Here is a 57671-nt window from a genome sequence, read left to right on the forward strand (position 1 = left end):
ACGCCATGACATATCGCGCGCGCCGCACCGCACCGTCAGCGCGCCGTCAGCGCGCGCCGGCGGGCTTGAGCACCAGCGTGTCGAATGCCTCGTTGCCCTGCCCGCGGCGCGCCGGCGCCAGGGTGATGTACTGCACCGCGACCCATTTGTCGGTCCAGTCGCGGTAGTGCGTGGACATCACGTTGCCCGACTGCCCGGTCGAATCCATGAAGCGCGAGCCGGCCAGGTCGGAGAGGTCGTAGATGGCGCGCAGGCTGGCCGCGTGCACGCTTTCGAACGGCGCCGCCTCGTCGCGCAGGTTGTGGCGCCCCGCGTTGACGGTGTAGGTGTCGCCGCCGCTGGGCACCTTGACGTTGAACAGGCTGGCCAGGTAGGGCTGCCTGCCGAACGGCTTGTGCTCCATGCGCGCGGCGTGGGCGCTGCCCCAGCGCCAGCGCTCCGGCTTGTCGCCGTAGCGCTGGCCGAGGTCGGCAATGGCGCGGTGCCAGGCCGTGGCGATGGCGTCGTCGCAGTCTTCCCGCGCCGGCGTGGTGCTGTCGTCGCACCAGAACGCGCCGAGGCCGCGCGGATTGCGCAGCACGTTGAGCATGGGCTGCTGCACGTTGCGCTGCTCCCACATGCGGCCAAACAGCGGCTCGCCCACCTTGTCCTCGAACAGCGCGCGCGACAGTTCGCGCAGCCACGCCGTCGCCACCAGCGGCTCGGCCAGCCGGGGCTGCATGTCGCCATCCCACTTGCGCAGCGCGGCGATCAGCGCGCGCTCGTGCTCGGGCAGCGCCGGATCGCTGGCGACCGGGGCCGCCAGCAGCAGCGGCAGCGCGTCGCGCACGGCCAGCGAGAGCGTGTCCTTCTGGATCGCGCCGAAGCTGTCCGGGGTGTGCCGCGCGGTGGCGTCGAGCAAGGTGCGGATGCGCTGGTAGCGGTACGGCACGGTCCATTCGCTGGTCAGGAAATACGGGTAGTCGTCGCCGACGATCTTCTGGTTGGCGGTGGCGATGACGCCCTCCGGCGGGTTGAAGCTGCGCGGCAACTGCTCGAACGGGATGAAGCCGTTCCAGTCGTAGCGCGCATCCCAGCCCGGCGCCGGCGCCAGCCCCTTGAGGTCGTTGTCGGCGCGCCGCAGCGGCACGCGGCCGGGGGCGATGAAGCCGATGTTGCCGTCCACGTCCGCATAGACGATGCTCTGCTGGGGCGAGTGGAAATCGCGCATGGCCGCCAGGAACGTGGCCCAGTCGGTGGCGCGGTTGAGCAAGAGCCCGGCCTGGAAGGTGCGGTCGTCGGCGCGCAGCGCGGTCCACTGGAAGGCCACCACGTACCGCGCGCCGAGCGGCGCGGCGGCCGTGGCGACGGGCTCGGCGGCGTCGGAGATCACCGGGCCGTGGCGGGTCTCGCGCACGGTCAGGGTCACGTCGGGCGCGCCCTTCACGTGGATGGTCTCGCTGCGGGTCCTGAACTCGGCCCAGCCGTCCGGGGTCTGGTAGCGTTGCGCGCTGCCCGGCTGCAGGCGCTCGATGTACAGGTCCTGCACGTCGGGCGCGGTATTGGTGAAACCCCACGCGATGCGCTGGTTGTGCCCCAGCACCACCAGCGGCATGCCCGGCAGCGAGGCGCCGGCCACGTCCAGCCCGGGCGCCTGCATGTGGACGAAGTACCAGAGCGCCGGCGCCTGCAGGCCCAGGTGCGGATCGTTGGCCAGCAGCGGCTTGCCCGAGCGCGTGCGGGCGCCGGACACCACCCAGTTGTTCGATCCCATGCCCTCCACGTAGCCGGGCGGCGCCTGCCGCTCGACGCGCGCCATCGCCGTGGCCAGCGGGGCGAGATGCCGGTAGAGGCTGCCGTAGTCCATCGTGCGCGGCGAGCGCTCGCCGGGATACGGCGCCAGCAGCTCGTTGATGCGCGCCACCGGCAGCACCTGCGCCAGCCGCATGCGCAGCGTCTCCTGCGTCCAGTTGGCGCTCAGGTCCCAGGCCATCATGGTCTGCCAGGCCAGCGTATCGGCCGGCTCCCAGTGCTCCGGCCTGGTGCGCAGGAGCAGGAACTCGGGCGGCAGCGGGCCCTTGCGCGTGTCGATGTAGGCGTTGACGCCGTCCGCGTAGGCCTGCAGCGCGGCGCGCGTCTCGGGCGTGGCCTGCGCCAGGATGGCCTCGGCGTTGCGCCGCACGCCGAGCGTGCGCAGGAAGCGGTCGGTATCGAGCGCCGGCGGCCCGAGGATCTCGGCCAGCCGGCCCGAGGCGATGCGCTTGTTCATCTGCAACTGCCACAGGCGGTCCTGCCCGTGCACGAAACCAAGCGCGAAATAGGCGTCGAGCGGATTGGCCGCCTTGATGTGCGGCACGTCGTGGCGGTCGCGGACGATGGAGACGCGCTCGCGCAGCCCCGGCAGGCTCAGCGTGCCCGCCGTCTGCGGCTGCGACGCCTGCCGGTACCACGCATACCCGCCCAGCGCGCCCGCCAGCAGCAGCGCCACCAGCGTCAGTACCAGCCAGGCCAGCCGTTTGAACCAGCGCATCGATCGCTCTCCCCCGCGTGGCGGCATGCGCCCGCGGTGTTGTCTGTTTTTTGTCCCGTACTGCTGTCTCGGCACTGCTGTCTCGGTACTGCGTGCTCCCGGCCCGCCCGCGCCGCGCCGGACCGGTTCCGCGCGGCGCGGGCCGGCGGGATTGCGCATTATCGCCGAAGCGCCCGCGCATGAAAAATGCCCGGGCTTGCCGGGCATCCTGCGTGACCGCGGTGCGGCGGGCGGCGGCGCGCGGAACGATCCACCCCGCCCGCCGCCGCCGCGCCCGCCGCGCGTCAGGCGGCCGGCTTCTTCAGCTGCAGCGCCTTGTACTCGAGGAATTCCTCGAGCCCGTACTTGCCGGCCTCGCGCCCGTTGCCGGACTGCTTGTAGCCGCCGAACGGCGCCTGCATGTTGAACGGGCCGCCGTTGATGTCGACCTGGCCGGTGCGGATGCGGCGCGCCACGCGGATGGCGCGCGCTTCGTCGCCCGACCACACGCCGCCGCCCAGCCCGTAGATGCTGTCGTTGGCGATGCGCACGGCGTCTTCCTCGGTGTCGTAGCAGATGATCGACAGCACCGGGCCGAAGATCTCTTCCTGCGCCACGGTGGCCCGGGGATCGACGTTGCCAAGCACGGTCGGCTTGACGAAGAAGCCCTTGTCCAGCCCCGCGGGCGCTTCCGGGCCGCCCGTCACCAGTTCGGCGCCCTCGTTCAGGCCGCGCTGGATGTAGCTGGTCACGCGCTCACGCTGCGCGGCGGAGATCAGCGGGCCCAGGCGGGTGGTTTCCTGCAGCGGGTCGCCCACGGTGAAGGCATCGGCCACCTGCTTGGCGATGGCCTTGGCCTCCTCGTAGCGGCCGCGCGGCACCAGCATGCGGGTATGGGCCGAGCAGGTCTGCCCGGAGTTGAGGAAACAGGCACTGACGGTGCCCTTGACCGCGGCCGGCAGGTCCGCGTCGTCGAGGATCACCGAGGCGGACTTGCCGCCAAGCTCCAGCGCCACGCGCTTGACGCTCTGCGCGCCCAGCTCGGAGACGCGCTTGCCGGCGCGCGTGGAGCCGGTAAACGACACCATGTCCACTTCCGGATGGCTGGCCAGCACCTCGCCCACCACCGGGCCGTAGCCGGTCACGAGGTTGAACACGCCCGGCGGCAGGCCGGCGGCCTCGATCACCTCGGCCAGCACGAAGGCGTTGAGCGGCGCCACCTCGGACGGCTTGAGCACCACGGTGCAGCCAGCGGCCAGCGCCGGCGCCACCTTCAGCGTGATCTGGTTGAGCGGGTAGTTCCACGGCGTGATGGCACCCACCACGCCCACCGGCTCGCGCACCACCAGAGAATTGCCGACCTCTTCCTCGAACGTGAAGTTCTCCACCAGCTTGGCCGCCTGCGCCCAGTTGTAGACCGGGCCGCCGACCTGGATGGCGCGGGCCAGCTTGATCGGCATGCCGACTTCGCCGGCGATCAGTTGCGCCAGTTCCTCGCTGCGCTCCTTGAGCCCGTCCGCGATCTTGCGGATATAACTGGCGCGCACCGCCGGCGGCGTGGCCGACCAGGCGTCGAAGGCGGCGCGGGCGGCCTGGATGGCGTCCTCGGCGTCGCGCGCATGCCCTTCGGGGATGCGGCCCATGACGGCTTCGGTGGTGGAGTGGATGACGTCGATCTGGCCGGTGCCGTGGGGCACGACCCACTTACCGTTGATGAAGAGCTTGTCTCGTTGTTGCATGGCCACAGTTTTCAGTTGTTGAACAGGCGATTGCAAAATTTTTGTTACTTTTATGGTGCTCCACATTGTAGAGCGGTTTGGCGCCTCGTTTTTTTGCGGTGCGCCAGCCACCCGAACAACGTGGCGATAATCGGCCGAGCATGAGCCGAATCCGGGAACAGCGCGCCGCTCGCCGCTGCCGGCGCATAACAAGGGAGCAGACATGACCGACCCGGTGTTCCACAAGACCGAGCAGGGCCAGGACGAAATCCGCACGCGCGCGCGCAAGCTGGACCACAGGACGCGCGCGCTGCTGCTGATCGTCAACGGCGAGCGCCGGCGCAGCGAACTGCTGGCGCAGACCAGCGGCATGGGCGTAGGCCCGGAAGCCATCGAGGCGCTGCTGGAGGCCGGGCTGATCCACGCGGGCGCCGCCGCGCCGCCGGATATCGCCGCACCGGCCGCCCCGGCCGCCGCGCGCCGCGCCGGGCCGGAAGCGGCCGGCAGCGTGTTCCCGGCCTACGCCGCGCGCGGCGTAGGCGATGACGACGCCGGCCCCGCGACCTACCAGCAGCTCTATCACTTCTACACGGACGTCATCGGCCATCATCTCGGCCTGCGCGGCTACATGCTGCAGGTCAAGGTCGAGAAAGCCGCCGGCACGGCCGAACTCGCCGCGCTGCGCGGCCCGCTGTACGCGGCCCTGCACAAGGCCAGGGGAGAGATCACCGCGGCCGCCATCATCGACCAGCTCGACAGGATGGTGGGCGGCGAGGGGCGGATGCAGATCTGAACGGGCAAAAGAAAAAAGGGCCGCACACGGCGGCCCTCTTCTTCCATCAACCGGTCAAGGCAACTCAGCCCGCGATGCCCTGCGACTCCAGGTACTCGTCATACGTGCCCAGGTAGTCGGTCAGCGTGCCGTCGGTGCGCACTTCGATCACGCGCGTGGCCAGGCCGCTGACGAACACGCGGTCGTGCGAGACGAAGATCAGCGTGCCGGTGAACTTGTCCAGCGCGATCTGCAGCGACTCGATCGACTCCATGTCCATGTGGTTGGTCGGCTCGTCGAGCGCCAGCACGTTGTGGCGGCCCAGCATCAGCTTGCCCCAGATCATGCGGCCCTTCTCGCCGCCCGACAGCACCTTGACCGACTTCTTGATGTCGTCGGCCGAGAACAGCAGGCGGCCCATCGTGCCGCGCAGCGACTGGTCGTCGTCGCCGGCCTGGGTCCACTGGCTCATCCAGTCCATCAGGTCGCGGTCGTCCGGGAATTCCTCGTAGGTGTCCTGCGGCATGTAGCCGACGTTGGCGTTCTCGGCCCACTTGATGGCGCCGCGGTCGACTTCCACGCCGCGCTGCACGCCGTTCTGCACGGCCTGGTTGAGCAGGCTGCGCAGCAGCGTGGTCTTGCCGGCGCCGTTCTCGCCGATGATGGCCACGCGCTCGCCGGCCTGGATCGCCATCGACAGGTTGTCGATGATCTTGCGGTCGTAGGTCTTGGTGACGCCGTCCGCTTCCACCGCGAGGTTGTGCAGCTTCTTCTCGAACTCGAAGCGGATGAACGGGTTCTGGCGCGACGACGGCTTGAGGTCCTCGACCTTGATCTTGTCGATCTGCTTGAGGCGCGAGGTAGCCTGGCGCGCCTTGGACTTGTTGGCCGAGAAGCGGCGCACGAAGTCCTGCAGTTCGCCGATGCGCTCCTTGGCGCGCGCGTTGGCCGCCATCTGGCGCTCGCGCGCCTGCATGGAGGCTTCCATGTAGTCGTCGTAGTTGCCCGGGTAGACCTTGAGCGTGCCGTAGTCCATGTCCGCCATGTGGGTGCACACGGAGTTCAGGAAGTGGCGATCGTGGGAAATGATGATCATGGTGGAGTTGCGCTCGTTGAGCACGTCCTCCAGCCAGCGGATGGTGTTGATGTCGAGGTTGTTGGTCGGCTCGTCGAGCAGCAGTACGTCCGGGTTCGAGAACAGCGCCTGCGCCAGCAGCACGCGCAGCTTCCAGCCCGGCGCGACGCTGCTCATGGTGCCCTGGTGCTGGTCGGTGGGAATGCCCACGCCCAGCAGCAACTCGCCGGCGCGGGCCTCGGCGGTGTAGCCGTCGTACTCGGCATACTTGGCCTCCAGGTCGGCGGCCTTCATGTAGTCCTCGTCGGTGGCGTCCGGGTTGGCGTAGATGGCGTCGCGCTCGGCGGCGGCGGCCCACATCTCGGTGTGCCCCATCATGACCACGTCCAGCACGCGCATGTCTTCATAGGCGAACTGGTCCTGGCGCAGCTTGCCCAGGCGCACGCCCGGCTCGAGGATGACGTTGCCCGAGGACGGCTCGAGGTCGCCGCCGAGGATCTTCATGAAGGTGGACTTGCCGCAGCCGTTCGCGCCGATCAAGCCGTAGCGGTTGCCCTCGCCGAACTTGACCGAGATATTCTCGAACAACGGCTTGGGGCCGAACTGCATGGTGATGTTTGCGGTAGAAAGCACGTCTGGAACCTTGTATGAATGAGGGGGCGCGGGCGGCGCGGCACCGGTGCGCACGGCACGGAACCGGCGCGGCGATGCCGCGGAACGCGCGCACGCGGCGAAGGGCGCGGTGCGCGGTCCCGGCATGCGGCCGGGAAGCCCGACAGAATCCCGGCCGGAGACCGGGAAATAACCCGCGATTTTACCATCCGCAGGCCCGGGAAAGAAGCGATCAGCCGCCGATGGGCATCAGATAGGGGCGGAAGCGGCCGCTTTCAACACCGGATAACCCGACAGCGCCAGCGAGAAGCCGTCCGCGCGTGCGCTCAACTGCGCCTGGCCGCCCACCGGCAGCGTCAGCTTGCGCGGGCAGTGGCCGAACGGCAGGCCGGTCAGCACCGGCACCGCCAGGCGCTCGCGCAGGTAGGCCACCACCGCGGGCAGGTCGTAGCCGTTGTCGTAGTCGGTCACGCGGTAGCTGGAGAAGTCGCCCAGCACGATGGCGCGCTGCGCGCCCAGCACGCCGGCCTGGTCGAGCTGCAGCAGCATGCGCTCGACGCGGTACGGCGGCTCGTTGACGTCCTCCAGGAACAGGATGCCGCCCTCGATGGCCGGCATGAAGCGCGTGCCCAGCAGGCTGCACAGCATGGCCATGTTGCCGCCCCACAGCGTGCCGGACACGGTGCCGCTGAACGGCTGGCCGCCGGCCTGCGGCGCGTCCACGCCGATGGTGTAGGCCGCATCGTGCATCACGCCGGCGAAGTGTTCCCACATGAAGGGGTCGACCACCTCGGTGCCGAAGTCCGCCAGCAGCATCGGCCCGGCGAAGGTCACGCCGCCGGTGGCCGCCAGGTAGGCCAGCTGGAACGCGGTGAAGTCGCTGTGGCCGACGATGGGCGTGCCGGCGGCGCGCGCCTGCTCCGCGATGCGGGCGAAGTCCACGCGCTCCAGCAGCCGCGCGATGCCGTAGCCGCCGCGCACGGCCAGCGTCAGCTCGCGCGGCGCGCCGGTGCCGATGGCGTGCAGGTCCGCGAGGCGCTCGTCGTCGGTGCCGCCGAAGCGCAGGTAGCGGCGCGCCAGCACGTCCGGGTTGCCGACGTGGAAGCCATGCTGCCGGAGCCAGGCGCAGCCGCGCGCGGCGATGGCGACGTCGTGCGGATACCCCGACGAGGCGATCAGGCGGACCTCGGTCGGCGGCGTGGCGGAGTTGGCTGGTTGCGCTGGGTTCGGCATCGACGGGCTCATGCGTCTGGATCCGGGCTGGGGTCGGGGTGGCTTGGGTTGTCGCCGGTGGTTGTACCACAGCGCGCGCAGGCCGTGGGCGCGGCATCGGGCTCCTGTGCCGCCGGCTGTGGCTCCGGTTGTGGCTCCGGTTGTGGCGCCGGTTGTCCGGTGGATTGGGCAGACTGCTGCGCATCCTTCTGCGCCGCCTTCTGCGCGCGCCGCTTCGCCCCGAAGAACGCCTTGAGCATGCCGCCGCATTCGTCGGCCAGCACGCCGCCGGCGATGGTGGTCTGGTGGTTCAGCTGCGCCTGCCCGAACAGGTCGAGCACGCTGCCGGCCGCGCCGGTCTTGGGGTCGGCCGCGCCGAACACCACGTGGCGGATGCGCGCGTGGAGAATCGCGCCGCTGCACATCACGCACGGCTCCAGCGTCACGTACAACTCGCACTCCGGCATGCGGTAGTTGCCGACCACCTGCGCGGCGGCGCGCAGCGCCTGCATCTCGGCGTGCGCCGAAGGATCGACCGAGCGGATCGGCAGGTTGTGGCCGCGCGCGATGATGGCGTCGTTCCACACCACCACCGCGCCCACCGGCACCTCGCCGGCGGCCTCGGCCAGGCGCGCCTCGGCCAGCGCGGCCCGCATGTAGCGGCGGTCGCGCTCGGCGGCGGGATCGGCGGCTTGGTCGGGCTGCCCGGCTGCGGGCGGTAGCGGCGCGTTCATCGGATCGGTCGGGTCGGTCGGATCTTTCGGGTCTGGCATGCGCGGCGCGGCGCCTCAGTCCTGCGCGGGCAGGCTGAACGCGGCGCTGACCTCGGCCCAGCAGTTCGGCGTCTCGAACAGCACCAGGCGCGTGAGCTGCAACTGGTGGCCGAAGCAGTCCTTGAACACCGGCGCGAGGATGTCGAAGGCGATCTGCGCCAGGTTTTCCACGGTGGGAACGGCTTCCAGCACGACCGTCTTGTGCCCTTCCATCGACTGCAGGAAATTCAGCAGCGCGGTATCGCCGCGATGGATCAGGAAGGCGTGGTCCCACTTGTCGACCAGGTGCGCGTTGGCCAGCGCCTTGATGTCGCCGAAGTCCAGGATCATGCCTTCGTCCGAGGCGCCCGCGCTGCGCAGCACTTCGCCCGACAGCGTGAGGTCCAAGCGATAGCGGTGGCCGTGGATGTTGCGGCACTGGCCGCCGTGGTTGGGAATGCGGTGGCCGGAATCGAATTCCAGCCGGCGGGTGATGGAGACTTGCTTGTTCATGGATGCCGGTATGTGCAGGTGCGGTGATCGGGGCGGACGAAACGTTCGGGACGAGGGTCTGGACGATTGGCCGGGATCACCGGATACCTAGCAGCTTGTGGGTCTGCAGCGACAGGCGCCAGCGCGGGCGGCGCTGGCAGAACGCCACCGCCAGCGCGGTATTCTGCCGCGCCAGCGGGCCGTCCATCGCCTGCACCAGGAAATGGCGGAAATCGAGCCGCTCGTATGCGGCGAAATCCTGGCCGTCCTGCGGGATCACCACCTTGAGCTCGTCGCCGCGCGTGACCACCAGCTCGGCGCCCGTCTTGGGGCTGACGCAGACCCAGTCCACGCCGTCCGGCACCGGCAGCGTGCCGTTGGTCTCGATGGCGATCTCGAAGCCGCGCGCGTGCAGCGCGCCGATCAGCGGCGCGTCGAGCTGCAGCAGCGGCTCGCCGCCGGTGCAGACCACCAGCGGACGGCCGGCGGCGCCGGCCTCCACGTCCCGCGGCCAGTGCGCCGCGACCTTGTCGGCGAGCGCCTCGGCGGTGCGGTACTTGCCGCCCTCGGTGCCGTCGGTGCCGACGAAATCGGTGTCGCAGAACTGGCAGACCGCGCCGGCCCGGTCTTCTTCGCGCCCGCTCCAGAGGTTGCATCCGGAGAAGCGGCAGAACACCGCGGCGCGGCCGGCGTTGGCGCCTTCGCCCTGCAGTGTGTAGAAGATTTCCTTGACGGCGTAAGTCATGCTGATGGCGATGCGATGGTAAGGCGGTTGTGAGTCTGTCGTGTGTCTTTGCGGGTGCGCGGCAGCCATTCGCGGCAGACGTGCGTGGCTGCGGATACGGGCGGCGGCGGAAAGCCGGCGGACGGATCGGGCCGGCGGGCGGCGATGCCGGAACGGCAATCCCGCGCGGGCGGCCGGCAAGCTGGCGGCCACCCGGAATCGATGGCCAATGGCCAGGCTACTGCGGCTAACTCGCTATTTTCGCACAGGTAGCGGATCGGCTCCAGCCGTGCCGGCCGCGCGGCGCGCTCCCGGCGGCACCTTGGCCCACTGCGCCACCCGCAGCCGCGCGCCGACGAAGTCCAGGAAACAGGCGATGCGCGCCGACAGCTGCGTATTGAGGTAGTAGACCGCGTTGATCGACTGCCGCTCCTCGATGGTGTCGCGCATCAGCACCTGCACCAGGTCGCCGCGCCGGCGGTCCTCCTCGGTCATGAAGTCCGACAGGCAGACCAGCCCCTCGCCGGCGAGCGCGAGCTGGCGCAGGGTCTCGCCGCTCGATGCGGTCAGGTGCGGCGTGACGTGCACTTCCTCGCCCATCGCGCCGCGCAGCGGCCAGCGGTTGAGCGACTCGGGCTGGTTGAAGCCGATCAGGCTGTGGCCGGCGAGGTCGTCCACCGATTCGGGCCGCCCGCGCGCCTTGAGATAGGCCGGACTGGCCAGCACGCGCACGCGGCTGCTGGCCAGCGGACGCGCGTGCAGCGTGGAGTCGCGCAGCGTGCCAATGCGGATGGCCACGTCGGTGCGGTGCTCGAGCAGGTCGATGATCTGGTCGTTGGTGTTGAGCTCCAGCTCGATCTCCGGGTAGGCGCGGCGGAACTCGCCCACCAGCGGCACCACCACGTGGAGCATGAACGGCGACGCCGCGTTCACCCGCAGCCGCCCGGCGGGCCGCTCGCGGCGCACCGCCATCTGCTCCTCGGCCAGCTCCACCGAGGCCAGGATGCTGCGCGCGTGGGCCAGCAGCGCCTCGCCCTCCTCGCTCAGCGCCAGCCGGCGCGTGGTCCGGTGCAGCAAGGTGGTGCCGACCTTGTCCTCGAGGCGGCCGAGCGCCCGGCTGATGCCGGACACGGTCTGCCCCAGTTGCTCGGCGGCGGCGGTGATGGAGCCGCTGTCCACCACGGTGGCGAAGGCCTGGAGTTCTTCGAGTGTGATCTTCATTCCCGAATACTAGCGCGCCGAAGCGGCGCCGCCGTATTCGGGTCCGGGCCATGCCGGCGGCTCAGGGCAGGCCGAGATAGTCGCGCTTGCCGATCGGCACGCCCTTGTGGCGCAGGATGTCGTAGGCCGTGGTCACGTGGAAAAAGAAGTTCGGCAGCGCGAAGCCCAGCAGGTAGGACTTGCCGTCGAACTTGACCGGCTCGGGCCGCAGCTTGAGCTCGACGATGCGGGTGTCGCTGCCTTCCAGCTGCGCCGGCTGGATGGTCTTCAGGAAAGCGACCGTCCTGGCGATGCGCTCCTGCAGTTCCGGGAACGTGGCCTCGTTGTCGGCGAACGACGGCATCTCGATGCCGGCCAGCCGCGCCGCGCAGCCCTTGGCGCTGTCGCTGGCGCGCTGCACCTGGGCCGGCAGCGGGTCCATGTCCGCCACCAGGCGGGTCTGGATCAGGTCCGACGGGTCCATGCCCTGCGCCTGCGCGAACGCGGCGCCCTTGTCCAGGATGGCCGACAGATTGCCGAAGGCCCGCAGGAATACCGGGATCGAAGCTTCATACATGGAAAGTGACATGGGGGTGTCCTTGGCTGGGGTTGGCTGGCGCCCGCACCGGGGCGGACGCGCGACCGCGAGCATAAACCGTTTGCCGGCTTTGCGCAGGGCCGCGCCGGCGCCCTCCCCGCTCCCGCGCCTTCCCCTGCCTCAGGGCCGCTTCACCGGCGGCGCCATGTAGGTCGGCGCGATCGGCTCGCGGACGCAGCGCGCCAGGATCGCGTCGATGTCGGCCATGCTCTGCGCGTCGATGTGCCAGCCAAGGATCTCGCCGACCGGATCGAGCTGCTGCGGGCGGCGCGCGCCCCACAGCGCGATGGTCGGGCCCTTGTCGAGCACCCAGCGCACCGCCAGCGCCAGCACCGACTTGCCGAAGCGCTCGCGCGCCAGCGCCTCGAGCGCCTGCACCGCGGCCAGGTATTCCTGGAAGCGCTCGCCCGAGAACTTAGGGTCGATCTTGCGCAGGTCGTCGCCTTCATACGTGGTCGACGCGTCGATCCTGCCCGACAGCAGGCCGCGGCAGATCGCGCCGTAGCTCAGCACCGTCAGCCCGGTCCGCGCGGCGTAGGGCAGCACGTCGGCCTCGATGTCGCGCTCGAACAGGTTGTACGGCGGCTGCACGGCGTCCAGCGTGGCGACGGCGCGGAACGCGTCCATCTGCGCCGGCGAGAAGTTGCTCACGCCGATCGCGCGGATCTTGCCCTCGCGGCGCAGGTCTTCCAGCACGCGCGCGGTTTCCTCGAGCGGGGTTTCGAGGTCGGGCCAGTGGATCTGGTAGACGTCGAGCACGTCGGTCTGCAGCCGGCGCAGCGAGTCCTCGACCTCCGTGCGCAGGCGCGCGGCGCGCGAATCGCGAAAGACCTTGCCGTCCTTCCAGTCGAGCCCGGCCTTGGTGGCGATCTGCACCTTGCCGCGCAGGCCGGCCTCCTTCAGCGCCTTGCCGACGATCTCTTCCGAGCGGCCGAAGCCGTAGACCGGCGCGGTATCGATCAGCGTCACGCCCAGCTCCACCGCGCGCTGGATCGTCGCGATGGCCTCGCGCTCGTCGATGCCGCCCCACATCCAGCCGCCGATGGCCCAGGTGCCGAGGCCGATGCGCGAGGCCCGGATGCCCGAGCTGCCGATTTCAATCTGTTCCATGCATGACTCCGTCAAGTGTGGCTGCGAGCCGGCCGCCCCTTCGGTCAAGGGGCAAACCCGCCGCACCGTTGCAATATGCCCGCTGCGCGCTTATCTTTCCAATAGAAGATAGAGATTCGATTTATCCCATACGGAGATAAATCACTGGAAAGCAAGGAAACGCATGGAGCTTAGACAGTTGCGGCATTTCGTGGCGGTCGCCGAGGAAGGCAGCTTCACCGTCGCCGCGCAGCGCATGAACATCGTGCAGTCGGCGCTGTCGACCTCGGTCCGCTCGCTCGAGGACGAACTGGACGCGAAACTGTTCGCCCGCACCACGCGCCACGTGCGCCTGACCGCCGCCGGGCGCGCCTTCCTCGGCAAGACCAGGGAAGCGCTCGACGCGATCCGCCAGGGCCGCGAGATGGTCGCCGACATCGCGGCGCTGCGGCGCGGCAAGCTCAGCATCGGCACGGTCCAGAGCCTGCCCGCCTTCGTCGACCTGCCGGCGCTGCTGGCGCGCTTTCACGGCCAGTACCCGGACATCGAGGTCCACCTGTGCCAGGGCAGCGCCTCGCACCTGATGGACAAGGTGCGCGCCGGCAAGCTCGACTTCGCCATCCTGCCGATCGGCGAGCCGCCGGCCCAGCTCGCGACCACGCAGATCGCCTGCGAAAGCCTGGTGCTCGCGTGCGCGCGCGGCCACCGGCTGGCGGGCATGGAGGAAGTCTCGCTGGCCACGCTCGCCGGCGAGCCCTTCGTCGACTTCGAGCCGGCGCACGGCACGCGCCGGCTGGCCGACCGCGGCTTCGGCGAAGCCGGCGTGGAGCGGCGCATCGCCTTCGAGGTCAGCGATCTCGACACCCTGCTGGCGCTGGTGGCGCGCGGGCTCGGCGTGGCGCTGGTGCCGCAGGCGGTGGCCGAGGCGCGCGGCGCGACGCTGTCCTTCGTCCCCCTCGCGGCGCCCGAGATCTGCTGGGAACTGGTGGTGGCCTACACCGAGCACGGCAAGACGGACGGCCACGGCCTCGATGCGGCGCCGGGCGCCTTCCTGGAACTGCTGGTCGGCCGCGGCGCGGCGGCGCCGGAGCGGGAGCCCGGCGCCGCCGAACGGGCCGAGGCCCTGCCGGCATCCTGATTTAAGATAGGCGGCTACCGCCCCCCCGGCTGAGGCACGCGCCGCCCCGACGACCACATGAACGCCCCGTTTCCGATTCGCAAGGAATGCCCGCCTGGCGCCTGCAACTGCAATCGCGAGGCGCTGCTGAGCGACCCGCGCGCCGACATCCGCATCCTGCAGCTCACGCAGGAAGAAGAAAAAAGGCTGGTGGCGCGCCTGGAAAGCCTCGCCAGCCTTGCCGACCTGCGCAAGATGGAAGAGCGCATGCGGGCGCTGCTGGGCATCGTCGTCACCATCACGCCCAGCATCCACGAAGTGCGCACCACGCGCGGGATCAGCATCCGGGTGGAAGACCAGCCCGGCTTGTGCCGCAAGACCCGGCAGGCCATTCCCGCGGCCATCCGCCGCTGCCTGGATGCCAGGCCCGAGATCGCGTATGCGATTCTCGACGCGCACGACCTGCTGGGCGGCACGCGGGAGTAGCCCGCGCGCCCCATTTCACCGGCGCGGCCGCGCCGTCAGGCCGCCGGCAGCGCCCGGAACCATGCCGCCAGCGAAGGCGCCCGCGGCGACCAGCCCAGGCGCCGCGCATTGGCGGCGCGCACGAAACTGTTCGAGCCGACGCCCAGGCGGCCGGCCTCGCCGTACTCGCGGATCACGTGCTCGATGGGCAGGCCGATGGTCTTGCCGCCGAAGCCGAGATGGTCGCTGATCAGCGCGGCGATCTCGTTGAAGGCGGCGTGGCCGTTCTCGGCAAAGAAGAAGGACCCGCCCGGCGCCTTTTCCATTGCCAGCAGGTAAAGATCCACGAGGTCGTCGATGTGGACGTTCGAATAGCGGTTGAGGCCCTGGCCGAAATAGACGCCCGCGCCGGCCTGCCGGGACAGCGCGACCAGCTTCGGAATCTGGTCGCTGTCGGCCTGGATGCCGCGCCCGGCGCCGTAGACCATGCCCGGGCAGATGACCACGGAGCGGATGCCCTTCTCGATCGCCGCCTGGCGCACGTAGCGGTTCATGTCGACGCGCGGGCGCCGGTAGGGAACCGGCTCGAAGGCGTCGTCCTCGGTGAGCGGCGTCTGCGCGGCACAGGCGCCGTCGGCATGGTCCGCGACGATGGCCGAGCCGGTGGTGTGGATCAGCAGCTTGCCGCTGCGCTCCAGCGCCGCGGCCAGGGTCAGCAGCGCGCCGGCGTGGTCGGCGTTCGCCGCGTGGATCACGGCATCGGCGGCGCGGGCGGCCGCGGCGAGCACCTCGGCGTCGTCCAGCGTGCCGGCCACCGCGCGGATGCCGCGCGCTTCCAGCAGCGGAACCTGTTCCGCCGACCTCGCCAGGCCCGTCACGTCATGGCCCGCGGCCACGAGCTTGGCGGCGACCGAGCCGCCGATGTAGCCGGCTGCGCCGGTAATGAAGATCTTCATGCTGCTGCTCCGCTTGCAGAGGGTTGGGAGGAATTCGCGCCCGCCAGGCGCCGGCGATGCTCCAGCAGTGCCGCCATGTTCCGGCCTTCCAGCTCGGCGAACGCGGCCGCGGCGGCCTCGCCGGTCATCAGGAGGTCGGGATCGAGGCCATCGCCGAGCCGCTCGAGCTGCATGTTGTTCCACGGCAGGATATGGAACAGGTTCAGCGCGGCTTCCGGCGCCGCCAGCCGGTCGATCTCGCCGGCGAGCAGGCGCCGCGGCGCCTCGGGATCGGCGATCAGCGGGCGGCCGAGGCCGACCACGTCGAGGTCGCCCGCTGCCAGGGCCTCCCGCATCGCCGCGGCGCCGCGGAAGCCGCCAGTGACCATCACCGGCATCCTGGCGACCTTGCGCACCGCGCCCGCGAACGCCACGAAATACGCTTCGCGCGCGGCGCTGCCGGCGCGGGGGCCGTCCTCGCCCTCGTCCTTCACCGCGACGCCGACCACCTTGGGCTGCTCCAGCGACCCGCCCGACAGTTCCAGCAGGTCGAGGCCGGTATCGTCAAGCCGTTTCACCAGCTCGACGCATTCGGCATGGGTAAAGCCGCCGCGCTGGAAGTCCGAGGCATTGAGCTTGATGCCGACCGGAAAGCGCGGCCCGACCGCGCCGCGCACGGCGGCGATCACCTCGACCAGGAAGCGCGCGCGGTTCTCGAGGCTGCCGCCCCAGCCATCGCCGCGGCGGTTGGACAGCGGGCTGAGGAACTGCGAAATCAGGTAGCCGTGCGCGGCATGGAGCGACAGGCCGGTGAAGCCGGCGTCCTTCACCGCCTTCGCGGCGAAGGCGAACTGGCCGATGGCGTGGGCGATCTCCGCCTCGGTCATCGGCCTGGGCCTGGCGAAGCTGAAGCCGGCGCTGCGGATCACGTCGATCTCCACGTCCGAGCACGACAGCGGCGCGGGATTGATGTGGCTGCTGACCTGGCGCCCGGTATGGCTGAGCTGCGCCCAGAAATGCGCGCCCCGCGCCGTGCCCGCCCGCGCGAGCGCGGCAAGCTGGCGGCGCCCGCCGCCGTCGTCGATCACGATGTTGTTCGGGCGCTCCAGGTGCCAGCGGTCGACCTGGATGTTGCCGGTCAGCAAGAGGGCCGCGCCCGAGCCCGCCCAGCGGCGGTACAGCGCCTCCAGCCGCGGCGTGGCATGGTTGGCGGCATCGGCGAGCCCTTCGCTCATCGCCGCCTTGGCAAGACGGTTGGCGAGCGTGGCGCCGCAGGGCAGGTCAAGCGACTGGTCGAGAGAAATCGTCATGGCGTGTACGAAGTGGCGAGAGCGGTGGCGATAACGGAGAAAGCGGCGTGAACGGCAGCAGCCGCCTCAATTCGACAGCAATCGCTGTCGTATATACGACAATGATCGCTGTCGTATAAACTGTCAAGAGGCAACAGGGAGGCACATGGCAAAAACCTGGTCAACGGACAATCCGAAAGCGGCGCTGATGGCACGCAAGCAGGCCCTCATCGTCGGGGCCGCGCTCAAGGCATTCCTGGAAGCGGGCTACGCGCAGGCGTCGGTCAACCGCATCGCCGCCGACGCCGGCGTGTCGATCAAGACCCTGTACCGGCACTTCGAAAGCAAGGACGACCTGTTCAGCGCCGTGATGCAGGCGGCGTGCGGCAAGATGCCGGGCACGGCCCACGCCGGACATGACGAGGCGCCGCCGGCCTGGTATGCCGCCGCGCCCGCCGAGGCGCTGCCGCTGGCCGGCGAGGAATACCTGCGCCATGTCCTGTCGCCGGAGCAGCTGGCGCTCTACCGGGTCGTGGTGCGCGATGCGCACCGCTTTCCCGAGCTGGGACAGCGCTACCTCGAGCAGACGGCGGGCGTGCGGGACGCCAGGTTCGCCGGCTACCTGGACCTGTGGAGCGCGCGCGAAGGCTGGCGCGTCGGCGACCAGCGCGCCGCCGCCCAGGCCTTCGCCGGACTGTTGAAGGCGGGGCTGTTCGACGACGTGCTGCTGGGGATTCGCCAGCCGTCGGAGGACGACATCGCGGCGCGGGTGAAAGGCGCGGCCCGGGACATGCTCGCGCTGCTGCGGGCCGGGTATTTCTGACGGCGCTCCGGAGGACGGAGGCTATCCAGGGGGAAGTTCGTCAGGCGTGCGCAGCCATGCAGCCACGCGCGCCAGGCAACGCGCGGCCAGGATCAGACCACGGGTCCGGCCGGGAAATCGAACCGATCTGACTTTCCGCCGGCGAAGCCTTGCCGCGTTCCCGGATCGTTGATGACCGAGTACGGGAAGACCGCCGGGATCGCGCTCACCGCGTCGAGCCGCGCGATCTGCGCGGGCGACAGCGCCACCTTTGCCGCGGCGAGATTGTTCTCCAGATGGGCCAGCGTGCGCGGCCCGATGATCGGCAGCGAGCCCTTGGCCGCGACCCAGGCGATGGCAATCTCGCCGGGCGTGACGCCGGCCTCCTGGGCGACCGCGATCAGCGTGTCGAGAATCGCGGTGCGCTGCGGCGAATTCTCCGGCTGGAATACCTTGCCGCCGAAGCCTTCGGCGCGGCCCTTCTCGCCCTGCCGGTACTTGCCGGTCAGCATGCCGCCGCCGAGCGGCGACCAGGCCACCACGCCAAGGCCGAGCGCTTCGCCGGCCGGCAGGAGCTCCTGCTCGGTGGTGCGCTCGACCAGGCTGTGCTCGACCTGGAGACCGGCGATGGGCACCGCGCCGCGCAGCTCGGCGATGGTCGCGGCCCGCGCCACCCGCCACGCCGGAAAGTCCGAAAGACCCGCGTAGAGGATCTTGCCGGCCCGCGCGAGATCGTCGAAGCCCCGCACGATTTCCTCGATCGGGGTCACGCCATCGGCCATGTGGGCCCAGTAAAGGTCGATCCGGTCGGTCTTGAGCCGCTTCAGGCTCATCTCGACCGACGCGATCATCGCCTTGCGGCTGTTGCCGGTGGTAAAGAGGCCGGCCTTGGGATCGGTCCCCAGCGTGAACTTCGTCGCCAGCACGAAATCGTCGCGCCGTCCGGCCAGCAGCTCGCCCAGGATTTCCTCGGACTGGCCGAACTGGTAGCTGTTGGCCGTGTCGATGAAATTGCCGCCCGCGTCCGCGTAGGCATCGAAGATGCGGCGTGCCTCGCCGGGTTCGGTGCCATGACCCCATCTGGTCCCGAAATTCCCGGTTCCCAGCACCAGCTCGGAGACCCGCAGGCCGCTGTGTTTGCCGAAGAGTTTGTAGCGCATGGATCCATCTCCATTGATGTGAAACGTCGAGTCCGACGTGAAGGCGGACAAGAACAAGGCGAACAAGGACGCAGCGGCGTTACCGCGTAACGCACTGCCTGGAACAACGATGGTGATGACAGCGGCCGGACGCTTATGAGTCCGGCGGCTCGCCGGCGTGGCCGGCGTGGCTGGCGTGGCTGGCGTGGCTGGCGTGGCTGGCCGCGCCCTCGCGGCCGAGCACGCTGCCGACCGCGGAGTCGAGTATTCGCCGGGAAAGGGCCTCGTCCTCGACGATGCGGGACAAGAGCAGCGCGCCCACCATCGTCGAGAGCACGACGACGGGATCGCCCTGCCCTTGGTCCGCGGGAGCAGGCGCGGCGCGCATGGCGTGGCCGAGGATCTCGAGATGCGACCTGAGGCCCGCCTCGAAACTGCGGACCAGTTCCGGGCTGTGCCGGGCGGCATCGGGGCCGAGCGCCGCGAACGCGCAGCCCTCGCCGATATGGTCGCGGTGGCCGCACGACAGGTACTTGCCGACCAGCCTGGCCAGCGCCTCGTCGCCGCCGCTTTCCACCGTGTGCGCCCATTCCCGGGCGCTGTCGGCCATCGCGCGGTCGCAGGCCTGCGCCGCGAGATCGTCCTTCGACCGGAACTGCTTGTAGAAGCCCCCCTGGGTCAGGCCCGCGGCCCCCATCAGGTCGTTCAGGCCCACGCCATCGAAACCATGTTCGCGGAACAGCCGCCCGGCCGCCTCGATGACGGTGCGCCGGTTCTCTTCCGCCTGGGCACGGCTGACTCTCATGGGGTTCTCCGGTTGAGCGATGCGGCCAATTATATGGCGATCACCATCTATCTGCAACAAGGCTGCGTCGCGGCCCCGCCACCGGATCGCCGCGCAGCACGGCCTACCCATTCCAGTGCGCGCGCGGGCACGCCCCCGCATCGTCATGGTGCGAGGCGGGCCGGCATGCACGGGATTTCGCGCCTTGCCCCTCCTACACCAGGGGACTTCTCCGTGTTTTGCCTTTGGTCAACACTGGCACAGATCATGCTTGATCTTCTGGTGAACCTATCACCAATACATTTTGAGGTGCTCACAGTGACCACGAAGAGCGATTCAGACAGAGATGGACAGTCGGGACAACTGGTATCCGTTCACCCCTCGCTCGGCGAATCGACCTATCACAGCCTGCGGCAGGAAATCCTCTCGTGCAAGCTGGCGATGGGCAGTTCGCTGACCGAAGCCTCCCTGATGGAGAAGTACAAGGTCGGCCGGGCCACCTGCCGCCTCGCGCTGGCCCGGCTGGTCCAGGAGGGGTTCGTGCGCTCCGTGCCGCGCCACGGCTACATCGTCACGCCGATCACGCTCAAGGACGTCGAGGAACTGTTCGCCATGCGCCTGCTGCTGGAGTCGGCCGCCGCCAAGCTGGCCGCGGGCAAGGCGGACATCCGGCTGCTCCGGCAGATCGAGGGCTCGGCGCGCAACAACACGGCTTCGCGCGATGCCGGAAACCGCATGGGCTTCTTCCTCGACGCCAACCGCGAGTTCCACCTGGCAATCGCCACGGCATCCGGCAACGGCCGGCTGGCGCAGAACATCTCCGTCCTGCTCGACGAGATGAAGCGCCTGGTGGCGCTCGGCTTCGGCCGGCAGGGCGGCAGCGCCGAGATCGACCACGACCACATGGAGCTGATCGCCGCGCTCGAACGCGGCGATGGCACCGCCGCCGAGCGGATCGTCAAGCGGCATATCCAGACCTTCCGCGACATGACGCTGGACAAGGTCATGAAGAGCATCCGCGCGCAGAGCGAGTCCATGTCGCTGGCCAACGTGCATCTCGGGGGCGGGCAATGAACGCGGTGATCGCGATGGCCGCGGCGAAGACGCAGGCCTGCGAGCCGTCGAAGCAGGCGGATGTCGCGGTGCGCGTCGAGAACGTGAGCAAGTGGTTCGACACCCACGAGCCCAACGGGCTGACCGTGCTCAAGGACATCAGCTTCGAGGTGCCGCGCGGCTCCGTGGTGGCCCTGGTGGGCACCTCCGGCTGCGGCAAGAGCACCTTGCTGAACATCGTCTCGGGCCTGATCAAGGCCGACCGCGGCAGCATCACCTACGACGGCAAGGTGGGCAAGGACTTCGATGACTGGAGCAAGGTCACCTACATGTTCCAGGAAGACCGCCTGCTGCCGTGGCGCACGACGATCGACAACGTCGCCTTCGGCCTCGAAGCCGGGTCCATGCCCAAGCGCGAGCGCCGCGAGCGGGCGGGCGCGCTGCTCGAGCTGGTCGGGCTGCAGGCGTTCGCCGACGCCTATCCGCACCAACTCTCCGGCGGCATGCGCAGCCGCGTGGCGCTGGCGCGCAGCCTGATCGGCGAGCCGAAGATCCTGCTGATGGACGAGCCGTTCTCGAAGCTCGACCCCTCCATCCGCACACAGATGCACGAGGAAATCCTGCGCATCCACCGGCTCAAGCACCTGACGGTCGTGTTCGTCACGCACGACGTGGAAGAAGCCGTGGTGCTGGCCGACAGGGTGGTCGTGCTGTCCCCGCGCCCCGGGCGCGTCAAGGAGATCGTCGACATCGACATCCCGCGCCCCCGCAACTATCTCGGCCAACCGTTCGTGGACAAGGTTCGTGAACTGCGCCAACTGCTCTGAGGCCCCCGCCATGTCCACCACCGCGTCCAACTCCCCTCCCTCCGATATCGCCGAAGCCCCCGCGAAGGCGCGGCCGTCCGCCGGCCTCGCCACCCAGCGCCTCGCGCTCGCGCTGCTGCTGCTCGCCGGCTGGTGGGTCGCCTCGCTCAAGGCGCCCGCCTACGTCTTCCCGAGCCCCCAGCGCACGCTGGACGCCATGCGGACCATGATCGACAACGGCAGCTTCTTCACCGACATCCGCATGACCTTCGGCCGCGTCGTCTCCGGCTTCCTGATGGCCGTGGTCGTCGGCGTGCCGCTGGGCATCGTGCTGGGCGCCAACAAGCGGCTCGCCGATTTCTTCGAGCCCATCCTGGCGGTGGTCAACACCGTGTCGTCGGCCATCTGGGCGATCTTCGCGCTGATCTGGTTCGGCATCTCCAACATGACGACCATCTTCGTCGTGTTCATGACCGCCATGCCGCTGATCCTGACCAACGTCTGGCAGGGCACGCGCACCGTGAACGCGGACTTCGTGGAGCTGGCCCGCGCCTTCCGCATGTCGGGCCGCCAGGTGCTCTGGAAGGTCTACCTGCCCACCGTGCTGCCCCACTTCTTCGCCGGCGCGCGGCTGGCCTTCGGCTTCGGCTGGCGGGTCAGCCTGGTGGCCGAGACGATCGGCTCCACCAGCGGGATCGGCTATCGCCTGCGGCAGGCCGCCGACCTCGTGCTGACCGATCAGGTCTTCGCCTGGACCTTCACCCTGGTGGCGATGATGCTGGTCATCGAACTGGGCCTGCTCAAACCGCTGGAGCGCCATCTCTTCCGCTGGAAAAAAGACGTCTGAACAGACGCATCGCCGTACCGTCCCCCTCCCCCCACCGCCCCCAATGGAGTTCCGCATGAAATTCTCCCAACTCATCCGCATGAGTGCCTGCGCGCTCGGTCTGGCCATGTCGGCGGCCGGCGCGTCGGCCGCCACGCCGATCCGCGTCGGCTACTGGACCAGCGGCGTCAGCCTCGGCTTCGGCGCCGTGATGGAAGCGCAGAAACAGTTGCAGGCGCGCGGCTTCGAACCGGAGTTCGTCTACTTCCCCGACGTCAACGGTCCCACCAAGGCGATCGCGGCCAACACCATCGACCTGGCCTTCGGCGCCAGCCTGGCCGGCGCCTTCAGCCTGGGCGACCAGGGCGTGCCGGTGAAGATCATCCTGGCCACGCAGATCGTCGAGGCCGAGTTCGTCGTGCCGGCCGACTCGCCCATCAAGACAATGGCCGATCTCAAGGGCAAGAAGATCGGCATGGCGCCGACCGGCAGCGCCACGACCTCGGTCGGCACGGCCACGCTGCAGGCCAATCACGGCCTGTCCCCCAAGGACTACAGCTTCGTGCCCGGCAACGAATCGCGCCTCGTGCAATTCGTGCTGCAAAAGGACGTCGACGCCGCGGCGCTGCGCTCCACCACCATCGCCCAGCTGGGGCATGACGTGGGCAAGCTGCGCACGCTCGCCACGTTCCGCGACGAGTGGCAGACCATGACGAAGTCCAAGTCGCTGCCGTACATCGGGGTGGCCATCATGCGCGACGACTGGATGAAGAAGTACCCGGACGGCGCGGCCCGGGCCGTGGCCGCCATGCGCGACACGCTGAACTTCGGCGCCAAGAACGGCGCAGCCGTCGTCGAGATCCTCAAGAAGGCCGGCAACCTGCCGGAATCGGGCGCCAGGATGTATGCCGACCGGTGGCTGGGCATGAACGCGGTGTCCCTGGAGCCGGCCGACATCGACACCCTCAAGCGGACCTTCGACATCTTCAAGGCCGAAGGCATCCTCAAGGGCAACATGCCCGCCGACATCTTCCTGGCCCGACCCTACAACGATGCAAAGGCACTGAAATGAGCACTGTTCAAGAGCAAACCATCCGATGGCCCGAAGCGGGCGCGACACGCGTGCCGTACCGCATCTATTCGGACCAGGACACCTACATGAAGGAGCAGCAGGCCATCTTCCGCGGGCCGGTGTGGAACTTCCTCTGCCTCGAGGCCGACATCCCCAACGTGGGCGACTACGTCACCACCAAGGTGGGCCATTCGTCCGTCGTGGTCATCCGCAGCCCGGACGGCGCGATCAAGTCCCTGGTCAACAAGTGCATCCACAAGGGCTCCGTGCTGTGCCACGAAGCGCGCGGCAACCGCAAGCGCCCGAACCTGGTGTGCCCGTACCACAACTGGGTCTATGACCTCAACGGCCGACTGACCGGCGTCGCCTTCGAGCACGGCATCGCCGGCGGCGGCGGCATGCCGGAGGACTTCGACAAAAAGAACCACGGCCTCAAGGCGCTGCGCGTGGAAACCATCCGCGGGCTGGTGTTCGGCACCTTCAGCGACACCGTCGCGGACCTGCGCACCTATCTCGGGCCGGAGATGGTGGCCCACATCGAGCGCACGCTGTACGGGAAGGTCAAGATCCTCGGGCGCAGCAGCCAGATCATGCACAACAACTGGAAGCTGTACATCGAGAACAGCCGCGACAACTACCACCCCAGCCTGCTGCATGCGTTCTTCGCCACCTTCAAGATCAACCGGCTGTCCGCCGAAGGCGGCACCATCCAGGACGATCACAGCCGCCACCACATCAGCTTCACCAAGCGCTTCACCGACGTGGGCCACCAGGCCTACGACTCGGGCATCCTGCGCGCGATGAAGGACGACGTCGGGCTGCGGGACCCGTCGCTGATCGACCAGTGGATGGAATACCCGGACAACATCACCAACGCAATCCAGAGCCTCTTCCCCGGCTTCGTGCTGCACCAGATCATGAACGCGCTGGGCGTGCGCCAGTGCATCCCGCTCGGCCCGGACAAGTGCGAGCTGGTCTGGACCCAGATCGGCTTCGAGGAAGACACGCCCGAGCAGACGCAGGTGCGCCGCAAGCAGAACAACCTCGTCGGGCCGGCCGGGCTGGTGTCGATGGAGGACGGCATGATCGGCTACCTCGTCGAGAAGGGGATCAAGGGCTCCGAGGACGAATCGGCGGTGATCGAGATGGGGGGCAAGGGCACGGGTTCCATGCCCACGCGCGCGACCGAGACCTCGGTGCGCGGTTTCTGGGAGTTCTATCGGGAGTTGATGAATGTCTAGCATCACCAGGGATCCGGCGCTGGAATTGCCGACGGCCACGAAAACGAGCATCGACCGGCTGATGGCGCGCTACGCATCGGCCATCGACAACGGCGAGTACGAAGTCTGGCCAACGCTGTTTACCGAGGATGGCGTCTACCGCATCACGACGCGGACCGACTACGAGGCGGGACGCGACTTCGGCGTCTGGTACTGCAACAACCGCGGCATGCTCGAAGACCGCGTCCAGGCGATCCGCGGCGTGAACATCTACGAGCCGCACGTCTACCGGCACATGACCGGCGCCACCGAGGTGCTGAGCCTGGGCGGCGAGGAAGTCCGCTGCGAGACCAGCTACCTCGTCGTGCGGACCGATGTGGATGGCGACATGACCGTGTTCAGCGCCGGCCGCTATGTCGACCATCTGGTTTTCGAGGGCGGCCAGGCGCTGCTGCGCTCGCGCGTCGTGGTGGCCGATTCGGCGCGCTTCGACACGCTGGTCGCCCTTCCGATCTGAGGGGCGCACGTGACGTTTCGATTGCACCTCGACAGCAAGCGCGCCAAGCCGCCGGCTTTCCACCTGGACGCGGCCGCGTGGGCCAAGGCTGCCGCGCGGCATCCCGAACTGGCCGCGCTGGTCGACGTCTCGTTCAGCTGGGACGGCGAGCGGCTCCACGAGCATTTGTCCTCGGCGGATGCGCTGATCGCCTCCGGCTTCGACCGGAAGGCCGTCAATGCGGCGCCGCGGCTGCGCTGGATCCATACGACGGGCGCCGGCGTGGACCACCTGATGCCGATCTCCGACTTCCGGCCGGACCTCGCGCTGACCAACAGCAGCGGCATCCACAGTGACAAAGCCGGCGAGTCCGCCCTGATGGCCCTGCTGATGCTCAACGCGCGCATGCCCGAAGTCATGGCGAACCAGCGCGCGCGCGCCTGGCACAGCCTCATGACCGGGCCGATCCGCGGCAAGCGGCTCGTGCTGATCGGCTTCGGCGACATCGGCCAGGCCGTGGGCCTGGCGGCGCAGAACCTGGGGCTGGCGGTGACGGCGGTCACGCGCAGCGGAACGCCCAAGGCGGAAGCGCCCGGCATTCCCGTCGCGCCCACCGCGAGGCTGGACGCGCTGCTGCCCACGGCGGACTTCGTCGTGGTGACGGCGCCGCTGACCGAAGAGACGCGCAACCTGATGAGCGCGGCGCGGCTGGCGCTGCTGCCGCCCCATGCCGGCATCGTGAACATGGCCCGGGCCGCGCTGGTGGACTACCCGGCGCTGGCGCAGCGCCTGCGCGACGGCCTGCTGGGCGGCGCGGTGCTGGACGTCTTCGACAACGAGCCGCTGCCGCCCGAATCCGCGTACTGGGACGTGCCCCGGCTCGTGGTGACGCCGCACATCACCTGCGATGCCCCTGACTACGGCCAGCGCGTCCTCGACCTGTGGTTCGACAACTTCCGCCGCCTGCGGGCAGGCGAAGCGCTGCGCAACCAGGTCGACCGCGCGCAAGGCTACTGAACAGGCAGGCATCCCGCCCGCCCACCGAATATTTCACCGAATACTCCAGGTAGACACAGACATGAACGCACCCGTTTTTCACATGCTCGCCGGCGCCCCCGATCCCGTGGCGCCGTTCAGCCACGCCGTCGAGTCGGACGGCTGGGTCCTCGTCACCGGCCAGATGCCGTTTCTCGGCACGGGGCTGGAATCCGGCTATCCCGACGGCATCGAGGCGCAGACGCACCAGGTCATGAAGAATCTCGCGACCGTGCTGGAAGGTTGCGGACTCGGCCTCGAACACGTGCTGCAGGTCCGGGTGTACCTCACGGAATTCCAGCGCGACTACGACCGCATGAACGCGGTCTATGCCTCCTACTTCCCCGCCGGCAGGCGCCCCGCCCGCACCTGCGTGGGCGTGACGGGACTGGCCAAGGACGCGCTCATCGAGATCGACATGGTCGCGCGCCGCCCCGGCGCGGGAGGCCAGGCATGACGGCCACGCCGCGGCTCGGCTTCATCGGCCTGGGCGTGATGGGCGCGCCGATGGCCGGCCACCTCCTGCGCGCCGGATACCCGCTGTGCGCATATGGCAGGAAGGGCCTGCCGGCGGCCCTGCTGGCGGACGGCCTTGCCCCCTGCGACTCCAGCGAGGCGGTCGCGCGGCAGTCCGACATCGTGCTGCTGATGCTGCCCGACACGCCCGACGTGGAGGCCGTGCTGTGGGGCGAGCGCGGCGTGGCGGCGGGACTGGCGCCCGGCAAGCTCGTGATCGACATGAGCACCATCTCGCCGGTGGCGACGCGGCGCTTCGCCGAAGCGGTGCAGGCGCTCGGCTGCGACTATCTCGATGCGCCGGTCTCGGGCGGCGAGGTCGGCGCAAAGGCGGCCAGCCTGACCTTCATGGTGGGCGGATCGCCCGCGGCGTTCGCGCGCGCCAGGCCCTTGTTCGAGCGCATGGGCAAGAACATCAACCTCGTGGGCGGCCCCGGCGCCGGGCAGGTCTGCAAGGCCGCGAACCAGATGATCGTGGCGCTGAACATCGCCGCCGTCGCCGAAGCGCTGGTCTTCGCGGCCGGCGCCGGCGCCGACCCGGCGACGGTGCGCCAGGCGCTGCTGGGCGGCTTTGCCGCCTCGCGCGTGCTGGAGGTGCACGGCGAGCGCATGGTCAGCCGCGCCTTCGATCCGGGCTTTCGCATCGACCTGCACCGCAAGGACCTCTCCATCGCCCTGGAGGCCGCCCGCGGCCTCGGCGTGGCATTGCCCCAGACCGCCGGCGTGATGCAGCTCATGTCCACGGCCAAGGCGCTCGGCCTGGGCGACCAGGACCACGCCGCGCTGGTGCAGGCCGTGGAGCTTCTCTCGCAGCGGTCCCTCCCGCGGGCGGCCTAGCAATCGAAGACGGAGAAGACCTGTCCATGCATGCCACCCATCAGATCAAGGTCGCGCGGATTCGCACCGAAGCGACCGGCATCGTCAGCCTCGAACTCGTGCCGGTGGACGCCGCGCGGCCGCTGCCCCCGGCGGACAGCGGCTCGCACGTCGACCTGCTGCTCGCCGACGGCCTGCACCGCAGCTACTCCCTGTATCGCCCGTCCGACGGCTCCGCCTACGGCATCGCGGTACAGCGGGAAGCCGCCGGCCGGGGCGGCTCGCGCCACGTGCACGACCGCATCCGCGAAGGCGACGAACTGACCATCAGCGCGCCGCGCAACCACTTCGCCCTGCGCGCCGGCCGCGGCAACAGCGTGCTGGTGGCCGGCGGCATCGGCATCACCCCCATCTACGCCATGCTCCAGACCCTGGCCGCGCGCGGCGAGCAGGTCCGGCTCATCTACTGCGCCAGATCCCGCGAGCATGCCGCGTTCCTCCGGGAAATCGAGGCGCTCGCCAATGCGAAGGCCGCGCGGGTGGAAACCTGCTTCGACGACGCCGCCGGCCCGCCGGACCTGCGCAAGCTGCTCGCCGGCGGCGACCCGGACGCCAACTACTATTGCTGCGGCCCCGCCGGCATGCTGGACGCCTTCGAGAAAGCATGCTCGGCGCTCGGCTGCAAGAACAGCTTCATCGAACGGTTCGGCGCGGAAACGCCGAGCCCCGCGGCCCGGGACGCGGACTATGAAGTCGAACTGGCCCGCTCGGGGCGCCACCTGACCGTGCACGCCGGCCAGTCGCTGCTCGACGTGCTGCTGAAGGCCGGCATCGACGTCGCCTACAGCTGCCAGGAAGGCGCGTGCGGCTCGTGCGAGACCGCCGTGCTGGCCGGCGACATCGACCACCGGGATTGCCTGCTGTCCGCCGAGGAGCGCGCCGCGGGCAACACCATGCTGGTGTGCGTGTCCGGCTGCCGGTCGGCCAGGCTGGTGCTGGATCTTTGAGTCTGGATTTCCGGGCGGGGCTGGCGGGGTTGCGGTTGATGCAAGTGCCGGAGCCAGGCTGTGGCGCCTGTGTCTTCCGCGAGCGGTTGGACCCGCGGTTAGCCGGCAGCGTGGGGGCATGGGAACCGATGGCGCGCGCTGTCCGGCATGGCGTGGCACAGCGGCAACATTCTTCATCGGGCGCGCTCCGACCGGATCCATGTTCCTCTTTATTTTGTGTACGATTCTCCGAACATGCGTGTGGGACGATTCACAAGACACAGGTAAACAGCCGATAGTGGCGACACCTTTCTGGACGCCATGGATATGGACACGACACCCCCGACGCCGCCGCTGCCAATGACCCGGGCCGGCATCACCGCCGCGCTCGCCGCCATCGCCGGTCGCTTCACGCCGATCGACGGCGAGCACCAGATGGCCGCGATTCCATCACTGAGATTCTTCCGCTATTCGGCGCCGAGCAAGGAGGAAGCATCCTTCAGCAAGGTGGCGCTGATCTTCGCCGCACAGGGCGCCAAGACCGTCATCGCCGGCGACGCTTCTTATCACTACGACACGGAGCACTACCTGCTCACGTCGATCGATATGCCGGTCATCGGCAAGGTAGAACAGGCCAGCCGCGAGCATCCCTATCTCTGTTTCAATTTCGAGATCGACCTGCGGCAGGTCGCCGATCTGGTCGCGGCGCACGAATTGCCGCCGCCGGACGAATCGTCGACCGGATTGGGCATCAGCGCAGGAGAGCTGTCGCTGGACCTGCTTGAGGCGGCCTACCGGCTGACGCGGCTGCTTGACACACCCAAGCACATCCCGGTGCTGGCGCCCTTGATCGAACAGGAGATCATCTATCGCCTGCTGATGAGCAGCCAGGGCCTGCGCCTCAGGCAAGCCCTGGTGGCGGACAGCCGTGCATTCAAGATTACCCGCGCGGTCGAATGGATCAAGGCCCATTACGAGATGCCCATGCGCATCGACGAACTTGCCCGGCACGTCAACATGAGCGTTTCCTCGCTGCACCAGCATTTCAAGGACGCCACCGGACTGAGCCCGCTGCAATACCAGAAACGCCTGCGCCTGTTCGAGGCACGTCGCCTGTTGCTGAAGCGCGCGAGCGACGTGGGCATCGTCGCCTCGGCCGTTGGCTACGATAACCTGTCGCAATTCCACCGCGAATACAAGCGCCTGTTCGGAGCACCGCCGATCCAGGATGCCGTGCGGTTGCGCACCGACTCGGCCTAGCCGCGCCACCCGGAGCCGCGGGGCCAGTTCGCTGGCGCAGCATCACAACAACGATGGCGGAAGCTCACTGCGCGCGTGGAAAACAACCAGGCCAGTGTGAGGCGTGAGGCGTGAGACGCCATAGCCGTGCGCGTCGGCGGCTCACACCTTTATGACGACCTTGCCGAAGGGACCGCGCGCGAGGTGCTCGAACGCTTCGCGCGCCTGCCCGAACGGGTAGACATGATCGATGACGGGGCGAATGCGGTGCTCGTCCAAGAACGGATTCATGCGGTCGAACGAGGAACGCGGCGCGACCGCGATGCCTCGCAAGGTGGTCTGGCGAAAGATCAGGGGCATCAGATTCAATTGCGTCGTCTGGCCGGCGAGAAAGCCGATCTGAGCGATACGACCGGCCGCCTTGGTGGCTGCGACCGATTGATTGATGCCTTCACCCCCTGCCACATCGAGAGTAAGGTCCACGCCCTTGCCGTCCGTGAGCGCCAGCACCTCGGTTTCCCAGTTCGGCGTCCTGCGATAGTTGATGCCGGCGGAAGCGCCGAGCTCCATTGCGGCCTGCAGGTTTTCGTCCCGGCTGGAGGTCGCAATCACCTTGGCCCCCATGGCGCGAGCCATCTGGACGGCGAAAATCGAAACGCCGCCGGTACCCTGAACCAGAACACTCTGGCCCGACTGGATTTGACCGAAGTCCACCAGCGAGTACCAGGCGGTCAATGCGGCGATCGGGAGCGTCGATGCCTCCTCATCGGACATCGAACCGGGCGCCCGAACCGCGCCTTGCTCATGAATGATCATGTACTCGGCCAGCCCGCCGGGTAGCGGCGAGCCGACGCAGTAGGCCGGTTCGTCCGGACCGGGAGCGCCATCGAGCCAGCGGGAGTACAGGTGCGAATTGACGCGGTCACCGACCTGGAAACGCGTCACGCCCTCGCCCACCGCCACGACCGTTCCTGCGGCGTCGCTGACCGGGATCAGGTCCCGTGGGACCAGATGCGGCTCGTAGATGCCATCGACGATGGCCTTGTCGCGGAAGTTCAGTGACACCGCACCCACCTTGACCAGCAGTTCGCCAGCCTTGGGTCGAGGGGTTTCTGTTTCACCGAGGACGAGGTTGTTGAGGCCGAAGCCCTTCAGTTGCCATGCTTTCATTTTGCTACTCCTGGTGGAAGATTCGGTTACGCAGCGGGTGTAGCCCGGTCACGTAGCCGCTCACGACTGCGCACTGAATGTCCGGATCTGCGCGGCCCGGCCCTGCAGCCACCAGCCGACCTGCGTTGGCCACGACGCAAACGGGACTTCCGGATCGACAGCGCCAAGTTCGGCTTCCGCATGAAGGGCGAAATTCGGATCGGCCAGCGCCTCGCGGCCGATCGCGACAAGGTCTGCCTGGCCGCTCGCCACGATAGCCTCGGCCTGACGACCGTTGACGATCAGACCGACCGCAGCGGTGCCGATGCCTGCTTCGCTACGCACCTTCTGCGCGTATGGAACCTGATAGCCATACCTGGACGGGTACTCGTAGCGCGGCGCGATGCCGCCCGACGAGCAGTCGACGATATCTACGTCGAGCGCCTTGAGGCGACGCGAAAAGACCACCGTGTCCTCGATGGACATGCCCTCGCGCAGGCCATCGACGGCGGAGACCCGCACGAAAAGCGGCTTACCCTGTGGCCATGCCGCCCGCACCGCCTGCACGACTTCCAGGGGAAAGCGCATCCTGCCGTCGAGATCTCCGCCGTATTCGTCCTTTCGGTCGTTGGTCACGGGTGACAGAAAGCTGTTGAGCAGATAACCGTGCGCGCAATGCACCTCGATCACATCGAAGCCGGCCGCATCGGCACGCCGGGCCGCGTCGACGAAAGCTCGTTTCACCTCCGCCATCGTTGTGCTCGACAACGCCGCAGGCTTGAGCCAGCCATCGGCGTACGGCTTGCCGGAAGCGGAAACCACAGGCCAAGGCCGCTCGCCGCGCCGGACATCGTCGTCGTCGAGCGCCCCATTGCCCTGCCAAGGCCGCTGGCTGGCAGCCTTCGGTCCGGCGTGGGCAATCTGAATGCCGGCCACAGCACCATACATCTTGAGTGCATCCGCGATGCGTCGCAGGCCAGGTATGTGGTCGTCCGACCAGATGCCAAGATCGCCGTGGGTAATGCGGCCCTCGGGCACGACTCCGGTCGCTTCGACGATGACCAAGCCAAAGCCGCCCATCGCGAATCGGCCGAGGTTGATCAGGTGATGATCGTTGACATGGCCGTCCCGCGCCGAGTACTGGCACATGGGAGAAACGAGCAGGCGGTTGCGCAGTGTGACGTCACGCAGCGCGACAGGTTCGAAAAGTTTCACGTTACTGGTCCTTTGAATGACGTTTGCCGTCGCCAAGCCTATGCGGCGACCTTGGTGACCATCGCGCAACGGCGCAGATCCATTTCGCCGTCCAGCACCTCGGGAAGCGCCGCGACGAATGCTTTCATGTAGGGTTGCTCGAAATGCGAAGTCAGATCGGCGGCGGTCTGCCAGTTTTCGTATAGCACCCAGACATCCGGGTCGTCGTTCGAGCGGTGCAGGTCGTAGTTGATGTTGCCGGCCTCGGCGCGCGAGGGCTCGACCAGGGCGCCGAGACGGCGTCCCAGCTCGTCGCCGCGGCCGGGCTTTGCCCGGATGAATGCGATGAGCGTAAGTTGCGCGCCGTTGGCCGGAGCCGGTATGGCGTGGGAGGATTGTGCGGTCATGGGTTAGCGTTCCAGATCAGGGAAATGACGCCGCGGGCAGTCCAGGTTGCGACATCCCGCGGCCCTTGGTCGGGGCAATGTGCACGGGCGTATCCAGCACCCCCGCTTCGCGCTCGCCCCTCGACTCAACGGCATTCGGCGACGGCGGCGGATCGAGGTCGGCAACGAAGTGCGGACCGCCTGCGCCTTCGGCGAGCGGACGCGCCAGGTTTCGATATTTATCGACGCCGTCTTCGATCAGGCAATCGAGTAGCCGGCGTCGACCAGCAGACCGTGGCCCGATACGAACGAAGCGTCATCGGAAGCCAGGAACGCCACCACCGTCGCGACCTCTTCCGGAGAACCCGCCCGGCCGGGTACGGTCGAAGCCGCGAAAGCGTCCTTCGCTTCGGCGCTCGGCCAGATGCGGTCCTGGAACGGCGTGTCGATGATGCCGGGATTGACGGCATTGACGCGCACGCCCTGCTTGAACAGTTCGATCGATGCGGTCTTGGTCAGGCCCAGCACCGCATGCTTGCTGGCGATATAGAGGCCAGCGTTGGCAAAGCCGATCACGCCGCCCATCGATGCATTGTTGATGATGGTGCCGCCGCCTTGCGCCAGCATGGCTTTCGCTTCGTGCTTCATCGACCAGAAGACGCCGCGGACGTTGGCGTTGAAGATCGTCTCGTAGACCTCATTCGACTGGTCGACGAACGGCGTGAACTCGCCTTCGGTGCCCGCGTTATTGAAAGCCACGTCGATCCGCCCATAGGTCGAGATCGTCGTTGCGACCAAGTTGATCACGTCCTGTTCGACGTTGATGTCGGCGACAGCAGCCGTCACTTCGTAGCCGCCGTTCCTGATCTCGGCGGCGAGCGCCTCGATTTCGGCGCGGCGGCGTGCACTGACGACGACTTTGGCACCTCGGCGGGCGAGTTCGATGGCCGTGGCCCGGCCAATGCCAGAGCTTGCTCCGGTCACCAGCGCGACTTTCCCGGAAAGCGTTTGCGGCGAGGCTTGAATGCTCATTTGTTTCTCCAGATTCAACGTGTTGGACTCGCAAGAAGAAAGAGATCCTGTTTCCTGCTCATGTCTTGAAGACCATTCTGGAGCGTTTAATTGATATGATAAAGTAGTCAATGTTTCTTACTATGATGAATGAGGTTCACCAATGGAAACCGCGGAACTCGCTGAGCTGGCCGTGTTTGCGTCGGTGGCGAGGCACCTGAGCTTCCGTCAGGCGGCCACCGAACGGGGTACGTCCGCCTCGGCGGTAAGTCATTCGATACGTAGCCTCGAAAGCCGCGTGGGCGTGCGCCTGTTCCATCGCACCACGCGCAGCGTGTCCCTGACCGAAGCCGGAGAAGCGCTGTACACCCGGTTGGAGCCGGCGATGGCCGGTATGCGAGCCGCCCTGGATGGATTGAACTCGTTCCGCGCCACGCCGTTTGGCACCATCAGACTCAATGTTCCAAACTCGATTGCGCTCTACGTCCTGGGCGATGCGATGGAACTCCTGGCAAGCCATGCCGGGCTCAAGCTGGAAGTCGTCGCCACCGACTCGCTGGTCGATATCGTGCAGGAAGGATTCGATGCCGGTATCCGCTTCGGCGAACGCCTGTCGCAGGACATGATCGCGGTACGAATCAAGCCGAAATTCCGATTCGCCGTCGTTGGCTCACCGCGCTATTTTGAGAAAAATCGGGCGCCCATGACGCCCCACGATCTGCATAGCCACGATTGCATCCGATACGCATTTCCCAGCGGGACGATCTTGAATTGGGAATTCGTCAAGGACGGAGAAGAGGTAAAGGTCGAGGTTGCCGGCCCCTTGACGGTCGATAGCCAGGAATTGATGGCTGACGCCGCGGCGCGGGGGCTGGGCCTGGCATACATATGGGAGAACCGGGCGGCGCCATATCTTCGCGACGGCCGGCTCCAGCGCTGCCTCGAAGACTGGTGTACCGTCGACGAAAGCGTATTTCTCTATTTCCCAAGCCGCAAGCATCAATCGGCAGGGCTTAGAGCGTTGATCGAGGCGATGAAAGCATAAGGTTGCGCCACGGCCAGGCGGTGGACAGTTGCGCCATCGATATGCCAGTGGATTGGCCAACACCCGGCCCCGCAGATTGCTACCGCCGAGTCGGCGATATTTCATGGCATCCGTTCCGTTTTATTCCTGACGGCGCACCGGAATCATCATTGCGGCCGGTGAATGCCTGCCCTGGGTAAAACTTATCGGGACATGCACCACGCTCAATCAGGATAATCGGTGGCGTCCGAAATTTCGCGCCATGCGGCCAGATCCCTCTCCACCGCGGCCAGTTTCTGGAGTGCAAGGCCGTTCGCAATCTTTCCCGCGAACAGATGCAGCGGGGGCTCGGACGCGCCTGCGGCTTGAACGATCATCGAGGCCAGCTTGTCCGGATCCCCGGCCTGCTTTCCAGCCATCTCATCCAGGTGCACGTCGAGCAAAGCCTGTGCGGCGGTGTATTCCCGAATGTTGTGCTGTGCGATGACCAGCGAGCCCGACGACAGGAACTCGGTACGAACAGGCCCCGGATAGACCAGGGTTGCCTTGATGCCGAATTCCGCAACCTCGGCCGCGAGCGCTTCCGTAAGCCCCGCAAGAGCGAACTTGGTGGCCGCGTAGATGCCCCATCCTGCATAGCCGCCCTGAAAGCCGGCAATCGAACCGACATTGAAGACGTGCCCGCCGCGCTGCCGACGCATATGAGGCAGTACGTGGCGGAGGACATGCGCCGGCGCGAAGACGTTGACTTCGAAGTTGCGACGCAATTCCTCGTCGGATATTCCCTCCAGGGTGCCCTGCAGGCCATAGCCAGCGTTGTTGACGACGGCATCGATCCGCCCGAATCGGGAAATGGCTTGCGCGATGCTGGCCTGCACGCTGCGTTCATCGACGAGATCCACCTGTACAGGCAGAAACGTATCCGAAGCGGGTCCGATCAGATCGACGAGCGAAGCCAGCGTGCGCGAGGTGGCAACCACGTTGGCGCCGCCGTCCAGAAGCTTGCGCACGAGCGACAGGCCGATTCCTTTCGAGGCGCCGGTGACAAACCAGGTTTTCTCATTTTGACTCATGGTGGTCCTAGCAAATGGGGGGATTGGGGGGCTTGGATAACAGCGGCGAAACCGCAATGGGCGCGGCACGGCAGTGCCGCTGCGGTATCTGGCCGCGATCACGGATAGCGCATGAAAGAAAGGCGGTCGCGGCTCTGGCTGACCAATTATCTTCCCCCACCCCATCCATCGCGATGCACGATCGGCGATTAATGATGCACAAAAATCCGAATCCACTTGAAGAACAATCGTGACGCCCTTGGCCATCGGCGGCCGTCGCAGGCTCGCTTGTCCTTGTCCAACATTCGGATTTTTGTGCACTAACTCCGGAAGAACAGACAGCTCAACCAGGCTGGTTTACCGGATAGTGCGGATAGCTGCCGGCGTTGGAATCACCTCTCGCCCAATCCACGTGGACGATGGATGGTGACACGCCGCAAACATACGCTCCGGCTCGGGCAATACCATCTGTCGGAGGTGAAGATCCGGCGGCATGGCGCGCACAACCGTCAACGGTCTGAGCCGGTGGCCGCGATGCGTCGGATGGATGCATCCAGGACTTACCGGATATCCATACCGCCACGCCACCTGTCAGGCAGTCTTTTCATCAACATCCTTCCGACTGGAGATACATCATGAAATACAAGACTCTGGGCAACACCGGCCTGCTCGTGTCCCGCCTGTGCCTGGGCACCATGACGTTTGGCGACGGCAGCGGCATCTACAAACACATCGGCGCGTCCGGACAGAAAGAGGCCGACGATCTCGTCAAGGCCGCCCTGGAGGCTGGCGTAAATTTCTTCGACACCGCCGATGTCTACTCCAACGGCGCCAGCGAACAGGTGCTGGGCCATGCCTTCAAGAATCTTGGCATTGCGCGCAAGGACTTCGTCCTCGCCACCAAGGTGTACAGCCGCATGGGCCAGGGGCGCAACGACGTGGGCGCGTCGCGCGGGCACATCATGGACGCCGTCGAAGCGAGCCTGAAGCGGCTGCAGACCGATCATATCGACCTGTACCAGATCCATGCCAACGACATCGTGACGCCGGTGGAAGAGACGCTGCGCGCGCTCGACGACCTGCTCCGGCAGGGCAAGATCCGCTATATCGGCGTCTCGAACTGGCAAGCCTGGAAGATCGCTCGTTCGCTGGGGATCTCCGGGCATCTGAACTTGGCACGTTTCGAGACTTTGCAAGCCTACTACTCGCTCGCTGGCCGTGATCTCGAACGAGAGCTTGGCCCGTTGCTGGAAGCGGAGAAGATTGGCCTGCTGGTCTGGAGCCCACTCGCCGGCGGCCTGCTCTCCGGCAAGTTCAACCGCAACAACCAGAAACCCGGGGATTCGCGACGCTCCGAGTTCGACTTCCCAATCGTCGACCGGGAGAGGGCCTGGAACATCATCGACGCCCTCGTACCCATCGCGCAGGCCCACGGTTGCAGCCCGGCGCGCGTCGCGCTTGCCTGGCTGCTGTCCCGGCCAGTCGTTACCTCCGTGATCATGGGCGCGAAACGCATGGACCAGCTCGAGGACAACCTCGCGGCTATCGACCTGAAGCTGACCGAGGATGAATTGCGCCAGCTCGACGAAGTCAGCGCGCTGCCGCCGGAGTATCCAGGCTGGATGTTGAATACCCAAGGTGCCGACCGGCTGGGCCCTGTCGATCTGTGGTCAGCGGCCAGCACCTCCTGAGGCCTGCGCGAGCATCTCACGCCGCCATCTTTCAACCGAGTCCGAGCCGCTTATGGCTCGGACTCTGATCTCGAACGAAAGCACCTTCGTGACCGGCCCGGACTTCCTGGCCGACGGTGGCTATACGCTTTGAAGCCACACCATATCCAGGTCAAGTCTCCGAGTCCTTGTGACTTGGCCTGAAGGTACCGGTAGGCGATACCGTCACGTACATCCCTTCGCAGTCAGAAGCCCTGTAAATCTTGGAGTTGGGCTTGAGGACGCGCAATGCAGCGTCGGGAAATACGAGGCTTTCCTCCTGTTTCTTGACGGCATTTACCGTCAGGGACCAGGAGACCTGCTGATGCCCGGAAAGCCGCATGAAATCATGCTTTCCAGAGGAGACTTTTACCGTCAAAGACCGGTTTGGTCTCAATAGTAAACGGGAGGGTCTTAATCCGGCCTCCGGTTCTTACCGCCACTTTTACCGCCAACCTGTTCCGCTGGCCGGCGATAGCCACCGATAGCTGCCGTGACGTATTTCTTGTTAAATCAACATGTTACGGCGGTTTCTCGATAGCTGACGATAGTCCCCGAAGGACCTTAAATCACTCCCCCACTCGATTGTCAATGGCACCGCGGAGAGCGTTGTGCCGCAAGGGTTTCGGGTTGACGCTGAGAGCTTGGTACCGTCAGAAATACCGACGGGTGAGTCTTGCTTAGATGAGGCTACCTGAGTGGTTTCATGTAGGCCCATATCGACCCATCAAACCAATCGAGTCCCCCGGCCGCCCCTTAACCGTCCCACGGAGGACGTGACAGGGGTCTTCCAACAGGAAAATCCACTCCGAAGATCAGAGTCCAGCGGTATCAGCGGCGACTTTCACCGATGTTCTGACGGTATCAGAAATGGCTTCTTCAGAGGGGCTTACGGTATCGGCACGAAGAAAGTGTCCATGCTTTGGCGGATTAGCTTCTGCAGCAACCTGAGTCCCCCACCCCGATACCGGTGAGTCAGTACCAAGTCGTCCCATAGCGTGCCACCAAAGCCCACCGACACGCTCTTCTGATGTGCGAAGAACTCGCTCGTTGACCAAGGCTCGCCATCGAATTGTTCCTTGGAATCGCGAACCCATTGCGGCAGACGCGAAACTTCAATTGCTTCCCTCACCGCGCTTAGGGATAACTAGCACCAGCAGCTCGGCAAACCTAGCCTCTCAGGCTTTCCATCAAGCCAGGAATGCTAACCGCGACCTCCCCGCTCTCGCCAAACAACAAACCATCGCCACCCGGTGTCACGTAAGCTATCGAAAGCACGCTGTGAGGCAGTTCCCTCAGCGTCGCGACATCTTGCGGGTCAATGCGCAGCACCCGCCCGTTGCTGTACACGAGCTCCAGCACATGAGCCGTTGCCAAATACCGCGCCGACACAGCATGAGGCGCCTCTAACGCCTGATAGCCACGCGCCAACGCCTGTTCGTAACTCCGACGAGAGATTCTGGTTGCCATGTGCTCGACACCTCATCAGCTATTTTTTCCTACCGACTCGAAACGACATTGCCAGATCATCTGTGTTGCTGACATTCACGCAGATAGTTGACTAACAGCGACATCATCTCGTTGGTAGACAGCTTGCCCGCCCGCCTCAGCGCAATCAGCAAATCCTGCACATGGCCTGACTGCACCTCGTCTCCCGAAAGGCAGGTCACTGTATTTGCCCAACTATCCATCGCGGTGGGGACATAAGTCACATTGCAGCGTCGGGCAAGATCTTCAATGAAATACGCTACGTCCGTGGTCGGGATAGCCGAAGCGAGATGAACTGGCGAGACTTCACTGAATTTAGTCATACACGGCGCGTCTCACATTACGTCGATGTATTGATGAATCCGAGCCACCAGCGCATCAAAATCTGGCTGACCCTGGTAATACAGCGCTTGCGTCTTGCGGTACTCCAACGCAAAGCGCTCACGTTGTGCAGCGTCAGCAAGGACAAAGGCCTGGTTTCGTGCAATCACCTGCTCATCACCGCTCCGAAAGCGCTGCGCCTTGCGCTCTTGGTAGGCCGGTTCCCGCATGAATGCCTGCACCTCCTCCAAACCCAGAAGGCAGTACACGTCATAGTAGTGCCGAAGGAAATTTCCCGGAAACGCCTCCGACTCACCCAAGCGACGGTACTTGGTGGAAATTGTCTGAAGCTTCTCGACGAAAGTGTGCGTCGGCGCATAGCAAGGTACCGCGACTGCACGGTTGTCGAACACGTCTACGCCGCGATCTCTGGCAACATCGAAAGCCCATGACGAGATCGTGACAGCTCGATTGGGTGCTGTGTCGTCAAACCCAAGCTCCAACAAAATTCCATCTTTGACGCCTACCAATGCCGATACGCGCGGCGTGTATATCAAGCGGATGCCGGCGCTGCGCATCTTGTCGTCGTCAAATTGCGTGTCGCGCTCAACGTTACCGATGCCTGGGATACGGATACGCGCCGCCAGTTCGTCGTAATACGTACGGCGCGAAAGGACGTGCGCTGGCTTGTCTTGATTGCGCCCCGTCTTCACATCCATGTCGGCGGGCGGCTCGATGCGAATGTCGATGTCTTCGGAAAAACGGTGGATAACGCCAAAGCCCTTCGAGAGCGACGTCCCTCCCTTTAGTTCGAACTGGAAGCCCTGTGCCTGCAAACCCCACAGGCAATGCATGATCCAGTAGTCCTTCTCGACCAACATAGGATCAAGCCCTCGTTCGTCAGCGACAAGAGCAAGCAACTGATCAAAGTCCTTCCGCGCGTGCAGGAAATCAGGCACTCATCCACTCCCGCAGGCGCTTGCGCGTCGCCACATTGCCAAAACTGTCTGCGGCCCGCTGCAGCCGGACTGAGTCGAACGAGGACAGCTTGCTGCGCGCTTGGCGCAAAACGGCATCACGATCCTCGGCCAACTCTTCAAGGTTGTTTAGCAGATCGACATACAGAAACTCGGGGGTCAGCTTCTTCGGGAAACGCGGCTTCATTCGAAAATCGAACTGCCGGTTGCCAAGTTGGAAAACACCATGGCGCTTGTGGTTGTAGACCAGCGTGCGGTTATAGAGCTGAGTGGTACCAAGACCCACGGCGTTGTAGGCCGAGGGTGAAAACACCAAAAAGTCCTTGTCACGAAGAAAGCCCCCCACCACTTGGTCATCAGTTGGTGGCAGCGGGCCAAAGCTGGACTGCTTCGGCGCGTGGTAGAGGCCCTGAGCAAGTTTTTTCAGCTTTCCTGTGGCTACCAGCTCACGGAGATGCCTATCCACTGCGGTGGACAGACGTGCCAGGTCCTCGCGCCGATAGACACGACCGGCTTGCAACTCATCCGCAAGATGAGCTGCGGCCCCTCGAAGAGGCTCAACGGCGGATAGAGTAGCTGTAGGCACGTCTAATTTATCATTGAAATTTCATGCATTTTATCGCATTCTGCCGACTACGTCAGCCCCAAAAAAGTGTCCAAAGGGTCACCGCCAATCTCTCGATGCGTCCTGTGGACGTACCCGCTGGAAGAGGTCTCTAGCGCATGACAATAATCATCGCTGGCTACGCCAAATCATATGGATTTACATATCATATGTTTTTTCATACCATATAGACATTCATCACAAGGCGACACCCATGCCTAACGCGGGCCGGCAGGAAAGAGATACCAAAGTTGGCCGAATCCTTCTCTGGGAGGGGCGGGTTAGCCGCGCTCGACTTATCTCCGAGTATGGGTTGAGCCCTATACGGGCCAGCGAGTGGCTGCGCGATTTCCGGGAGTCATACCCGGAGTGGGTAGCATGGGACAGCAAGCTCAAAGCAGATGTGGCCACCTCCATCGCGTATGCGGACGCCGAACAGGCGGCGAATACCTCGTGGCCGGGCGCTATCAGCGCCATGCTGGTCCCGTATGCGCTGAACGTCCCAGGCAAGCCGCTCTCCATCTCATGGGACTTCGCCCACATCTCGCCTCGCACCTTCTCCCGACTGAACTTGGCCATCGCAGATCGTCTCAGGGTGAGGTTCGTCTACTGCTCCATGAACAACCCGGAACCGCACGAGCGAACCGTCGAGCCGCACAGCCTGTTACGGGCAGGACGACGGTGGCACGTCCGCGGCTACTGTCTGCAGAGGCGAGCCTTCCGTGACTTCGTATTAGGGCGAATGAGCAAGGTCACACTGCTCACGGAGCCCAGCTTGGCAGACATCGCCGCCGATGCTGCCTGGTCCACAGTCCTCCAAGTCAGGATTACCGCTCACCCTGGCCTCAGCCCTGCGCAGCAACTGATCGTCAGAAACGAGTACTTCAACGGGGCATCAGCGCGCGTAGAAAGCTGTAGGGCTGCCCTCCTGAACTACATGGTGCAGGAGATCATGGCAGCCACGGACGTGAGTCGACAGGCTCCTCCCGACTATCAACTGGCGATTGAAAACACAGAGGAGTGCCGGCAATGGCTGTTCATGACTTAACAGACCAAATTCGCCAAGAGAAGGTGGCTGAACGCTATCCGCCGCTCTTCAAACGCCTGCCCGACCGCCTTTTCGCGCCACTGGCTTCGGCTAATCGCTTCCAATATTGGTCACTGCTGTGTGTTCTGCACGCCAAACGCTTCGGCCTCAAGACCCCATTCACGAGATAGCGATAGCGTGCATGCCCAGACTAAAAATGTACCCAGCTAGAAATGGCGATGCCTTTCTTGTCGATATTTCAGGCTCCCACGTCCTCATCGACGCAGGCTTTGCGAGCACCTTCAATGACCACATCGCACCCGATTTGAGGCAGTTGGGCACTTGATCATCCGAGCTGGGAGCGACGAGACTCAGCCGCGGCAATGGTGCTCTGGCTTTTGCGAAGCGATGACGCTTGGATGGAGAGATTGGTTCCTCTCGCCTTCTCCATGGAGAGCGGCAACCGCGCCGACATTGCCACCGCGTCACTGGACGTCCTTTCGCGTGAGAACCCAGCCGCCCTTTGGGAACGCGTCGTTCGCTTCATTGACGTTAGCGAAGTAGCGCAGGCGTGCGCACACGCAAGCAGATATGCAACGCTTCTGCGGATAGCTGACCGCGCCAATTCCAAAGGCGTTGCTTCGGCCGCCGACGCCGCCACGATTCTTCGAGCTAAGGCATCGACAGGCTCGAGCCCATCCGTTCGGCCGGAAGAAACCCTGCATGCAAGCCATGTGCATTCAAGCTTGGCTGCTGCTTGGAGGGAACTGCAAAGCTTTGGGGTTTTGGACGAGGCAACTCGGATTGGAGTCGCGTCGGTTCTCAGGGAGTTGTGTGGACAACACTCCTTCGATGACGTTCAACAACTGGAGTCCTTGGCAGCAGCAAGATACAAAGCGAACGCAAATTTCATCCCGGACCGTTGGGCTGCGAGGCTACGGTTTGCACTCAATGTCGCGCTCTTCGGACCTGCGTCGATCGAGCAGTTGATCAAGATTGAAGCTGCACTGCGCATCCACAACCCCGAGCCCCTCGTCGAACCGCCAGACGGAAGGCGGCTCATCTCGGGCCTGATCGAAGCCATTGGCTCAGGAAATGCGGCTCGCTTCCTTCCTTCGAGCGGCGACCTAGTGTTCCTGGACGTCCAGGGGTACCTCGAGCACAGACGGCAGGTAGTCAGAGTGGACATTACTTCGCACCTGCTATCGCCCGGGCAGCGGGATCCTCACCCCATAGAGCTGGGCACCTTCAGGCCGACTGAGCTGCCGCGACCGGTCCCACGCGATCAAGTTGCGGTTTGCAGTCGTGTGAAACCGGGACTGGCGCACTTCGGATCTCTCACGCCTTCCATCGCCAACCCGCAATTTCACGAGCTCCTGCATGCACCCGCCTCTGCAATGGTCAGATACCACTGGAGGGATGGGAGCACTGTCCGAACGCCCGGAACGAGCCGAATTCATGAGCTCTCGATACTCGCAATCCAACGCGAAGCACTGGCACTACCTCCAGGCTGGCGCATGCTATGGATATTGAGAGTCGACGGCAAAGTCCAAGCAGTACTGAATAAGGCGCACTGACCATGTTTCCAAAACTGACGAGGATGAAGCAGCCGATGACTCGCGGTGAGTTCGAAGAGCGCATCAATCTCACCCATGAGCAGATCCACACCGGAAAGCTGCACCCCAATGGCTTAGACGGCTTGCTGGACGTGCGACACCTGCCGAACGGTCGGATCGACATGCTCAGCGTGAACGAAATGGTCCGCCTGAACGCGAATATGAGCCATCAGATGATTGCGACGCCAATGGGGGACATGCTCAGGACGATGGCGGAACGAGGCGACAGCGACGACGGAGACGGTGAAGACAAGTCGTAGCCCAGTTGCGTCACACGAACGTGACGCCAAACGTCAGTTTCTCGTCAAAGCGGTCGAAGCTGCTTTTTCTGTGGAGCGCTCGCACACGCCAGAAGTAGAACGACCTTACATCTGAAGCTGTCGACCCAGGTGTGGCGCGATAGGCCGTGCCTCTGGAAACTAGAGCCGTGCCGCAATTTCCATCGAACTGCACCGGGCGAACCGGACCCCAGCCCGCGTTCCAGTAGCTAAGGTCAGCGACGACCTCACTGCCTGATTTGACCTCCAGCATCCCATCACGAGGCGTAGCCTCCAACTGGCCGTGACCAGGCATCGTGGGCAAGAAGAGGCGGCCGGGATAAAGATCGTGCTGCAGGTAACCTAGGCGATCGAAGTCGAGCGGCTTGGCCAGCGGCCAGGCCTTGCTTTTTTCATCTGCAATTGCGTGAGAAGCTGGCAACACCAGGATGGTCGTCGTGCCTAGAGGCTCTGGAGAATCACTCGGGAGCAGCCGTCCGGTTCTCCACACGTCCCTCAGGTGTTCAGCCAAGCCTTCATCAGCGACGCTGCCACCTGCCGCCTGCGCCCATCGGACGACTGAGACCTCTACGCAACGGTCCATCGAAATCACAACGGGCGACGAGAAGGCCATCAGTTCGTCGCCCGGACGCTCCCGCTGAACCCGTTCAACGAGGCTGCGGACGGCCCCTTCCATTACTTTGTCATCACCATCGAAGTCGGTTTGGCCCGAAAACCAAGCTGGGCGCCTAGGTCTGAGGAACGCAAGCGTCGGGTGAACCGGCAAAGCCAACAGTGCCCTGTCTTCCGCCCGATCGGGAGGCATGCCCCAAAACTCCTCAGCTACCGCCAACGTCCGCAGGTAGGCGGAGATCATCCGCAAGGCGGTCCGAGATGAGATTTGACCGATGAACCCTTCGCCCAAGGGGCGCGAGAAGTGCCAAGGGTCGCCCTGGAAAGGGGCATCCGGGTAGACGCCTTTGTTGACCGACCACTCGAAAGCCATCTGACGGACGAATGGAAGGCCCGTGGCGCGCCCGATTTCCGCCATGGAGGTACGGAACATCCGCGGAAGGTCCGCACCATGCACACCACTGAAATCCTGTGGGATCTCGAAGTCCTCTGCCACCTCCTCCAGGCCAGCGACCGGCGTATCAGGCCATAGACCAAGGCTCTCCAGCAGCAGCTCCGAGAGGATGGACGGCTTGAGAATGCTCTCAGCCAGTTTCGGGCGGGCCTCGTAGCCATGAGCCTGCGCGGCTATCCAGAAGACGTAGAGCGCTTCCACTACTTCGGCCTCAAGCTTTCGCGAGCCGAGAAACCCAAGCAGCGCAGCCTCCGTTGCATCTCTTGACGACGGATCACCTAGCCGAGCGGCAAGTTCCTGCATGGTCCACCACCTTGCAGCGGTCGAGGGCCAACCGAGCCTGGCTATGAGGATGCGAAGGTCTTCCATCAATTTTCCGTCGTCCTCGAAGCGTCGAGTTCTGCGGCCCAACGCGGGCGTTCCAACGGAAGAGTTCGGGTGTCTTCAAGCACGCAGTTGACCATCGTCTCGGCAAACTTCACAGCGTCAGCAACACGCTTCTGCCGCGCATAGAAATAGACCATCAGCTCTGTCGGCGCCACACGCGGCGGCTCGGGCTCTCCGAACATGGCGTACGTCGTCGCCCCGACGAACTCGTCGCAGCGGCTCGGGAAGTGCTTCACGACCATATCCAGCCGCTTGCGGGTCTTCTCCTCGTTCTCTGCAAAACCCACCCATGCACCATTCCGGATCTGTGCCTGGACCAGATACATCCAAGCCGCCTTCGGGCCGCTCAGCTTGCGCCTCGTCTCAAAGGCAAGGTCAGACAATTCGAGGATGCCCTTATGCCGCCCCTCGTCTGACTGCAGCAGACCGTCCAGCGCGACTAGTAGACGCTTGCCCTGCCCAGCTTGATCCCAGTGTTCATACCAGGCTCGAAGCAGCCGCCTCTTCTCGTTGTAGCTGGTCGACAGACTTGCCAGCAGGTCGTCTAGCTGCTCCGGCGAAAATGTGGTGACGTCGCTCGTGTACGGATTGTTGTCGCTATCGCTGCTAGGCGAATCTGTACGCTGCAGCACGCCAACGTCCCAGCCTGCATGCTCCCTAAGAACACGCAGCCGCTCTGCGGCGCCACCCTGGCCATTGCCTTCAAGCTGCATCAATGCGTCCTGAATTTCAGGGTGCACACCCGTGCGCATGAGCGCATCCAGCGGCCAGCCGTCCCGCACGCCCTGCTCTACATACGCCCGCAAACTGTCCTCAGCATGGGACCAATCGCCCGCGTGCGTGTGTTCCTCATACTTAACAACCAGGGCTGCGGGGCACAGCTTCGCCAGCAGGTGGTCCGCGGCTGAGAGCACGTGCCTCGTGCCCTTTCCGTCCGTATAGTCCAGCACATGGTGGACCTGGGGCGAAATCAGGCTGAGCAGCCGTCGAGCGTCGTCTGGCGCGACCTCCACCAGGTAGTCAATAGCATCGACAGTGTTGTTCAACGTGGGGTCCTTGCGATGCCCATAGCCGGTCGTCAGCTCCCAGGTCTGCTTGCAGAGCTTCCGGGCGCTGGCATTCAAACCGTGGCGCAAGGCGATGCCACAGAGTTGCAGCGGCGTCTGCAGATGGACGCTGGTCTCCTGGCGGATCTCAGCATCCAGCAGGACGCGTTGAGACTGGACGAAGGCCTCTGCGGCTTCATCGCTCATCCTTATCAGCAACCCTGCCGCGTACTGGGTGCGGAAAGATGCACTGTCAAACCACTCGCAAGCGCCTGCCGCCGCCATGGTCGCCACCGTGAGGTCCACATCGTCGCGACTGGCGAGCAGGCAGCTCCCCAGCCGGATGTCACAGGCAACGCGATGCAATCCTGCGCGGAAGTCCTCCGCAGCCGAGCTCGCGTCGTAATCTTGCCTGAAGCTCCTAAACTCGACCGGTTTGAGCAGTTCGAACAGCTCATGAAAGTCCACGAACTCCCCACGCCACCAACGCTTGGCAACCTGAGCTCCAATCGCTGAGAGGGCATTCAGGAAGTAACTAATGTTCCTCCTGTCCTCGTAGGTGGGAGCCCGCACGAACTCGAAGCCGGTTTGCTCTTCGGCTTCCATACACATGCTCAGGTGTACGCCGCTGAAGAACCAATGGTGCACGAGCGCGTTCAAGTCATCCTTGCGCTCGTAGTAATCACCCTTGAGCCACTCGATGGGGATGGGCTCGTTCAGCGGTTTCGACACCTTCTTACAAGCAACCTCAACCGCCGCAACGAAGGGGGTTCGCGCGAGCTTGCTGAAGTCATCGCGGTCGACGATGCTCACTCCTGTCGTTGCAGCAGCACGGATGCAGACGTCGCTGAGAACACCCTTGTCCGGGTCGAGCGGTAGCGGGGTGGCCGCGTCCATCAGATCGTCCAGGTTGCCCTCGTCAACCAGCATCCGGGCTCTTGGCATCCATACGACGGGGCCGTTTTCACGAACCAGCTTGGCAAACGCCTCCGGGGTCACACCGATAGCACCAAGGCGCGCGAACGCGTCGACCAAGAACTTGAAATCGGCAGAACCTGCGTTGGAATAGTAGCGGGTCGAAAAGCGGCTAAGACCTTTAAAACGCCGCAGCGCCTCGTCACCGCAGGTCTCGGCCAGTACCACCTGTCCTCGAGCCTGCAAGGCCAAGCCAAGTGCGGCCACGCGCAGGATGTCTGTCTCGTGCCGCGAGGCCACGGCCTCTCGGACGACCCCATCATCGGCCGTCAGCCTCAACGTGAACGACACCAGTCGGGCCATGTCGTCGCTCTGCATTTGAAATTCGCTGCCGCGGACCATTCGCGCTCTGAGATGATCAAGGCGATAGGCGTCGGCAAACGCGTTGGTCTCCAGCGCCGCGACCAGGGCCTCCAACAGCAAAGTGTCAAACAGCGACTCTGGATAGCCCTCCTCCAGGCGGAGCATAATCCAGTCGCGGGTCATCCCGGCAATAAGGTTCTTGGGGTCACCCAGCCTTGCCTGAACCGTCCAGAGCCAGTTGACACGCAAGGAGACCGGCGCCGATGTTTCCAGCCAGTTCGCCACCGCCGGCATCAGCTCCTTGATGCGCTCGTCGTAGCCCGCCGTTGAGCGCACAAAGACTGCCAGGCTCTCGTGGAAGACCTTCGAGCCGGCAGCCGAAGAGTGCAGCAGGTACTCCACCTTTGCGACATCGGGCTGCGCGGTGCCGAGCTTCGCCGCGATCTCCAAGAACGCAGCCTTCGGCCAGAAGAAGGGAAACGCACATACCAAGCGCAGCGTGTCCTTGAGACTCGGTGGCAGCTCTTCCCACAGCGACGCGTAGTAGAACTTTGCCTCCTTGGTCATGTCCCCCTGTAGCCGTTCGATATCCCAGCTTGCCAAGTCACTCCCGGCGTGCTCGAGCTCCGCGGTGGCATAGATGACGTGCAGTGGGTGGCCGTTGGTCTTCTTGCGAAGCGCGGTCGCCGCCTCCTGCAACTGGCGTTCCGACTGCTCCTCATCGTCGAATCGGGTCGACAGCCTGCCCTCGTCAACCGCCTTGCGCAGGTACGATAGGACCGCGCTCTCGGACATCGGCGGCAACTCTCGCCAATTGGCCTTCGGTGCTACCGCCAGGAGGTCTCTGGGCAGCTGGGTGTCGTCGACCGGCTGCGTGCCCACCAACAGGACCATGTTGTCCGGGCACGGAATGACCTGGGAGAACACATCATCCAACGGCCGCTTGTCGGCGTCGTTGATACGCCAGACGTGGTCCAGCCCGTCCAGAACCAGCACAAACGGCTTGCCCTGCTCCTTGTAATAGGCCGCGCAAGCTTCGAGGAGTCCTCGCAAGTCGCCGCCGGGGGCATGAACATCAGGATGGAACTGCTTGACTTGAGCCGCGATGGACTGCTCAACCACATAGCTGTGCACGCGGTCACGCCCTCGCTCAGTCGTCGAGAGGAAGTAATGGTGCCGCACCGTCGGGACGCTCAAATCAGCAAGCTTGTCGCACAGCGCGCTCAAGTACGTGCTTTTCCCACGACCAGGCGGGCCTGTCAGCACGAATGCCAGCCCAGCACCGGCAGCGGTATCGCGCACGAACTCCCGGTGGAACGTCTCGTCTGGCACCTCATATCCAAGCGGCACGAAAAAATCTTCTGGCAGGGGCGCCGGCGGCGTGGCCCGCAAGATGGTGCGGACCTGCTCCAGGGAAATCCATCCGTCCGGCGGCGGGAAATTCTTCCGAATCGCCCAGTTCAAGGCGACGTTCTTGAGGTTCGCAATGCCCTCGGGCGTGCCGTGCAGGCGCAGTCGCGCATCGACCTCGTATTCCAGCGATTCGAAGCCCTTGTCGCTGTGAAAAATCTGCAGCTGACTGAAGAAGGCTTTGCACTTCTTCTCGTCGCCCAGCTCTGCGATCACCGCTGAGCGCCGCAGCTCGGGAACTTTGGCGAAGTCGATCTTTCCGCCAGCCAGGCACACCTCAATTTCAGCATCCGGCCGGCGATTGGTCTTCAGCGAGAGTACTCCAACACGAGCCGGGTCCAACGCGGCGAAGGCGTCAAACCACTTCCGCAGCATCGACCTCGACCGCGCCGTCGTGCCGGCCTTTCCGAGCATCCACTCCCAACTCAGCGCGTGCACGGCCGGGTTCGGCGTGTACTTGACCTGCTCAAGATCGACGAGGCCGTCGGCGCGCTCTGCGACGATGTCGTCCAGTCCCTTCGGCGCAAAGGCCTCGTCGTCGCATTCGAACTTCACCCTGGCGTAGCGCGTGGGCGCATCGAGCCAGTCGCACAGGAGCCTCAGTCCCTGCCGATTTTGATAGACGTAGCCCGCGGCAGTTATCGCAGTGTTTTTGATCTCTTCAGACATGGAATGGCATGGCCGTCAAAAGTTGGGTAATTTTCTTGAGCGAGCTCCCTTATTCACCATCTCGGTTTCTGCATCCCAAAGCAGAGCAACCCGCAACTTGTGCGGACTCTTCCCCTCGTCCCCGATCAAGTAACATCCGATCCGGAAAGTTTTGGACTCCTTGGAGAAATCTGTGAAAAAACGGGCGCAGCTATTACGCAAGATTTGATCGAAAGTTAGGTCACCATCTCGATATGCCACCCCTTGCTTGCAAGAGCGTCTCTCAGATTCTGCGGGACTCGGCTTTCATTCGCCGCAAGGCATAGCAACTTTGTTGGTCTAGACATCGCAACGTAAAGGTTCCGCATTTGCGCCTGCTGCGTCTTAGGAAGCTTTGCGAGCTTCTTCGACGCTACCCCTGCGATGAACTCAAGACCGAGTGCGACATCGAACTTTTTGCTGTTCCCTCCGTAGGACTCAAGGACCAGGGATGCGGCATGCGTCTCGCCCTTCATGCCTGCAACCGTTCCAAGGCCAAACTCTAGATTCCTACCTTGGTGGAAAACCTGGCACTTTGTCGTAGCTGCAGTGGTCGTCGCCCTTGGTGGCTCTGTTGCCTCGAAAACGCTTAGCATCTTGAACGCATCGAACTCGATTCCGTTAGGCAGGTACGGCTTAAGTTCTGCGTACAGAAGCTGCAGGAGCGTATCGCGCTGACCGACCTCACAGAGATCCTCGCCAGACAGTGCGAGTTTCCGGGTGAGCCATTCAATTGACCCGGAAGGTGTGACGGCGCTTATGGCTCGAGGCAGCCCTCGAGCATCTCGAACGTCTTGTACCAACGGGGCCTTCGCTGCGCGAAGAACATGCAGCAATGCCCTACGGACGTCGGAGACACGTGCGCTAAGCGATGCCTCCTGAAGAGACTTCTTAGCGTCGCCGACGAGTTCCCAGAAGCGTTCGGAACGCATACCCGTGCTTTGCTGACCCTCTCCATAGGCCGGCCAGTAATCCACAAGATGACGTCCAGCGTCGACCTTGCCCTCACCGGTCTTGCGAGCGCTCATTGCCTTCACTTCACGGATGCCGATGTCGTCCGTGGATAGCCGTTCGATGACCAGGCGACCATAGTGCGAGGCCACCTTTGTTACATCGCCTGTGGCATACAGGAGAAGGACTGGAGGAAGGGTGTCAGAACCTTCACCGACAACCGCCTCACCGCTCACGCGGACGCTGCCCACAGCATCTGCAATCGCTGCGCCAAATCGCTTGCTGGTGCTGATGCAGCCGTGCCCATCCCGAGGGAACGTGAGGAGATCGACGTTCTCCTCATCCGAAAGAATCTTCTGGTCAATATCCCCGAATCGCTGCATTACAGACTTACTATCAAAGATTCGATTCAGGAAGGACTCCTGGTCCCAAGACGTGTCCTGCATCTCGTCGATGAACACCATGGGGAACCGTCGATGCACGACATCGACCAGATGGGGGCAAATCTTGAGAGCCAAGTCCGCATACGCGAACATATCGCGATGCCGAAAGATGCCCGACTTAGTTAGCATCTTCTTGAGGCTCATCAAGGACTTATACGAGGCCGTCTGCGCCGCCGGCAGGCGGCCGCTCTCAACCTGCACCTCCATCTCTGCAGTCCGATAGAACAGCGTGGTAGCGATGCCCTCTCCGTTATTCTGATTTCCCAGATACACGCGAAGGCCGGAGAACTGTCCCAGTTGAAGCAAAGACTTAGCCTTCTCGGCGAACACCAGGTCATCGATGACGTCGATCTTCTCTCCCAAGCTCCGCAGCATAGGCACGGCAAAGAACTGGTTGACGAAGCCGTGGATGGTTCCGATGAAATGGGGATAACTCAGAAGTTGCGCGCCCTCAGCCGTCTCCGCCAAACGCTGGGCAATCTCATCGCGGGCCACATTGGTGTGGCTGAGGACACAGATGCCGCGGCGAGCATGCGGCCACTTCTTTGCAAGTAGCAAAAGCTTAACCGCGAGCAGCGATGTCTTCCCGCTGCCAGGCACCGCGTTGAAATCGCGCGAGCCGTTCTCTAGCAGCGCGCTGCGACGCTCCGCATCGTCGAAGTGCAAGTCCTTGGCTAGCGTCGTCAACTCGGCTAGGTCTTCTGGCAAGAGTCTGACCGCGTTCACCTGCCACCCCACTGTGTGCCGTTTTCTGCCGCGCCGGGCGAAACTGCTTGAACTGCCGGTGCAGTTGCCATTGAATCAGACACCGCCATCGGATGAACGACGACCGCTGCTTCGGGCACAGTGCCCCCAACTGGAATAGTCGCGCCAGAAGCAGTACCGGATGCCGCCGCGGACTTCGGAGCCGCAGTTGTGGTCAGATGCGAGAGGGCTGCTTGTAGGTATAGAGGCAGCTTTTTAAACAAATCCTCGCCCGTGCCATATGCACCAGTGCAGACTAGATGAGCTGCATACTGAGCAGCGATGGCCTTCGAAGCCTCATCCACCTTCAGCGGCCTATAGATGATTGCCGCGAGAGCCTCGGGAGTATGTCCCTCACTCTCCAACTTTGTCCAGCTCGCCTCGGCCGAGGCGAGCACCGAAATTTCATCCTTCTCTTCTAGGCGCTCATCGCGCGACTTAGCCTTCACGGCCAGAGAAATCGCCAAGTGCATCAGCTTCGCGCAGCCGTGGAGTGCAAGGTCGTACTCAAGCGTCCAACGATCGGACACGCAGACAATGGTCCGCCCACCTTCTGCCCTGTCCTTTTTGTTCTTCACCACTTGAGCGATCTCGAGCGCCGTGTAATCGGAATCGAAGCGCGGCCCCTTGCCGGGCTTCGAGACGTAGCCCTTTGCGACGTCGGGCACGATATCTCGATCCGTCAGACAGACGACCGGAATCGGGATATCCGGGCCGGCGCCTTCGCGCTGGAGGATACGGGCATAGTGGTACAGGCCTGTGTGTCCAACGTTGACCATTGACACACCATGCTTGGAGAACGACCGACCGCACATCTCGGCGATGGCGGGCAACAAGATGGCTTCAGCAGGCCCCTCCACCATCATGACGCCGCGAGCGAAGAAGAGGTTCGCCTTGGTCGCGTCGATGAACCGTCGCAGGAAGGAATAGTCGGTTCGCTTGAGTTTGGTCTTGCCTGCGGCCAGCGGGAAGGTCTGCGCCTTGTGCACCAGTGTCATGTCTTCGATGCGCGCAGTCGATACCAGCGAGGGGCTATGGGTTGTCAGGATGACCTGCACTCGTTTCTGTGCCTGATCCTCGTTCGAATGCTCCTTCAAGAGGTCCATCACGCGCTCTTGCAGTTGAGGATGAAGGTGAGCCTCAGGCTCCTCGACGAGCAGCAGGGCTAGTTCCTCGCCATCGCGCAGCAGCACTAGTTCCGTGGCCATAAACAGCGCGTTGTTGTAGCCAAGACCTCTCGCACAGCGGGCGTCAGGATCGATATGTGCTCCGGGCAACAGAGACAACTCGAACTTCTCAAGGATGGGCGTCAGAGCGAGGTCGGGGGCGATGCGGATGCGCGACTGAAGATCATCACCAGAGAACGCGAACTGGCTCAAGTAGTTCTCGTTGATGTCCTTCTCAACACTCTTGACGACCTCATGCTCCCCCAGGTGGTGCTGAGCGAACGCCATCAGGCCAACCAACCGCTCAGGGATGTTTTTGGGCAATGCCCTGTCGAAGTCGTTCATCTCCTGGCCGGCGATGCTGTTGTGAGCGCCAAGAATCTGAGACAGCCGCGATTGGCGGCCCGGCCGAAGCTCAGCTTCTGCGTCGCGCAACGGCCTCAAGTAGGTTGCTCGCACCAGTTCCCTGACCGCATAGCCAACCTCTGGGCCAGTGCCGTTGGCTCCGGTCCGAACGATAGTGTCGACCCGGGCCCGTTTCGTCGCCTGTGGCGGGTGGTAGCGCGCTTCGAGATGAAGGATGAGCGAGCATGTGCCGTCCATCCCAAGGGTCAGCCACTCAAGAACGGAAGCCTCCTGATCGGGGCTCAGCCCACACAGCGTGGCCTCGATATTAAGGATATGAGCGCGATTTGCGTCCTGGATGTGAAAGTCCTGCTCAAAGAGCCGGATGGGCTCGTAGCTGGTCGTCAGCAGTACCTGGCGGATGGCGTCGACGATGCCGGTCTTTCCCGCATCGTTTTCACCGACAAGGATATTGAGTCCGGGATTGAGTTCCCAATCCAGTGCAGGCGCAGACGTGCCGTCCCCAAACGCGCGGTAGTTGCGCGCCCGGATGTGCTTCAAGTACATACCCTCTCCCTCCCTGGTTCTTCACGTTCGTCGCGCCGCGTGATTGAGTAAGGCGCTCGTGGAGCTTATTGTTACATAATGCTACTACACCCTTCTGGGAGCGTGCCTCCGTGACGTGTCATTTTCTGCAATCGAGAGATCTCCCATACCTTACATCGCGACGCTAACACCCTAGCCCCCAATTTCAGGATTGAGTCATCAAATACCAGTACCTCTCATAGCGACCGCCAATAAATACAACGTCGGTGTATACCTTTCGCCGGTCGCCCATGCATCGACCATATTCGCCCATTCTTGCAGCATATGGCGCCGTTGCTCCGCATACTCTGCCTTGTTATAAATCGATCGCGAAGATCGCCCGCTCTCATGCGCGAGGCATTTCTCAATCCAGTCACCATTGAAACCGGCCTCATTAAGCAATGTAGACCCCGTTCGCCTCAAATCATGGACCGTGAATGAATCTAATGGCAGCCCTGCGGCCTTCGCCCGCTCTGAAATGAGCTGCGTCACTCGATTCAAAGTTGCTTTGGACATGCATCGATCCGCGCTATAACGCGAGGGCAATACATACCTTGACCCGGCTGAATACGTGCGCAGCGCAATCATGATGTCCAGAGCCTGGGAAGACAGATACACGTTGTGCGCCCTCCTCCCCTTCATACGGCTCTTTGGAATGGTCCATACGGCCGTCTCGAAATCAACCTCATCCCAGGTCGCCTCGATCAATTCGCTCTTGCGAACCAAGGTCAGCAGAATCAGCCTCAACGCGAGTCGAATTGCCGGATGAGTCGAGGCAAGCTCCAACTGCCGACACATCAGCTGAATTTCCTCAGGAGATAACGCTCGATCTTTCGGCACACACGTGGCAATAGACGCTGCGCTAACATCATCAGCTGGATTGCTCACCTTCTCTCCATGAAGGTTCGCGTAGCCATAGATCTGTTTGATGATGTCACGAATGTGAACGGCCACCGTGGGCGCTCCTCGCCCCTTCACACGCAGGCATAGAGCACGAAGATCCTCCGCTTGGACCTCGCTCAGGAGACGCTTTTTAAAAATCGGCAGGATGTCGCGATCCAGCACGCTCTTGCGCATTGCCCGAGTTGAAGGAGCCATGGTAGCCCCGTAAAGCCAATGAACAGCATGATCACCGAAGGTCTTGATCTCAGGCCCACGAGCTTTCTCGCGCTGTTTCTGGATGGCTGGGGAGATTCCATCGCGCACCAACCGCTTAGCTGCCGACAGCTTGTCCCGCGCAGCGGCGAGCGAAATTCCGCCGAAGCCATAACGGCCGATAGTCAGTGTTTCGCGCCGACCATTGATGCTGTAGTCGTATCGAAAGGAGATGGACCCTGCCGGTGAGATGGCCACGTACATCCCTTCACGATCAAAGACTTTGTAGAGGGACGAGCGAGGCTTGAGGTTCCGAAGGGTGAAGTCTGTAAGCATGTAGATTTCCTAAATTGAGACGGCCGGTTGCCATCACCAATCGCGAAACCTACAGATTTCCACTCAACGCTGAGCGTCTAACCACTTGCTTGAGCACCAGACCCTGCCTCATACGGTCTCAAGCCACAGCCTTCAACATCGCCACCCGAAAACAACCGGCAACCTGGCCGAAAAACAGCTCCCGGCCTTTTGCCAGCTTGTATGCAGGGGCATGGCGCCCTAAGCTACTTAAAACCAAAGAACCACGATGAATATCTGAAAGAGACAAATGCCTTCCAGCCAGACGACGTACACCTGCCCGCCAACCCGCATGAAACCTGACTTTTTTGACCGCAGCATACCGTGTCGCACGGTATCGGCAGACGGTATGGCACTTAGCCTAGCTTGGGCCTAAGCTGAGAGCGCCATTTCTACCGTCGCCGATACCGTCGAGTTCAGCGTCTAGCAACAATCAACCACGAGAGGATCAAGAAGACGATTACCCTTTTAAATCAATAGCTTAGAGGCAGCTCACCGGCTATATTTCATCAACTTGCACATGCACAACATGTCGTAAGTTTTTGATTTATAAGGGGTTTTTTCGCCCCTCACTCCCATTGATTGTCATCAAGAGAAAAATATCTTTTCACATCAACATGTTACTTATGACCATTCGCCTGATGCCATGATAAATACCATGTGACGCCAAGGCAGATTGAGTTAGCCACCATCGGATGCGGTCCAACCTCCGGCCTTGCGCCGCTTCTCCCGCTCGGCGTCGGCCAAGTCGCCGGGCCACCCCGCCAACTCTTCATTGGTGAGGCCCGCCAGGATTTGCGGCAGGTTCATGGTCCGGTGTGGAGGGGGCGGCAGGTCATTGGACGGCGGGCCGTCGGTTATGAAACATGGCTCGGTTTGGTTGTCCTGGTGCAGCTTCGTCATTCTCTTTCCTCTTGGCGTTCATTTGGCCTGCGGCCAGGGCAAATCAAGCGCGCGACGGCCTTGCCGAAAACGAACATTGCGCAACAAGGCTATCTCCCGCGACCCCGCGGGCGTGCCTGCCATGCTTCCTCGACCAATTCCGGGGTGATAGCTTCCCGAAGCACGCGCAGTGCGTTGTCGGAATACCTCGGGTGTTTTTGAGACCCGAACTCAAACACCATGACGTTGGCTTGATCTTCGTCTATACGCAGGAAGTCGCGGACAGCCTTGGCCTTATTGATTGTCAACCCCAGCTTTTCCGCCAACGCACTCGGACTCCAGTGGTATTTTTTCTGGAGATCTACGTCGCGGATAGCCGCCGCACCCTCTGGGTCATCACCCGACACGAAGCGAACCGCTGGAGCGTCTGCGGCTCGGGTGATTCGGACTCGAATCGTCGGACCGTCTCCTTCAATGTTCGTTGCTAGGGTCATCAATCGTGGAAATACCTGCTCCACGGGAGTGTCGTCTTTGATCGCCTCTTCAATTCGATCCAGATCTCGTTTGGAAACTGCAACCTCTTCACTGACATGGGCTTCCATCGCCAGGAGTGCCGTGATTCGGCCTCTAGCCTCGTCTCTCGCCCTTCGGCCCGGAGCAAGCAGGTCTCTAATCTGTGCGTATTCCCGATTCACCAGCATTAAGAAATCAGGCAGCGGTTGGGTAGACAGAGGCAGAACCCGTACCGGAAGGTTATCTGCGATCGTGTCCTGGAAGTGCGCTGTCAGGATTTCATCCAACACCGTTATCAACGCCCTCGCGTTGATGTAGAGAGCGTCTTCGGGAACCACGATCATCCAGTGCTGGGCTTGGTCACGCAGCGCGTCGACGACTCGGATAGCCCCAGCTTGTGATGCGCTCATCCACCCTTTGGACTGAGCAATGTTCAACGCCTTCTCGATACCAATCGAGGTTCCCTTTTCTTTGTCAAAGACGTCCTGCCCCTTCTGAACCAACAACGCCTTAGCCAACATTTCGCTCGCGTGCTGAAGCATAAGAAGGACTGTTTCCGGCCTCCCATCGTCGTCGTGGTTATTGAATGCCTCCAACCCACGCTTTAACGAAGCTATAGCCTTGGCCTTCAGCGTCTTGGCTTCCCTCTTCAGCTTCATAATTGCTCCAATCTTTGGCTAATTTCAGACGAACGGGGCGGCGGAGGTGAGTTCGATCTACGTCACCTTCACCAGCTTCGCAGCCTTGGGGTCGTAGACGTAGCCGGTGATGCTGCCATCCTTGATGCGCGCGACGGCCTCGTCGATCACGAACAGCGGAACGAGAAACCATTCCTCGGGCTGCACGGGGTGACCGAAGCGGTCGTTGATGGTGATGTTCAACCGCGCGGGCGCGAATAGCCTGTGGAACAGGTTCTCCATCCGAGTGCGGTTGATGCCCGCGAGCTTGTAGGTCGCCACCACTTCGACCTTCGCCAGAAGGTAGGTGGAGTCGTGTTCGGCGTTGGCAATGCGCGTCTCCACCCTGCCACCGGTCACGCCCATCTTGTGAATGATGTCGCGGTACTGCGCGACATAGGGATGATCGGAGAGGGAGCGCAGGACGTAGATCGTGCCGCTTTCGACATCATCGGCCTCAAGCTCACCGCCGAAAGAGAGTTGCCCGCTCTCGGGCGAGGCCAGCCGCCGCGCGGCGGGGTCGTTGTAGAACGCTCGCTGGAGCGAGCGCAGCAGCAGATTGCTCTCGGTTCCGTTGGAGAAGATGAGGCGCAGGCGGCGGTCCACTTCCCCGGCGGTGGTCTTCAACGGCTCGCCGACCTCGGCAACGTAGAGCGTGATGCCATCGAGAACGAAAAAGTCCCCGGCTTCAATCGCGCGGCGGCCCGCTTCGATGGGCTGGGACTGGCGCATACCGGTTTTGACCTCCGCTTGCACGCGCTCGAACAAGGGTCGAAAGGTCTCGAAGTCCTCGCAGGGCTTGCGATCCGCGATCTCCTCGGCGGCACGCTTGTCGGCGCTGGTGCGGACATGGCGTAGAACTGTGATGTCGTCCGCTT

51 protein-coding genes (1 of these 51 running past the window's edge) are annotated in these 57671 nt (G+C 64.2%); 20 read left to right on the top strand and 31 right to left on the bottom strand.

The window, feature by feature from the left end; translation table 11 throughout:
• Positions 1-46: 46 nt before the first annotated feature.
• Positions 47-2509, bottom strand: coding sequence for a penicillin acylase family protein (locus KF708C_RS17555; protein ID WP_059412773.1), 2463 nt, complete (start codon positions 2507-2509; stop codon positions 47-49).
• A 284-nt stretch (positions 2510-2793) separates the two neighbouring features.
• On the bottom strand, positions 2794-4227 hold the full coding sequence (locus KF708C_RS17560; RefSeq protein WP_059412774.1) for an aldehyde dehydrogenase family protein: 1434 nt from the start codon (positions 4225-4227) through the stop codon (positions 2794-2796).
• Between the two features lie 202 nt (positions 4228-4429).
• On the opposite strand from KF708C_RS17560, the gene KF708C_RS17565 reads away from it, so the two are divergent.
• A complete protein-coding gene (locus KF708C_RS17565; RefSeq protein WP_059412775.1) occupies positions 4430-4999 on the top strand; it encodes a hypothetical protein in 570 nt (189 codons plus the stop codon).
• A gap of 64 nt (positions 5000-5063) precedes the next feature.
• Here KF708C_RS17565 and KF708C_RS17570 read toward each other — a convergent pair whose 3' ends face one another.
• From KF708C_RS17570 to KF708C_RS17605, 8 genes are all read right to left on the bottom strand, one after another.
• Complete coding sequence (locus KF708C_RS17570; protein WP_059412776.1) at positions 5064-6686, bottom strand: ABC-F family ATPase; 1623 nt, start codon at positions 6684-6686, stop codon at positions 5064-5066.
• A gap of 228 nt (positions 6687-6914) precedes the next feature.
• On the bottom strand, positions 6915-7898 hold the full coding sequence (ldcA, locus tag KF708C_RS17575; protein ID WP_020201639.1) for a muramoyltetrapeptide carboxypeptidase: 984 nt from the start codon (positions 7896-7898) through the stop codon (positions 6915-6917).
• 8 nt (positions 7899-7906) lie between these two features.
• Complete coding sequence (gene tadA / locus KF708C_RS17580; RefSeq protein ID WP_370552845.1) at positions 7907-8650, bottom strand: tRNA adenosine(34) deaminase TadA; 744 nt, start codon at positions 8648-8650, stop codon at positions 7907-7909.
• Between the two features lie 15 nt (positions 8651-8665).
• The gene (gene queD, locus KF708C_RS17585; protein ID WP_020201641.1) at positions 8666-9142 is read right to left on the bottom strand and encodes a 6-carboxytetrahydropterin synthase QueD; all 477 of its coding nucleotides are present in this window, start codon (positions 9140-9142) and stop codon (positions 8666-8668) included.
• Between the two features lie 76 nt (positions 9143-9218).
• On the bottom strand, positions 9219-9866 hold the full coding sequence (gene queE / locus KF708C_RS17590) for a 7-carboxy-7-deazaguanine synthase (protein WP_059412777.1): 648 nt from the start codon (positions 9864-9866) through the stop codon (positions 9219-9221).
• Between the two features lie 234 nt (positions 9867-10100).
• Positions 10101-11066: a LysR substrate-binding domain-containing protein gene (locus tag KF708C_RS17595; protein ID WP_059412778.1), complete on the bottom strand. Its 966-nt coding sequence runs from the start codon at positions 11064-11066 to the stop codon at positions 10101-10103.
• Between the two features lie 61 nt (positions 11067-11127).
• A complete protein-coding gene (locus tag KF708C_RS17600; protein ID WP_029043308.1) occupies positions 11128-11634 on the bottom strand; it encodes a DUF1993 domain-containing protein in 507 nt (168 codons plus the stop codon).
• Positions 11635-11763: 129 nt separating this feature from the next.
• Positions 11764-12753: an aldo/keto reductase gene (locus KF708C_RS17605; RefSeq protein ID WP_059412779.1), complete on the bottom strand. Its 990-nt coding sequence runs from the start codon at positions 12751-12753 to the stop codon at positions 11764-11766.
• A 163-nt stretch (positions 12754-12916) separates the two neighbouring features.
• Here KF708C_RS17605 and KF708C_RS17610 point away from each other — a divergent pair, with 163 nt between their 5' ends.
• Both KF708C_RS17610 and KF708C_RS17615 read left to right on the top strand, forming a co-directional pair.
• Positions 12917-13870, top strand: a complete 954-nt coding sequence (locus KF708C_RS17610; RefSeq protein WP_059412780.1) for a LysR family transcriptional regulator — start codon at positions 12917-12919, stop codon at positions 13868-13870.
• Positions 13871-13927: 57 nt separating this feature from the next.
• Complete coding sequence (locus tag KF708C_RS17615) at positions 13928-14335, top strand: hypothetical protein (protein ID WP_020201648.1); 408 nt, start codon at positions 13928-13930, stop codon at positions 14333-14335.
• A 35-nt stretch (positions 14336-14370) separates the two neighbouring features.
• Here KF708C_RS17615 and KF708C_RS17620 read toward each other — a convergent pair whose 3' ends face one another.
• A complete protein-coding gene (locus tag KF708C_RS17620; RefSeq protein ID WP_059412781.1) occupies positions 14371-15270 on the bottom strand; it encodes an NAD-dependent epimerase/dehydratase family protein in 900 nt (299 codons plus the stop codon).
• A complete protein-coding gene (locus KF708C_RS17625; protein WP_059412782.1) occupies positions 15267-16559 on the bottom strand; it encodes an NADH:flavin oxidoreductase/NADH oxidase family protein in 1293 nt (430 codons plus the stop codon). The genes KF708C_RS17620 and KF708C_RS17625 overlap by 4 nt, the downstream gene beginning before the upstream one ends.
• Before the next feature lie 187 nt (positions 16560-16746).
• On the opposite strand from KF708C_RS17625, the gene KF708C_RS17630 reads away from it, so the two are divergent.
• Entirely contained in the window at positions 16747-17361 is a 615-nt protein-coding gene (locus tag KF708C_RS17630) for a TetR/AcrR family transcriptional regulator (protein WP_059412783.1), read from the top strand.
• 92 nt (positions 17362-17453) lie between these two features.
• Here KF708C_RS17630 and KF708C_RS17635 read toward each other — a convergent pair whose 3' ends face one another.
• Both KF708C_RS17635 and KF708C_RS17640 read right to left on the bottom strand, forming a co-directional pair.
• The gene (locus KF708C_RS17635; RefSeq protein ID WP_020201652.1) at positions 17454-18500 is read right to left on the bottom strand and encodes an aldo/keto reductase; all 1047 of its coding nucleotides are present in this window, start codon (positions 18498-18500) and stop codon (positions 17454-17456) included.
• 133 nt (positions 18501-18633) lie between these two features.
• Positions 18634-19284 (bottom strand): TetR/AcrR family transcriptional regulator, encoded by a 651-nt coding sequence (locus KF708C_RS17640; RefSeq protein ID WP_059412784.1) that lies wholly within the window; start codon positions 19282-19284, stop codon positions 18634-18636.
• Between the two features lie 297 nt (positions 19285-19581).
• Between KF708C_RS17640 and KF708C_RS17645 the strand changes: the two genes are divergently transcribed.
• The 11 genes from KF708C_RS17645 (at position 19582) to KF708C_RS17695 (ending at position 29349) form a co-directional block, all read left to right on the top strand.
• Positions 19582-20337, top strand: coding sequence for a GntR family transcriptional regulator (locus tag KF708C_RS17645; protein ID WP_231586524.1), 756 nt, complete (start codon positions 19582-19584; stop codon positions 20335-20337).
• On the top strand, positions 20334-21143 hold the full coding sequence (locus KF708C_RS17650; protein WP_082079626.1) for an ABC transporter ATP-binding protein: 810 nt from the start codon (positions 20334-20336) through the stop codon (positions 21141-21143). Before KF708C_RS17645 ends, KF708C_RS17650 begins: the two co-directional genes overlap by 4 nt.
• A gap of 10 nt (positions 21144-21153) precedes the next feature.
• Entirely contained in the window at positions 21154-21969 is an 816-nt protein-coding gene (locus KF708C_RS17655; protein ID WP_020201656.1) for an ABC transporter permease, read from the top strand.
• Between the two features lie 55 nt (positions 21970-22024).
• Positions 22025-23020 (top strand): ABC transporter substrate-binding protein, encoded by a 996-nt coding sequence (locus tag KF708C_RS17660; protein WP_059412785.1) that lies wholly within the window; start codon positions 22025-22027, stop codon positions 23018-23020.
• Complete coding sequence (locus tag KF708C_RS17665) at positions 23017-24261, top strand: aromatic ring-hydroxylating dioxygenase subunit alpha (protein ID WP_059412786.1); 1245 nt, start codon at positions 23017-23019, stop codon at positions 24259-24261. Before KF708C_RS17660 ends, KF708C_RS17665 begins: the two co-directional genes overlap by 4 nt.
• Complete coding sequence (locus tag KF708C_RS17670) at positions 24254-24757, top strand: aromatic-ring-hydroxylating dioxygenase subunit beta (protein ID WP_052165795.1); 504 nt, start codon at positions 24254-24256, stop codon at positions 24755-24757. Before KF708C_RS17665 ends, KF708C_RS17670 begins: the two co-directional genes overlap by 8 nt.
• Before the next feature lie 9 nt (positions 24758-24766).
• The gene (locus tag KF708C_RS17675; protein ID WP_231586525.1) at positions 24767-25753 is read left to right on the top strand and encodes a D-2-hydroxyacid dehydrogenase; all 987 of its coding nucleotides are present in this window, start codon (positions 24767-24769) and stop codon (positions 25751-25753) included.
• A gap of 61 nt (positions 25754-25814) precedes the next feature.
• Positions 25815-26228 carry a RidA family protein gene (locus KF708C_RS17680; protein WP_029043312.1) on the top strand — a complete coding sequence of 138 codons (414 nt, stop codon included), beginning with the start codon at positions 25815-25817 and terminating at the stop codon, positions 26226-26228.
• Positions 26225-27124, top strand: coding sequence for a 2-hydroxy-3-oxopropionate reductase (locus KF708C_RS17685; RefSeq protein ID WP_059412788.1), 900 nt, complete (start codon positions 26225-26227; stop codon positions 27122-27124). Before KF708C_RS17680 ends, KF708C_RS17685 begins: the two co-directional genes overlap by 4 nt.
• A gap of 26 nt (positions 27125-27150) precedes the next feature.
• Positions 27151-28110, top strand: coding sequence for a PDR/VanB family oxidoreductase (locus KF708C_RS17690; protein ID WP_059412789.1), 960 nt, complete (start codon positions 27151-27153; stop codon positions 28108-28110).
• Positions 28111-28416: 306 nt separating this feature from the next.
• On the top strand, positions 28417-29349 hold the full coding sequence (locus KF708C_RS17695) for an AraC family transcriptional regulator (protein ID WP_059412790.1): 933 nt from the start codon (positions 28417-28419) through the stop codon (positions 29347-29349).
• A 141-nt stretch (positions 29350-29490) separates the two neighbouring features.
• Here the strand turns inward: KF708C_RS17695 and KF708C_RS17700 are convergent, their stop codons facing one another.
• From KF708C_RS17700 to KF708C_RS17715, 4 genes are all read right to left on the bottom strand, one after another.
• Positions 29491-30498, bottom strand: a complete 1008-nt coding sequence (locus KF708C_RS17700) for a zinc-dependent alcohol dehydrogenase family protein (protein ID WP_059412791.1) — start codon at positions 30496-30498, stop codon at positions 29491-29493.
• Between the two features lie 60 nt (positions 30499-30558).
• Positions 30559-31692, bottom strand: coding sequence for an NADH:flavin oxidoreductase/NADH oxidase (locus KF708C_RS17705; protein WP_059412792.1), 1134 nt, complete (start codon positions 31690-31692; stop codon positions 30559-30561).
• A gap of 38 nt (positions 31693-31730) precedes the next feature.
• Entirely contained in the window at positions 31731-32078 is a 348-nt protein-coding gene (locus KF708C_RS17710; RefSeq protein WP_059412793.1) for a putative quinol monooxygenase, read from the bottom strand.
• 237 nt (positions 32079-32315) lie between these two features.
• Positions 32316-33089, bottom strand: coding sequence for an SDR family NAD(P)-dependent oxidoreductase (locus tag KF708C_RS17715; protein ID WP_020201668.1), 774 nt, complete (start codon positions 33087-33089; stop codon positions 32316-32318).
• A 142-nt stretch (positions 33090-33231) separates the two neighbouring features.
• On the opposite strand from KF708C_RS17715, the gene KF708C_RS17720 reads away from it, so the two are divergent.
• Positions 33232-34113 (top strand): LysR family transcriptional regulator, encoded by an 882-nt coding sequence (locus KF708C_RS17720; RefSeq protein ID WP_059412794.1) that lies wholly within the window; start codon positions 33232-33234, stop codon positions 34111-34113.
• Positions 34114-34316: 203 nt separating this feature from the next.
• Here KF708C_RS17720 and KF708C_RS17725 read toward each other — a convergent pair whose 3' ends face one another.
• Positions 34317-35165, bottom strand: a complete 849-nt coding sequence (locus KF708C_RS17725; RefSeq protein WP_020423831.1) for an SDR family oxidoreductase — start codon at positions 35163-35165, stop codon at positions 34317-34319.
• A 614-nt stretch (positions 35166-35779) separates the two neighbouring features.
• On the opposite strand from KF708C_RS17725, the gene KF708C_RS17730 reads away from it, so the two are divergent.
• A complete protein-coding gene (locus tag KF708C_RS17730) occupies positions 35780-36835 on the top strand; it encodes an aldo/keto reductase (RefSeq protein ID WP_059412795.1) in 1056 nt (351 codons plus the stop codon).
• Between the two features lie 1188 nt (positions 36836-38023).
• Here KF708C_RS17730 and KF708C_RS35755 read toward each other — a convergent pair.
• Genes KF708C_RS35755 through KF708C_RS17745 form a run of 4 tightly spaced genes read right to left on the bottom strand, consistent with a single transcriptional unit; the run spans position 38024 to position 40225 of the window.
• Positions 38024-38323, bottom strand: coding sequence for a hypothetical protein (locus KF708C_RS35755; protein WP_156173866.1), 300 nt, complete (start codon positions 38321-38323; stop codon positions 38024-38026).
• A gap of 56 nt (positions 38324-38379) precedes the next feature.
• Positions 38380-38664, bottom strand: a complete 285-nt coding sequence (locus KF708C_RS35760; protein ID WP_156173867.1) for a hypothetical protein — start codon at positions 38662-38664, stop codon at positions 38380-38382.
• Between the two features lie 12 nt (positions 38665-38676).
• A complete protein-coding gene (locus tag KF708C_RS17740; protein WP_059412797.1) occupies positions 38677-39621 on the bottom strand; it encodes a nucleotidyl transferase AbiEii/AbiGii toxin family protein in 945 nt (314 codons plus the stop codon).
• Positions 39614-40225 carry a hypothetical protein gene (locus KF708C_RS17745; protein ID WP_231586526.1) on the bottom strand — a complete coding sequence of 204 codons (612 nt, stop codon included), beginning with the start codon at positions 40223-40225 and terminating at the stop codon, positions 39614-39616. The genes KF708C_RS17740 and KF708C_RS17745 overlap by 8 nt, the downstream gene beginning before the upstream one ends.
• A gap of 232 nt (positions 40226-40457) precedes the next feature.
• Here KF708C_RS17745 and KF708C_RS17750 point away from each other — a divergent pair, with 232 nt between their 5' ends.
• The 3 genes from KF708C_RS17750 to avs1c all read left to right on the top strand — a co-directional run bounded on the left by KF708C_RS17750 (position 40458) and on the right by avs1c (position 43146).
• On the top strand, positions 40458-41291 hold the full coding sequence (locus tag KF708C_RS17750; protein ID WP_050449711.1) for a WYL domain-containing protein: 834 nt from the start codon (positions 40458-40460) through the stop codon (positions 41289-41291).
• A complete protein-coding gene (locus tag KF708C_RS35765) occupies positions 41273-41461 on the top strand; it encodes a hypothetical protein (protein ID WP_156173868.1) in 189 nt (62 codons plus the stop codon). The genes KF708C_RS17750 and KF708C_RS35765 overlap by 19 nt, the downstream gene beginning before the upstream one ends.
• Positions 41462-42849: 1388 nt before the next feature.
• Positions 42850-43146 carry an AVAST type 1 anti-phage system protein Avs1c gene (gene avs1c, locus KF708C_RS17755; RefSeq protein WP_082079629.1) on the top strand — a complete coding sequence of 99 codons (297 nt, stop codon included), beginning with the start codon at positions 42850-42852 and terminating at the stop codon, positions 43144-43146.
• Between the two features lie 10 nt (positions 43147-43156).
• Here the strand turns inward: avs1c and KF708C_RS17760 are convergent, their stop codons facing one another.
• The 8 genes from KF708C_RS17760 to KF708C_RS17790 form a co-directional block, all read right to left on the bottom strand.
• Complete coding sequence (locus KF708C_RS17760; protein ID WP_059412798.1) at positions 43157-44599, bottom strand: hypothetical protein; 1443 nt, start codon at positions 44597-44599, stop codon at positions 43157-43159.
• Positions 44599-49020: an ATP-binding protein gene (locus KF708C_RS17765; protein ID WP_059412799.1), complete on the bottom strand. Its 4422-nt coding sequence runs from the start codon at positions 49018-49020 to the stop codon at positions 44599-44601. Before KF708C_RS17765 ends, KF708C_RS17760 begins: the two co-directional genes overlap by 1 nt.
• A gap of 215 nt (positions 49021-49235) precedes the next feature.
• Positions 49236-51119 carry a UvrD-helicase domain-containing protein gene (locus KF708C_RS17770; RefSeq protein ID WP_197090382.1) on the bottom strand — a complete coding sequence of 628 codons (1884 nt, stop codon included), beginning with the start codon at positions 51117-51119 and terminating at the stop codon, positions 49236-49238.
• 35 nt (positions 51120-51154) lie between these two features.
• On the bottom strand, positions 51155-53254 hold the full coding sequence (locus KF708C_RS17775) for an ATP-dependent nuclease (RefSeq protein WP_059412800.1): 2100 nt from the start codon (positions 53252-53254) through the stop codon (positions 51155-51157).
• A 198-nt stretch (positions 53255-53452) separates the two neighbouring features.
• Positions 53453-54703: a tyrosine-type recombinase/integrase gene (locus tag KF708C_RS34685; protein WP_082079630.1), complete on the bottom strand. Its 1251-nt coding sequence runs from the start codon at positions 54701-54703 to the stop codon at positions 53453-53455.
• A 699-nt stretch (positions 54704-55402) separates the two neighbouring features.
• Complete coding sequence (locus KF708C_RS17780; RefSeq protein ID WP_017997809.1) at positions 55403-55624, bottom strand: hypothetical protein; 222 nt, start codon at positions 55622-55624, stop codon at positions 55403-55405.
• A gap of 89 nt (positions 55625-55713) precedes the next feature.
• Positions 55714-56775, bottom strand: coding sequence for a hypothetical protein (locus KF708C_RS17785; RefSeq protein ID WP_033945626.1), 1062 nt, complete (start codon positions 56773-56775; stop codon positions 55714-55716).
• Between the two features lie 57 nt (positions 56776-56832).
• Positions 56833-57671 carry the 3' portion of a GIY-YIG nuclease family protein gene (locus tag KF708C_RS17790; protein WP_059412801.1) on the bottom strand. It continues 349 nt past the right edge of the window, so only the last 839 of its 1188 coding nucleotides appear in the window; its start codon lies beyond the right edge, outside the window — the gene reads right to left on this strand; its stop codon occupies positions 56833-56835.

The sequence above is a fragment of the Cupriavidus basilensis genome, assembly GCF_000876015.1.
Lineage (GTDB): Bacteria > Pseudomonadota > Gammaproteobacteria > Burkholderiales > Burkholderiaceae > Cupriavidus > Cupriavidus basilensis_B.

Excerpts from the sequence above, each read along its gene's own strand:
- KF708C_RS17690 (WP_059412789.1), top strand. The coding sequence starts at position 27,151 with ATGCATGCCACCCATCAGATCAAGGTCGCGCGGATTCGCACCGAAGCG.
- KF708C_RS17630 (WP_059412783.1), top strand. The coding sequence starts at position 16,747 with ATGGCACGCAAGCAGGCCCTCATCGTCGGGGCCGCGCTCAAGGCATTC.
- KF708C_RS17785 (WP_033945626.1), bottom strand. The coding sequence starts at position 56,775 with ATGAAGCTGAAGAGGGAAGCCAAGACGCTGAAGGCCAAGGCTATAGCT.
- KF708C_RS17640 (WP_059412784.1), bottom strand. The coding sequence starts at position 19,284 with ATGAGAGTCAGCCGTGCCCAGGCGGAAGAGAACCGGCGCACCGTCATC.
- KF708C_RS17685 (WP_059412788.1), top strand. The coding sequence starts at position 26,225 with ATGACGGCCACGCCGCGGCTCGGCTTCATCGGCCTGGGCGTGATGGGC.
- KF708C_RS17660 (WP_059412785.1), top strand. The coding sequence starts at position 22,025 with ATGAAATTCTCCCAACTCATCCGCATGAGTGCCTGCGCGCTCGGTCTG.
- KF708C_RS17710 (WP_059412793.1), bottom strand. The coding sequence starts at position 32,078 with ATGACCGCACAATCCTCCCACGCCATACCGGCTCCGGCCAACGGCGCG.
- KF708C_RS17655 (WP_020201656.1), top strand. The coding sequence starts at position 21,154 with ATGTCCACCACCGCGTCCAACTCCCCTCCCTCCGATATCGCCGAAGCC.
- KF708C_RS17750 (WP_050449711.1), top strand. The coding sequence starts at position 40,458 with ATGCCTAACGCGGGCCGGCAGGAAAGAGATACCAAAGTTGGCCGAATC.
- KF708C_RS17760 (WP_059412798.1), bottom strand. The coding sequence starts at position 44,599 with ATGGAAGACCTTCGCATCCTCATAGCCAGGCTCGGTTGGCCCTCGACC.
- KF708C_RS17595 (WP_059412778.1), bottom strand. The coding sequence starts at position 11,066 with ATGAAGATCACACTCGAAGAACTCCAGGCCTTCGCCACCGTGGTGGAC.
- KF708C_RS17555 (WP_059412773.1), bottom strand. The coding sequence starts at position 2,509 with ATGCGCTGGTTCAAACGGCTGGCCTGGCTGGTACTGACGCTGGTGGCG.
- KF708C_RS35760 (WP_156173867.1), bottom strand. The coding sequence starts at position 38,664 with ATGACTAAATTCAGTGAAGTCTCGCCAGTTCATCTCGCTTCGGCTATC.
- KF708C_RS17635 (WP_020201652.1), bottom strand. The coding sequence starts at position 18,500 with ATGCGCTACAAACTCTTCGGCAAACACAGCGGCCTGCGGGTCTCCGAG.
- KF708C_RS17560 (WP_059412774.1), bottom strand. The coding sequence starts at position 4,227 with ATGCAACAACGAGACAAGCTCTTCATCAACGGTAAGTGGGTCGTGCCC.
- avs1c (WP_082079629.1), top strand. The coding sequence starts at position 42,850 with ATGTTTCCAAAACTGACGAGGATGAAGCAGCCGATGACTCGCGGTGAG.
- KF708C_RS35755 (WP_156173866.1), bottom strand. The coding sequence starts at position 38,323 with ATGGCAACCAGAATCTCTCGTCGGAGTTACGAACAGGCGTTGGCGCGT.
- KF708C_RS17670 (WP_052165795.1), top strand. The coding sequence starts at position 24,254 with ATGTCTAGCATCACCAGGGATCCGGCGCTGGAATTGCCGACGGCCACG.
- KF708C_RS17565 (WP_059412775.1), top strand. The coding sequence starts at position 4,430 with ATGACCGACCCGGTGTTCCACAAGACCGAGCAGGGCCAGGACGAAATC.
- KF708C_RS17625 (WP_059412782.1), bottom strand. The coding sequence starts at position 16,559 with ATGACGATTTCTCTCGACCAGTCGCTTGACCTGCCCTGCGGCGCCACG.
- KF708C_RS17725 (WP_020423831.1), bottom strand. The coding sequence starts at position 35,165 with ATGAGTCAAAATGAGAAAACCTGGTTTGTCACCGGCGCCTCGAAAGGA.
- KF708C_RS17680 (WP_029043312.1), top strand. The coding sequence starts at position 25,815 with ATGAACGCACCCGTTTTTCACATGCTCGCCGGCGCCCCCGATCCCGTG.
- KF708C_RS17650 (WP_082079626.1), top strand. The coding sequence starts at position 20,334 with ATGAACGCGGTGATCGCGATGGCCGCGGCGAAGACGCAGGCCTGCGAG.
- KF708C_RS17600 (WP_029043308.1), bottom strand. The coding sequence starts at position 11,634 with ATGTCACTTTCCATGTATGAAGCTTCGATCCCGGTATTCCTGCGGGCC.
- KF708C_RS17730 (WP_059412795.1), top strand. The coding sequence starts at position 35,780 with ATGAAATACAAGACTCTGGGCAACACCGGCCTGCTCGTGTCCCGCCTG.
- KF708C_RS17775 (WP_059412800.1), bottom strand. The coding sequence starts at position 53,254 with ATGTACTTGAAGCACATCCGGGCGCGCAACTACCGCGCGTTTGGGGAC.
- tadA (WP_370552845.1), bottom strand. The coding sequence starts at position 8,650 with ATGCCAGACCCGAAAGATCCGACCGACCCGACCGATCCGATGAACGCG.
- KF708C_RS17780 (WP_017997809.1), bottom strand. The coding sequence starts at position 55,624 with ATGACGAAGCTGCACCAGGACAACCAAACCGAGCCATGTTTCATAACC.
- KF708C_RS17765 (WP_059412799.1), bottom strand. The coding sequence starts at position 49,020 with ATGTCTGAAGAGATCAAAAACACTGCGATAACTGCCGCGGGCTACGTC.
- KF708C_RS17715 (WP_020201668.1), bottom strand. The coding sequence starts at position 33,089 with ATGAGCATTCAAGCCTCGCCGCAAACGCTTTCCGGGAAAGTCGCGCTG.
- queD (WP_020201641.1), bottom strand. The coding sequence starts at position 9,142 with ATGAACAAGCAAGTCTCCATCACCCGCCGGCTGGAATTCGATTCCGGC.
- KF708C_RS34685 (WP_082079630.1), bottom strand. The coding sequence starts at position 54,703 with ATGCTTACAGACTTCACCCTTCGGAACCTCAAGCCTCGCTCGTCCCTC.
- KF708C_RS17700 (WP_059412791.1), bottom strand. The coding sequence starts at position 30,498 with ATGAAAGCATGGCAACTGAAGGGCTTCGGCCTCAACAACCTCGTCCTC.
- KF708C_RS17695 (WP_059412790.1), top strand. The coding sequence starts at position 28,417 with ATGGACACGACACCCCCGACGCCGCCGCTGCCAATGACCCGGGCCGGC.
- KF708C_RS17615 (WP_020201648.1), top strand. The coding sequence starts at position 13,928 with ATGAACGCCCCGTTTCCGATTCGCAAGGAATGCCCGCCTGGCGCCTGC.
- KF708C_RS35765 (WP_156173868.1), top strand. The coding sequence starts at position 41,273 with ATGGCTGTTCATGACTTAACAGACCAAATTCGCCAAGAGAAGGTGGCT.
- KF708C_RS17620 (WP_059412781.1), bottom strand. The coding sequence starts at position 15,270 with ATGAAGATCTTCATTACCGGCGCAGCCGGCTACATCGGCGGCTCGGTC.
- KF708C_RS17665 (WP_059412786.1), top strand. The coding sequence starts at position 23,017 with ATGAGCACTGTTCAAGAGCAAACCATCCGATGGCCCGAAGCGGGCGCG.
- KF708C_RS17720 (WP_059412794.1), top strand. The coding sequence starts at position 33,232 with ATGGAAACCGCGGAACTCGCTGAGCTGGCCGTGTTTGCGTCGGTGGCG.
- KF708C_RS17610 (WP_059412780.1), top strand. The coding sequence starts at position 12,917 with ATGGAGCTTAGACAGTTGCGGCATTTCGTGGCGGTCGCCGAGGAAGGC.
- queE (WP_059412777.1), bottom strand. The coding sequence starts at position 9,866 with ATGACTTACGCCGTCAAGGAAATCTTCTACACACTGCAGGGCGAAGGC.
- KF708C_RS17605 (WP_059412779.1), bottom strand. The coding sequence starts at position 12,753 with ATGGAACAGATTGAAATCGGCAGCTCGGGCATCCGGGCCTCGCGCATC.
- ldcA (WP_020201639.1), bottom strand. The coding sequence starts at position 7,898 with ATGCCGAACCCAGCGCAACCAGCCAACTCCGCCACGCCGCCGACCGAG.